This window comes from Oceanospirillum sanctuarii (assembly GCF_002150805.1).
GTDB classification, from domain to species: domain Bacteria; phylum Pseudomonadota; class Gammaproteobacteria; order Pseudomonadales; family Halomonadaceae; genus Oceanospirillum; species Oceanospirillum sanctuarii.
Genome location: NZ_MTBA01000004.1, coordinates 1 through 57,671 on the forward strand (window position 1 = coordinate 1; position 57,671 = coordinate 57,671).

At 50.2% G+C, this 57,671-nt stretch carries 47 protein-coding genes and 2 tRNA genes (1 of these 49 running past the window's edge); 24 read left to right on the forward strand and 25 right to left on the reverse strand.

Annotated features, from left to right (window positions below; translation table 11 throughout):
- Nucleotides 1-3: 3 nt before the first annotated feature.
- Together BV405_RS07005 and BV405_RS07010 are read right to left on the reverse strand one after the other, a co-directional pair.
- Nucleotides 4-94 (reverse strand) — tRNA-Ser (locus tag BV405_RS07005).
- 303 nt (nucleotides 95-397) lie between these two features.
- Nucleotides 398-488, reverse strand: a tRNA-Ser gene (locus BV405_RS07010).
- A gap of 144 nt (nucleotides 489-632) precedes the next feature.
- Between BV405_RS07010 and BV405_RS07015 the strand changes: the two genes are divergently transcribed.
- The 6 genes from BV405_RS07015 (at nucleotide 633) to BV405_RS07040 (ending at nucleotide 4,139) form a co-directional block, all read left to right on the forward strand.
- A complete protein-coding gene (locus tag BV405_RS07015) occupies nucleotides 633-1,298 on the forward strand; it encodes a Bax inhibitor-1/YccA family protein (protein WP_086480171.1) in 666 nt (221 codons plus the stop codon).
- 169 nt (nucleotides 1,299-1,467) lie between these two features.
- Nucleotides 1,468-1,860, forward strand: coding sequence for a sulfurtransferase complex subunit TusD (gene tusD, locus BV405_RS07020; protein ID WP_086480172.1), 393 nt, complete (start codon nucleotides 1,468-1,470; stop codon nucleotides 1,858-1,860).
- A 2-nt stretch (nucleotides 1,861-1,862) separates the two neighbouring features.
- Nucleotides 1,863-2,219 (forward strand): sulfurtransferase complex subunit TusC, encoded by a 357-nt coding sequence (tusC, locus tag BV405_RS07025; protein ID WP_086480173.1) that lies wholly within the window; start codon nucleotides 1,863-1,865, stop codon nucleotides 2,217-2,219.
- A 26-nt stretch (nucleotides 2,220-2,245) separates the two neighbouring features.
- Complete coding sequence (tusB, locus tag BV405_RS07030) at nucleotides 2,246-2,536, forward strand: sulfurtransferase complex subunit TusB (protein WP_217895595.1); 291 nt, start codon at nucleotides 2,246-2,248, stop codon at nucleotides 2,534-2,536.
- 1 nt (nucleotide 2,537) lies between these two features.
- Nucleotides 2,538-2,867, forward strand: a complete 330-nt coding sequence (locus BV405_RS07035; protein WP_086480174.1) for a TusE/DsrC/DsvC family sulfur relay protein — start codon at nucleotides 2,538-2,540, stop codon at nucleotides 2,865-2,867.
- A 201-nt stretch (nucleotides 2,868-3,068) separates the two neighbouring features.
- Nucleotides 3,069-4,139, forward strand: a complete 1,071-nt coding sequence (locus BV405_RS07040; protein WP_086480175.1) for a 3-deoxy-7-phosphoheptulonate synthase — start codon at nucleotides 3,069-3,071, stop codon at nucleotides 4,137-4,139.
- Nucleotides 4,140-4,246: 107 nt separating this feature from the next.
- Here BV405_RS07040 and hisA read toward each other — a convergent pair whose 3' ends face one another.
- The 17 genes from hisA to tssB all read right to left on the reverse strand — a co-directional run bounded on the left by hisA (nucleotide 4,247) and on the right by tssB (nucleotide 24,979).
- Entirely contained in the window at nucleotides 4,247-5,008 is a 762-nt protein-coding gene (hisA, locus tag BV405_RS07045) for a phosphoribosylformimino-5-aminoimidazole carboxamide ribotide isomerase (protein WP_086481113.1), read from the reverse strand.
- Nucleotides 5,009-5,174: 166 nt separating this feature from the next.
- Nucleotides 5,175-6,209, reverse strand: a complete 1,035-nt coding sequence (locus tag BV405_RS07050; protein ID WP_140054503.1) for an ABC transporter substrate-binding protein — start codon at nucleotides 6,207-6,209, stop codon at nucleotides 5,175-5,177.
- Nucleotides 6,210-6,212: 3 nt separating this feature from the next.
- Nucleotides 6,213-8,207, reverse strand: coding sequence for an MFS transporter (locus BV405_RS07055; RefSeq protein WP_086480177.1), 1,995 nt, complete (start codon nucleotides 8,205-8,207; stop codon nucleotides 6,213-6,215).
- Nucleotides 8,208-8,247: 40 nt separating this feature from the next.
- The gene (locus tag BV405_RS07060) at nucleotides 8,248-9,087 is read right to left on the reverse strand and encodes a hypothetical protein (protein ID WP_086480178.1); all 840 of its coding nucleotides are present in this window, start codon (nucleotides 9,085-9,087) and stop codon (nucleotides 8,248-8,250) included.
- Between the two features lie 13 nt (nucleotides 9,088-9,100).
- Nucleotides 9,101-10,453, reverse strand: a complete 1,353-nt coding sequence (locus BV405_RS07065; protein ID WP_086480179.1) for a TAXI family TRAP transporter solute-binding subunit — start codon at nucleotides 10,451-10,453, stop codon at nucleotides 9,101-9,103.
- A gap of 13 nt (nucleotides 10,454-10,466) precedes the next feature.
- Entirely contained in the window at nucleotides 10,467-11,501 is a 1,035-nt protein-coding gene (gene tssG / locus BV405_RS07070; RefSeq protein WP_086480180.1) for a type VI secretion system baseplate subunit TssG, read from the reverse strand.
- Nucleotides 11,498-13,222 carry a type VI secretion system baseplate subunit TssF gene (gene tssF / locus BV405_RS07075; RefSeq protein ID WP_086480181.1) on the reverse strand — a complete coding sequence of 575 codons (1,725 nt, stop codon included), beginning with the start codon at nucleotides 13,220-13,222 and terminating at the stop codon, nucleotides 11,498-11,500. Before tssF ends, tssG begins: the two co-directional genes overlap by 4 nt.
- A 101-nt stretch (nucleotides 13,223-13,323) precedes the next feature.
- Nucleotides 13,324-13,758, reverse strand: coding sequence for a type VI secretion system baseplate subunit TssE (gene tssE, locus BV405_RS07080; protein ID WP_086480182.1), 435 nt, complete (start codon nucleotides 13,756-13,758; stop codon nucleotides 13,324-13,326).
- The gene (gene tssD, locus BV405_RS07085; protein WP_086480183.1) at nucleotides 13,758-14,249 is read right to left on the reverse strand and encodes a type VI secretion system tube protein TssD; all 492 of its coding nucleotides are present in this window, start codon (nucleotides 14,247-14,249) and stop codon (nucleotides 13,758-13,760) included. The genes tssE and tssD (BV405_RS07085) overlap by 1 nt, the downstream gene beginning before the upstream one ends.
- The gene (locus BV405_RS07090) at nucleotides 14,249-15,901 is read right to left on the reverse strand and encodes a type VI secretion system contractile sheath domain-containing protein (protein ID WP_086480184.1); all 1,653 of its coding nucleotides are present in this window, start codon (nucleotides 15,899-15,901) and stop codon (nucleotides 14,249-14,251) included. Before BV405_RS07090 ends, tssD (BV405_RS07085) begins: the two co-directional genes overlap by 1 nt.
- Nucleotides 15,902-19,387: a type VI secretion protein IcmF/TssM N-terminal domain-containing protein gene (locus BV405_RS07095; protein ID WP_140054505.1), complete on the reverse strand. Its 3,486-nt coding sequence runs from the start codon at nucleotides 19,385-19,387 to the stop codon at nucleotides 15,902-15,904.
- A 37-nt stretch (nucleotides 19,388-19,424) separates the two neighbouring features.
- Nucleotides 19,425-20,099, reverse strand: a complete 675-nt coding sequence (icmH, locus tag BV405_RS07100) for a type IVB secretion system protein IcmH/DotU (protein WP_086480186.1) — start codon at nucleotides 20,097-20,099, stop codon at nucleotides 19,425-19,427.
- 2 nt (nucleotides 20,100-20,101) lie between these two features.
- Nucleotides 20,102-21,496 carry a type VI secretion system baseplate subunit TssK gene (gene tssK, locus BV405_RS07105; protein ID WP_086480187.1) on the reverse strand — a complete coding sequence of 465 codons (1,395 nt, stop codon included), beginning with the start codon at nucleotides 21,494-21,496 and terminating at the stop codon, nucleotides 20,102-20,104.
- Between the two features lie 145 nt (nucleotides 21,497-21,641).
- Nucleotides 21,642-22,466, reverse strand: a complete 825-nt coding sequence (locus BV405_RS07110) for a type VI secretion lipoprotein TssJ (RefSeq protein WP_140054507.1) — start codon at nucleotides 22,464-22,466, stop codon at nucleotides 21,642-21,644.
- A 5-nt stretch (nucleotides 22,467-22,471) separates the two neighbouring features.
- Entirely contained in the window at nucleotides 22,472-22,990 is a 519-nt protein-coding gene (gene tssD / locus BV405_RS07115; RefSeq protein WP_086480189.1) for a type VI secretion system tube protein TssD, read from the reverse strand.
- Between the two features lie 24 nt (nucleotides 22,991-23,014).
- Nucleotides 23,015-24,478 (reverse strand): type VI secretion system contractile sheath large subunit, encoded by a 1,464-nt coding sequence (gene tssC, locus BV405_RS07120; RefSeq protein WP_086480190.1) that lies wholly within the window; start codon nucleotides 24,476-24,478, stop codon nucleotides 23,015-23,017.
- A 12-nt stretch (nucleotides 24,479-24,490) separates the two neighbouring features.
- Nucleotides 24,491-24,979 carry a type VI secretion system contractile sheath small subunit gene (gene tssB / locus BV405_RS07125; RefSeq protein WP_086480191.1) on the reverse strand — a complete coding sequence of 163 codons (489 nt, stop codon included), beginning with the start codon at nucleotides 24,977-24,979 and terminating at the stop codon, nucleotides 24,491-24,493.
- Nucleotides 24,980-25,291: 312 nt separating this feature from the next.
- Between tssB and BV405_RS07130 the strand changes: the two genes are divergently transcribed.
- From BV405_RS07130 to BV405_RS07155, 6 genes are all read left to right on the forward strand, one after another.
- Nucleotides 25,292-28,243 carry a type VI secretion system Vgr family protein gene (locus BV405_RS07130; RefSeq protein WP_086480192.1) on the forward strand — a complete coding sequence of 984 codons (2,952 nt, stop codon included), beginning with the start codon at nucleotides 25,292-25,294 and terminating at the stop codon, nucleotides 28,241-28,243.
- Nucleotides 28,244-28,249: 6 nt separating this feature from the next.
- Nucleotides 28,250-30,061 (forward strand): DUF2169 family type VI secretion system accessory protein, encoded by a 1,812-nt coding sequence (locus BV405_RS07135; protein WP_086480193.1) that lies wholly within the window; start codon nucleotides 28,250-28,252, stop codon nucleotides 30,059-30,061.
- Entirely contained in the window at nucleotides 30,058-30,984 is a 927-nt protein-coding gene (locus tag BV405_RS07140; RefSeq protein ID WP_086480194.1) for a pentapeptide repeat-containing protein, read from the forward strand. The genes BV405_RS07135 and BV405_RS07140 overlap by 4 nt, the downstream gene beginning before the upstream one ends.
- A gap of 122 nt (nucleotides 30,985-31,106) precedes the next feature.
- Nucleotides 31,107-32,081 carry a pentapeptide repeat-containing protein gene (locus tag BV405_RS07145; protein ID WP_176330077.1) on the forward strand — a complete coding sequence of 325 codons (975 nt, stop codon included), beginning with the start codon at nucleotides 31,107-31,109 and terminating at the stop codon, nucleotides 32,079-32,081.
- Between the two features lie 60 nt (nucleotides 32,082-32,141).
- Nucleotides 32,142-32,552 (forward strand): PAAR-like domain-containing protein, encoded by a 411-nt coding sequence (locus tag BV405_RS07150; RefSeq protein WP_086480196.1) that lies wholly within the window; start codon nucleotides 32,142-32,144, stop codon nucleotides 32,550-32,552.
- Nucleotides 32,553-32,555: 3 nt separating this feature from the next.
- Entirely contained in the window at nucleotides 32,556-33,236 is a 681-nt protein-coding gene (locus BV405_RS07155) for a DUF3540 domain-containing protein (protein WP_086480197.1), read from the forward strand.
- Nucleotides 33,237-33,338: 102 nt separating this feature from the next.
- Here BV405_RS07155 and BV405_RS07160 read toward each other — a convergent pair whose 3' ends face one another.
- Complete coding sequence (locus BV405_RS07160) at nucleotides 33,339-35,483, reverse strand: SLC26A/SulP transporter family protein (protein ID WP_086480198.1); 2,145 nt, start codon at nucleotides 35,481-35,483, stop codon at nucleotides 33,339-33,341.
- 142 nt (nucleotides 35,484-35,625) lie between these two features.
- Between BV405_RS07160 and BV405_RS07165 the strand changes: the two genes are divergently transcribed.
- The gene (locus BV405_RS07165) at nucleotides 35,626-36,969 is read left to right on the forward strand and encodes an adenylate/guanylate cyclase domain-containing protein (RefSeq protein WP_086480199.1); all 1,344 of its coding nucleotides are present in this window, start codon (nucleotides 35,626-35,628) and stop codon (nucleotides 36,967-36,969) included.
- Nucleotides 36,970-37,082: 113 nt separating this feature from the next.
- On the opposite strand, the gene BV405_RS07170 is transcribed toward BV405_RS07165, so the two are convergent.
- The gene (locus BV405_RS07170) at nucleotides 37,083-37,598 is read right to left on the reverse strand and encodes a MarR family winged helix-turn-helix transcriptional regulator (protein WP_086480200.1); all 516 of its coding nucleotides are present in this window, start codon (nucleotides 37,596-37,598) and stop codon (nucleotides 37,083-37,085) included.
- Between the two features lie 288 nt (nucleotides 37,599-37,886).
- On the opposite strand from BV405_RS07170, the gene BV405_RS07175 reads away from it, so the two are divergent.
- The 6 genes from BV405_RS07175 to BV405_RS07205 all read left to right on the forward strand — a co-directional run bounded on the left by BV405_RS07175 (nucleotide 37,887) and on the right by BV405_RS07205 (nucleotide 47,304).
- Nucleotides 37,887-38,195, forward strand: coding sequence for a hypothetical protein (locus BV405_RS07175; protein ID WP_086480201.1), 309 nt, complete (start codon nucleotides 37,887-37,889; stop codon nucleotides 38,193-38,195).
- A 335-nt stretch (nucleotides 38,196-38,530) separates the two neighbouring features.
- Nucleotides 38,531-40,132 (forward strand): glycerol-3-phosphate dehydrogenase/oxidase, encoded by a 1,602-nt coding sequence (locus BV405_RS07180; protein ID WP_086480202.1) that lies wholly within the window; start codon nucleotides 38,531-38,533, stop codon nucleotides 40,130-40,132.
- Nucleotides 40,133-40,990: 858 nt separating this feature from the next.
- On the forward strand, nucleotides 40,991-44,131 hold the full coding sequence (ydiJ, locus tag BV405_RS07190; protein ID WP_086480204.1) for a D-2-hydroxyglutarate dehydrogenase YdiJ: 3,141 nt from the start codon (nucleotides 40,991-40,993) through the stop codon (nucleotides 44,129-44,131).
- A gap of 154 nt (nucleotides 44,132-44,285) precedes the next feature.
- Nucleotides 44,286-45,041: a substrate-binding periplasmic protein gene (locus BV405_RS07195; protein ID WP_086480205.1), complete on the forward strand. Its 756-nt coding sequence runs from the start codon at nucleotides 44,286-44,288 to the stop codon at nucleotides 45,039-45,041.
- 9 nt (nucleotides 45,042-45,050) lie between these two features.
- A complete protein-coding gene (locus BV405_RS07200; RefSeq protein WP_086480206.1) occupies nucleotides 45,051-45,842 on the forward strand; it encodes a substrate-binding periplasmic protein in 792 nt (263 codons plus the stop codon).
- 1 nt (nucleotide 45,843) lies between these two features.
- Nucleotides 45,844-47,304, forward strand: a complete 1,461-nt coding sequence (locus BV405_RS07205; RefSeq protein WP_086480207.1) for a GGDEF domain-containing protein — start codon at nucleotides 45,844-45,846, stop codon at nucleotides 47,302-47,304.
- On the opposite strand, the gene BV405_RS07210 is transcribed toward BV405_RS07205, so the two are convergent.
- The 4 genes from BV405_RS07210 to nosP all read right to left on the reverse strand — a co-directional run bounded on the left by BV405_RS07210 (nucleotide 47,288) and on the right by nosP (nucleotide 54,580).
- Nucleotides 47,288-47,917 carry a transglutaminase-like domain-containing protein gene (locus BV405_RS07210; RefSeq protein ID WP_086480208.1) on the reverse strand — a complete coding sequence of 210 codons (630 nt, stop codon included), beginning with the start codon at nucleotides 47,915-47,917 and terminating at the stop codon, nucleotides 47,288-47,290. The genes BV405_RS07205 and BV405_RS07210 overlap by 17 nt on opposite strands.
- Before the next feature lie 119 nt (nucleotides 47,918-48,036).
- Complete coding sequence (locus tag BV405_RS07215; RefSeq protein ID WP_140054510.1) at nucleotides 48,037-50,442, reverse strand: ABC transporter substrate-binding protein; 2,406 nt, start codon at nucleotides 50,440-50,442, stop codon at nucleotides 48,037-48,039.
- Nucleotides 50,443-50,705: 263 nt separating this feature from the next.
- Nucleotides 50,706-53,315, reverse strand: coding sequence for a hybrid sensor histidine kinase/response regulator (locus BV405_RS07220; protein ID WP_086480210.1), 2,610 nt, complete (start codon nucleotides 53,313-53,315; stop codon nucleotides 50,706-50,708).
- Nucleotides 53,312-54,580 (reverse strand): nitric oxide-sensing protein NosP, encoded by a 1,269-nt coding sequence (nosP, locus tag BV405_RS07225; protein WP_086480211.1) that lies wholly within the window; start codon nucleotides 54,578-54,580, stop codon nucleotides 53,312-53,314. The genes BV405_RS07220 and nosP overlap by 4 nt, the downstream gene beginning before the upstream one ends.
- A gap of 345 nt (nucleotides 54,581-54,925) precedes the next feature.
- On the opposite strand from nosP, the gene pqqA reads away from it, so the two are divergent.
- From pqqA to pqqE, 5 genes are all read left to right on the forward strand, one after another.
- Nucleotides 54,926-54,997, forward strand: coding sequence for a pyrroloquinoline quinone precursor peptide PqqA (gene pqqA / locus BV405_RS07230; RefSeq protein WP_086481114.1), 72 nt, complete (start codon nucleotides 54,926-54,928; stop codon nucleotides 54,995-54,997).
- Nucleotides 54,998-55,387: 390 nt separating this feature from the next.
- Nucleotides 55,388-56,317, forward strand: coding sequence for a pyrroloquinoline quinone biosynthesis protein PqqB (gene pqqB / locus BV405_RS07235; RefSeq protein WP_086480212.1), 930 nt, complete (start codon nucleotides 55,388-55,390; stop codon nucleotides 56,315-56,317).
- 168 nt (nucleotides 56,318-56,485) lie between these two features.
- Nucleotides 56,486-57,253: a pyrroloquinoline-quinone synthase PqqC gene (gene pqqC / locus BV405_RS07240; protein WP_086480213.1), complete on the forward strand. Its 768-nt coding sequence runs from the start codon at nucleotides 56,486-56,488 to the stop codon at nucleotides 57,251-57,253.
- A gap of 30 nt (nucleotides 57,254-57,283) precedes the next feature.
- Nucleotides 57,284-57,565, forward strand: a complete 282-nt coding sequence (gene pqqD, locus BV405_RS07245; protein ID WP_086480214.1) for a pyrroloquinoline quinone biosynthesis peptide chaperone PqqD — start codon at nucleotides 57,284-57,286, stop codon at nucleotides 57,563-57,565.
- Nucleotides 57,558-57,671, forward strand: partial view of a pyrroloquinoline quinone biosynthesis protein PqqE gene (pqqE, locus tag BV405_RS07250; protein WP_281251647.1) — the start only. 1,083 nt of this gene lie beyond the right edge of the window; the window shows 114 of its 1,197 coding nt (coding positions 1-114); its start codon is at nucleotides 57,558-57,560; its stop codon lies off the right edge, out of view. The genes pqqD and pqqE overlap by 8 nt, the downstream gene beginning before the upstream one ends.

Genomic DNA, 57,671 nt, shown 5'->3' on the forward strand with positions numbered 1-57,671 from the left:
TAGTGGCGGAGGGACAGGGATTTGAACCCTGGAAGGGCTATTAACCCTTGCCGGTTTTCAAGACCGGTGCTTTCAGCCGCTCAGCCATCCCTCCAGCAAGAACGCATTATACGGACTGTTTTTTTTCGGTCAACACCATTATGAAAAAAATCTTTATATTCAATAGGATGCCGGAGACTTTCGCCCAACTCCGAGAGATAAAAAACATTCTCAGCTACTCAAAAAAACAGCCCCCTCGAAGGACAACCCATCCTTAAGAACACAACCGGATCAGTGCGAACGCAGATGTGAACCCGGTTCCTCTTGCCCGCCAGACCCGAGCAACATGAGAAAATCATTACCAACCGACATAAACGAAAAAGGCGCAACACCTAAGTGTTGCGCCTTTTCAAATTAGTGGCGGAGGGACAGGGATTTGAACCCTGGAAGGGCTATTAACCCTTGCCGGTTTTCAAGACCGGTGCTTTCAGCCGCTCAGCCATCCCTCCAGCAGGTGCGTATGATACGCAGATATTTTTTTTCGTCAACAGTAATTTCTTGTTTTTTCTCAGGTTATCCAGGACTTTAACTTTTGAACGGAAACAGACAAAATAGGTCTCAGTATGGATTACGAAGAATAGAGGAGCTATTCAATGGCTATCGAAGAATACAAAACTTACAGTTCGGCACCTGCCGTTCCGGTAAACAAGGTAATTCGCAGTACCTTTATGCTGCTGAGCATGACGTTGGCTTTCAGTGCGCTGACAGCTTTCGTTTCAGCTGCGATGGGTATGGGCCGCATGAACATCTTCGTGTTCCTGATCGGTGCCTACGGCCTGATGTTCCTGACTCACAAAACACAGAACAGCGTTTGGGGCCTGGTTAGTGCCTTCGCGTTTACCGGCTTTATGGGCTTCACCATCGGCCCGGTCATATCCATGTACCTGTCTCTGCCAAATGGCGGTCAGGTTGTAACCACGGCCCTGGCAAGTACAGCGGTGATTTTCCTGGCACTCTCTGGCTACGCTCTGACCTCTAAGAAAGATTTCAGCTTCCTGAGCGGCTTCCTGTTTGCAGGCTTCCTGATTTTGGTTGGCGCAATGCTGGTAGGCTTCTTCTTCCAGATCCCGGGCCTGAGCCTTGCGATCTCAGCAGGCTTTGCACTGTTCGCTTCAGCAGCCATTCTGTATGAAACCAGTCAGCTGGTTCACGGTGGTGAGCGTAACTATATCATGGCAACCATCGGGTTATATGTATCCATCTATAACCTCTTTATGAGCCTGCTCCACCTGACCGGCGCGCTGAGTGGAGACGACTAAAACAGGCTTTCTAAGCTATACTACGCGCCCTGCACTGCAGGGCGTTTTTGTTTCTGCCCTATCACCAGAGTGATGATTTAAGTGACCGGAATAGTTTCTGGTGTGCAGGGTTCTTCATCTACTGACATGATCTGATGATGTACCCAGCACAAACTAAGAGTTAAATGCGATGAATTACAGTATTGCCATCTACGGTGGCCCCTATAGCGATCAATCTGCACACAGTGCACTGCATTTCGCGCGAGCAGTACTGAAGCGGGAGCACAGTATCCAGCGTGTGTTTTTCTACCATGATGGCGTCTACAACAGCTCCGCACTGGTCAGCCCACCACAGGATGAAGCCAATGTTCCGGCGCAGTGGCAGGAACTGGCTAAAGAGCACGATATCGAGCTGGTTGTTTGCATCGCAGCAGCTGTACGCCGCGGACTTCTGGATGAAAAAGAGGCCAAACGCTACAGCAAGGCCACTCACAATCTGGCAGATGGTTTTACCCTCTCCGGACTCGGCCAGTTGATCGATGCAGGTATGACCTGTGACCGACTCATCACCTTTGGAGCCTGATCATGTCTGACCTGCTAATTATTTTCCGTAAGCCGCCGGTGGGTACATCCTGGGCTCGTGAAGCGCTGGATCTGGCTCTTGTGGGTGCCGCCTTTGGCCAACAGGCCTCTCTGGTCTTTATGGGGGACGGTGTTTATCAACTGTTAGATAACCAACAGCCAGATCAGGTGGAGCAAAAAGGCACTCAGGCGATGATGAAAGCACTGCCGATGTACGACATCGATCAAATCTTTGTCTCCGAAGAGAGCCTGAGTGAGCGCGGTCTGACTAAAGACCAGCTGGGTTTTGATTGTGAGCTGATTGGCCAGACAGAGCTACAGGCCCTACTCAAAACGCATAAACAGGTTTTTAACTTTTAGATGCTCACAACAGAGCGAACAGAAATATGATTCTACATACCGTAAACAAGTCGCCAGCGACCTCCTCGACCCTGAAAGAGTGCCTGTTCAGCGCCAGCAGCGGTGATCAGATCCTGCTGATTGAAGATGGCGTTTATGCCGCTACTCAGGCTTTCTCTGAGCTGCTAAGAGATGATCTGAGCTATTTTGTGCTGCAGAACGATATGGCCGCCCGAGGCCTGAACAGTAGCCTGATTTCCGAACAATGGCAGCCTGTCGATTACCAGGGCTTTGTTGAACTGACTGAGAAAGCAGACTCCGTCTGCAGCTGGTTTTAAGATGCTGAACCTTGCAGACAAGCAGATTCCGACCGATGAGGAAGGTTATCTGGAGAACCTCTCCGACTGGCAGCCGGAAGTTGCCGAGCTGATTGCCGAGGCCGAGGGACTGGAGCTGACAGAATCCCATTGGGAAATTCTTAACCTGTTGCGCCAGTTTTATCAGGAGTTTGAACTTTCTCCTGCCATGCGTCCGCTGGTGAAATATATCGGGATACATCTTGATAAAGACAAAGCAAAAAGTATTTATCTGATGCAGTTGTTTGGTGAAAGCCCGGCGAAACTTGCCAGCAAACTGGCGGGGTTGCCCAAACCCACCAACTGCCTGTAACACCCTTTGGCTGTGTCTGGTACATGAACTGAGTGAATACAAAGATTGCACCTAAGCACAGTCCCGGATATTGAATATATCTGCCAAAGTATAGGCTTAGCCCCTATCACTTGGCCGGTAAAAACAATATTCTACTAAGAACAATAACTTAACAACAAAACCCTAAACGATTCATACAGCTAACATAGGATACGATTTCAGATGCCTAAAACTCGTCTGACCAATGTCAATGTGGTGTCTCAGGATGTCCTGATCACCCCGGAAGAACTGAAAAAAGAGATTCCGTTAACTGATCCCGCCCGTGCGTCTGTGGTTGAGGGTCGTGAAACTATTCAAAACATTCTGGATGGTAAAGATCAGCGCCTGTTTGTAGTTGTTGGTCCTTGCTCTATCCACGATGTAGAAGCAGCCAAAGACTATGCCCAACGTCTGAAAGCGCTTTCTGACAAGGTCAGCGATACCCTGTATATCGTTATGCGGGTTTATTTTGAAAAGCCACGTACCACTGTTGGCTGGAAAGGTCTGATCAACGACCCGCATCTGGATGATACTTTCGAGTTGGAAGAAGGCCTGCACATTGGCCGTCAGCTGCTTGTGGATCTGGCTGAAATGGGTCTGCCTCTGGCAACGGAAGCACTGGACCCTATCTCTCCTCAGTACCTGCAGGATGCGATCGCATGGTCGGCCATTGGCGCACGTACTACTGAGTCCCAGACACACCGCGAAATGACCAGCGGTCTGTCTATGCCAATCGGCTTTAAAAACGGCACCGATGGCGGTCTCGAAGTAGCGACTAATGCACTGGAATCCGCTTCACACCCACACAGCTTCCTGGGTATTAACCAGGCGGGTCAGGTTTCTGTGATCCGCACTAAAGGTAACCAGTATGGCCACGTGGTACTGCGTGGTGGTAACGGCAAACCGAACTACGATTCTGTCAGTGTTGCTCTGTGTGAGAAAGATCTGGATAAAGCGAAACTGCCAAAGAACATCATGATCGACTGCAGCCACGCCAACTCCAACAAAGATCCGGCTCTTCAGCCCCTGGTCATGGAGAACGTTACCAACCAGATTCTGGAAGGCAACCAGTCCATCGTCGGCCTGATGATTGAAAGTAACATCGGCTGGGGTAACCAGAAGATCTCCGCAAACCGCGAAGAGATGCAGTACGGCGTATCCATTACCGATGCCTGTATCGACTGGGATACGACCGAAGAAACTCTGCTGAAAATGGCAGAGAAGCTGCGGACTGTTCTGCCGGGTCGCCGTTAATCACCGACAAAACTGCGCCTTAAAGCAAAAGCCCGGGCATTACTTCTTAAAGTAATGCCCGGGCTTTTTTGATTTCTTCCAGACTTATGCCTGAAAAACCAACGACATCAGGCTTGCTGATTATTCCACTGGATACACTCTTCCAGCGTCACACCACTGCCACCAAAGATATCCAGCGCACTACCAATGGTCAGGTCAACCTTACCATCAGATAGCTCATGTACGCGCTTAAGATCTTCCAGAGAGCGTGCTCCACCGGCATACGTCACCGGAATCGGACAGGACTGCCCCAGCAGACGGACCAGATCTTCATCAATCCCCCCCTGCAAACCTTCAACATCTGCCGCATGGATCAGAAACTCCGCACAATGACCGCTCAGCTCTTCAAGGGTTTGGGCATTAACTGCCAGCTCTGTCACGGTTTGCCAACGATCTGTAGCGATATTCCAGCCAGACGCCGTTTTACGGCAGCTCAGATCCAGAATCAGACGCTCTTTACCCGTTACGGCTTTAACCGCTTCCAGACGCTCCCAGCTGAACTGACCGTCCTCAAAAAGATAGGAGGTAACAATCACATGGGAAGCACCGGCATCCAGATAGGAAGCAGCATTGTCCGCGTTAACGCCACCACCAAACTGCAGACCTCCCGGCCAGGCTGAAAGTGCTTCCAACGCCGCCTCCTGATTACCGGGACCAAGAGCAATTACATGACCACCGTTCAGTTGGTGCTTGCGGTAAAGCTCGGCGTAATAACGGCTGCTGTATTCACTGACAAAGTTAGTATCAGCACCCTCGTCATTCAGGCTGCCACCAACAATCTGTTTAACCTGCCCCTGATGCAGATCGATACACGGACGAAACTGAGTCAAAACCATACTCCAACGGGTTAAGAAGCAATATTTAGCCTGAAAACCTGGCTTTTAAAACGCGGGCAAATAACACTCACAAAAATAAAATGGCCCGCACAAGGCGAGCCATTCTAGCAGAACTTTTACCGACAAGGCGGCCTTGATTAAGCGTAAATTTGGCTTACGCCTAGTCCTTAACCACTTCTGCTGTTTGCATAATGGTCACCGGCGGATATCGGTCCAGAGCCTTAGCCGAGTTCATATTGACAATAAAACTGAAGCGCTTGAGGGTTTCTACCGGGACTTGGGCAACGGTTTTGCCTTCGAACAGGATTTGCTGTGCCTTGTAAGCAGCAAACTGACCCACATTGTAGTAACGACTTACCAGTCCCATGTAAGCACCTGCTTTACGGATCGGACCTTCGGTGGCTGAGAACACAGGCACCCCTGCTCCGTGGCTGGCACTGACCAGGGCTTTCGCATTGGAGATCAGGAAAGAGTCGGATGGCAGATAGGTAATATCCGCTTTTTTGTCCGCAACAAAACGAGCAAAAGCTGCGAAGTGCTCACCTACCTTGCCGTCATCAGCATCCGGCAATGGAAAACGAACCAGATCCAACCCTGCTTCTTCACAGGCTTTTTGTAACGCCTCAACCTGAAGGGTGGAGTTCTTCTCTTTCGGGTTAAAGATCACAGCAACCCGCTTGATACCTTCCAGCTCCTGCATTGCCGCTACCTGAGTGGCAATCGGCACCAGATGCGAAGTACCCGTCACATTTCGGCCCGGCACCTGGTAATCCGAAACAATACCCGCACCTTTCGGGTCTGCCACGATATTAAACACCAGAGGGATTGATCGGATATGCTCACCAGCTTTGCTATCCGCCTCTGTACCCACCAGAGTTGACGTCACCGTGGTACCAAAGCTATACACCAGATCAGGATTTCGCTTGAGAATATCCTCACGAATCACCGCCACCTGCTGACGACTTTTGCCCGCATTACGGATAATAAATTCAACTGGCTTTGGCTGATTCATCATCGAATCCATAAAGCCACGCTCTGCTTCTGTCACACCACGCCACAACACCATATAAACCTGTTTAACGGGCTGGTCAGCTGCTTCGTTAGCACCTGCAGGAGTAACACCAAAAGAAACTACAGCCAAAGCTAACAGCAGAGAACCCGCTATGACTCGCATACTAGAACCAAATTTTGCCACCGCTTATGCCTCCTGTAACTGGCGCTGATCCATGGTGCGGAACATGAGATAAAGAACAACAAGAAGTATCAGACTGGCTGCAACTCCGGTTGATAACCAAAGGAAAGAGTTCTGAAAGCCCAGAAGACTAATCAGGGTAGCCGCAACCAATGGACCGGCAATATTACCGATACGCTCGGTCAGGCGGAAAATGCCAATGGTCTTACCCAGCGTCAGGCCGTTCTTCAGTTTCACTTTTTCCGTCAACAGGGAAAGTTGCGGCGAAACGCCGACCGCATGAGCAACACCCAACAAGAGTACGCCAGTAAACATGCCATAAACGCCCGGTATCAGATAAACCGCGAACAGTGCCAGTGCCGACAAACCACCACCGAAAATAATAAAGGCAGTCTTATTCTTCAGCCTATCCCCTAACCAAGCGCTTAATGGCGAGATCAGAACAATAGCCAAACCATAAGCCATCAGAATTCGCCCGACAGAAGACTGATTAGCCCCCAACTGATTCAGATAAACCGGCCCTGTGTAATAGAGGAAACCTGTCAACAGAAGTTTTGCCGGAATCGCTGAAAGGAAAGTGATCAACAGGAAATACTTATCCGTCAGCAGGGTGGTGAAATCTTTAAAGGAGAGCACTGCCGGAGGCGGCGCATCAGGGTCAGTCACCTTAGGCTCAAAGAACTGCATGACAAAAACAGCAGAGATCAGTGACAAGGTCGCCGAAAGCATAAAGGTGGCTTCAAAGCCGATACGGTCAGAAAGAATCCCACCAATAGCAGCACCGCAGAGAGAACCCGAGAAGAACCCCGAGAGGAACATCGCCATCCCACGGGTTCGGTTCGCCACCGTCGTATTATCGGTGACGTAGCCCTGGGCGGTAATAAAGACAACACCATAACCGACAGCGGTTATGGAACGGACGATCAGCAGCTGCCAGAGATTATCGCACCAGGCTGTTAGTAAAAGACCAACAGCAGTAAGACTTGCGCCCACCATAAAGGCTTTCTTACGACCCACACTATCCGACCACTGGCCTGCCACCGGCAAAGAGAGCGCCCACACCAGCATAAAGACAGAGATAGGCAAGCCTATCACCATACTGGGTGACAAACCCGGTATCGGCTCGTAAAGAGCGTTCACATAGGCGGGGAAAAAAGAGAGCGACATCGATTCAGAGAAAATCACCAGAAAGAGTGGCGGCCGAACAAAGGAGAGACGGGTCAGACCGACTCGTTCCGGGCTGCCATCCGGTAGCTGATATCCCAGGTCTTCACGGCGTCCGGTGGCGGCATTTTTAAGCCCCTCGGTCATACTACCAATAGCGGCTGCTACACGATTCCCCAAATGAGACAGTTCATCTTTTCCGGGGAAATAAACCACTTCTCGCAGGTCTTTATCCGCCACCTTATCCAGCATGGCGTTGATACCCGCCATAGGCGTTTTAATGTGGTAGGTGGTGATAAACATCAACAGCTCCATGGCAAGCAACAGAGTCACCACCAGAATCGTTGCGATGTCGTAACCGATCTCTTCAAACACCTGAGCCATAAACCCGGGGTCAAAGCCAACCCAGACTTCGGCTAAAGTTTTGCCATCCTGCACCAGAGGATAGCGATACAGGGCAAACTCTTTATCGGCCTTGGCGAGACTATCAACGCTTCCGTCACCATTTGTAGCAACACCATTAGTACTGGCTTGGTAGAGCAATTTATCCGACTCAGGCTGATAAATGGCCAGAAACTCAAGATCGGCATGCCCCTGAAGGCGGCTGGACAAAACCTCATCCATTCGACCAAAGCGATCCAGCGGCACCCCCTGATCCAACAGATGCAGAACCAGACGATCCGTAGACTGAGCAACGATAGCAGCTTTTTCCTGCTGGGCAGGTTGCAGGGAATCTTTGATCAGCCCCAATGAGATCCAGGCGCTGACAGCGGTGCCCAGCACAATCACCAGAACCGCAATAAATACGACACTACCGGATAAAGAGATACGCTTCATAGTCAGCCCGAAAGCCCCTTATCAGCCACCTCAGCAACTATTATTGCCGGGGCGATTCTGAATGTGATGACGCCTGTTGTGCCTCCTGCACGCGGTCATTTAATAACTGGAACCGGGCTTCCAATTCATCCGGCTGTTGAGAAAAATCATCGCTATTCTGAGACTGTGGCTCCCCCTGCAGCTGCCTGTCCAGATTGCCTCCTAAACGAAGGATCTGTTTACGCAGACGGCGCATCATTAGCCACAGAAGAGTCAGGCCAACCAAGGCACTGACAAATACCCCAAGCCCAGAACGCCATGCCTGCTGCTTCAGAAGTTGGGCATTTTCTGCCTGATAAACACCTCGGTTATAAGCCAGAACGACAATCCCGGACTGAACATCAAAGGTGTTAAACAGAGGCTCTGCCACTAACAGATAATTGTCCGTTTCCTGAATCAGAAGATGGTGTTTTCCACCTGTTTCCTCATCTGCTTTCTGAGCAAACCAGAGATCAGGTATCAGCCCCTGAATATCCGCAGATCCTGCCTGAAAAACAGCCTGCTTCTGATCAGAGTAAACAACCGCTTTATCGATGGCCTCGTCAGACGTTACCAACGCCTGAAGCTGCTCACCGGTTTCTGACAAGCTGCTTAACGGCAAACCAAGACCAGTGCCATAGTCGATGCCAAGACGCACCTCATCCAGCATCACCTGCAGTCGGGAACTGATTAACTCGCGGTGACGTTTCTCGAAGTTAAAATAGGCCAGCAAAGCACTCAGACTCACGCTGAAGAGCAGCACAAAGACCAGCGTCAGGCCTAAGCGCCCCATTAAAGAGCTACCCTTTGCACTTTTTGCTTTCTGAATCTCTGAATCTGGCTGAGATATCACTGAGGCCATATCAAACCCTCAATTATTCGGTAACCAGAGTACGGGCTGCGTCTACTTCCTGACGCGCTGCCTCACTCAACTGCATCGCAGAGAGACGCCATTCCAACTGACGCATCACATCGGCACACTGCTGAATAGTGCTCAAAAAGAGCATAGATTCCGCCAGTTCAGAGCCCTGAACCAGCGTCACCGCCTGTTGCTTCAGACGCATCACCTCAACCAGATACTGTTTCAGCAAACGCCAGTCACGGGCGTCTTTCTGGTTGCGCTCAATCTCGACAGTCTGGCGGAAAACAGATTCCAGCTCTGCCGCAAGATTCACCCTGACCTGCTCAATACGTCGACGACGAAGCTGGCTTAACTGCACAACGACGACAATCAGAATGATCAGAGCTTCAATGATCAGCACTTTGTGTTCAGCAATCTGCCCCAGGAAGCGGGAGAAATTATCCAGCCCTACAAATGGATTGTAGTAACGGTTACTCAGAGAGTGCAGAGGTAAATAACGCAGCACAGGGTCTTCAATCGGATTGATATCCAGCATCACAGGCGCTTCGGCACGAATCTGATCGCTGTTCAGCTGATCCATAACTGCCTGCACCATTTTCTCAGGCAGACCAGGACGGGCCGCCATTACAGCATAGGTCACAATGGTTTCTACTGACTCAGCAGGAGCAGGACCTGCAACCGTGCTGTAGACACCAGCCGGAATCTTGGCTGTGGTCAACTGAGAGTGATTTAGGGCATAACCTTCCGCGCCCTCAAGGGTTACCAGCTTAAACATGCCGCTGGACATCACCTGACGCAGATCCGGGTTCAGTAAACCTGTGGTCACGATAGCTCCTTCAAGGGAACTGTCGCTCAGCAGCTGAGTGAAATAGACATCGTTGCTGGTGAACTGATCAGGTTCAAGAGCGAAGTGCTCCAATACCTTCATCGATTGCGCCCGATAACCGGAACCAGGTTTACCAAGAGCAATGCTCTTACCCGCCATATCAGCCAAAGAATTGATCTTGCTGTCCTTACGCACCACCAGATGCATGTAGTCACGCCACAGAGGCGCCACCATATACAGATTCTGCAGCGATACCGAGTTCGTACCCACGATGGCAAAATCCGCTTCACCACCCAGCAACTTACCACGGTTATCTACCGAACCACGGGTTACCAGCAGCTGAACCTGATAATCGGTCTTCTGCTCAATATGGCGCTTTAACAGAGTGCCGTACTGATAGTAGTAACCGCCCTTAGACGCTGTCGCAATGCGGATCAGCTTGGATTCATGGCTCTTTTGATAGCCCCAATACAGGATCAGTATTCCGGCAATTGCCAGAAGAAACCAACTGATCATATTTTTCATACGATAGCTCAACATAGGATGCTCCAAATTAATCCAGCGCTATTCGGGCTTGTAACTGATAAGACGAACCATCAACAGCGGTAAAATCAGGTCTTAGTAACCAGGCATTCTTGCCCAGGCGTCCCCAGCCATTCAGGCCAGTGTTGTTTGCAATGCTTGAGTGGCTGATGCTATTTGGACTGTCAGCACCATCGACACTATTCAAGCCATCAACTGAGGAACCGCCGGAGTTGTTCTGCTCCATGCCGGTACAATCCAGTAAAAATTCAAGTTCACAACGCAAAGGCTGTCGCAGGTATAAACGAATCAAATCCCTGAGTTGTTGCCACTGCTGAGAATCACTCAACAGCCGGTCAAAACGGTTGTAGGCCAGTGGGCCAATTCGTAATACAAAGCTGCCCGTTGCTTCCGGAAGTCTGCTCCCGAGCAGCGATCCCTCACCTAATCCTGCAGACTGTTGCCCCAGCTTCAGATGTGTCGAACGGGGCAGAGAAACCTGTCTCAACACACATTGAATCGCTTCAACCGAAACACCTTCCAGAAAGTTTTCCAGGAGAGCTTCCAATCCGGCAGCGGAACGGTAAGGCGATGAAAGCAGGCGAAAATAGCGCAACAAGCCACCTTCCGGCTCCTGATCGGCATCAGCCAGTCCTGCCAGCGCTCTTAAACGATCATAGAAACCTTTATTCAGAGCGCCCGGGCTCTGAAAAACCTGCATCGATCGCTGCTGCGCCTGAATCAACATCTGGTAAATACGCTGATTCAGCAGGTTGAGAAATGCTCTGGCCTGCCCTTTTTCCTGCTGCTCAGATTCCAGCAGATAATCGGTCATATACGCCGGAAGCACGCCGTTACGGCCGTAGAGATTGAAGATATTCAGCTCAATCCGGAAGTATGCTTCATCAACCTTTTCAATTCGCTCTATCACGCTGCGGGCACTGTCCAACCCCAGTGCAGGTTCCAGCTCAATACGGGTATCTGGCCCGCCAACCTGCAGCAGCAGACGATAAGCCTGCAACAGACTGTATCGGTGACCATGTGTTAAAAGATCATCAAGAATCACAGCAGCGGTTTCCTACCCAGCATGGCAGGCCATTCAAGCTGTTCACCGGTTTGCTGATCGGTCACTTTCAACAGACAGAAATAATTCACCGGCACCATGCTGATAAAGAACTGTTGCAGCAATCGGGCAAAAAGATGCATCTCAGCTTTGGTCGGGAAGTGATCTCCCGCCAGTAAAAGCTCTACTTCATAACCCCTAACCGACATCGCTGAAACAAGACGATCCCCCATCTTCAGACTGACACTTCGAATTGCATCGACCTTCTTCATGTTGATCTGTTGTCGTGCCCTGTCAGGGCTCGCCTGTAGAACCAGCTCTTTAAGCGCGGCCTGCAGACGTTCTGTGGTCAGGTGCCCCATCAGATTGCCGCTAAGCTGACGTACTGCCTGCCAATACTGTTGCTCAGATGACAAGGCCTTGCGATAGGGTGTTGGCGTAGTCAGATTTTCAAACTGCACCAGTTCAGGCGAGCCTGATATATAAGTGCTGATCTGCCCCGGAGGAATACTTGAAGCGTCCCCACCATTGGTGCAATAAAGTCTTGCCTTGATAACTTCCTGCTCATCCCGGACATCACCACCCAGGGCAACAGAAAGCTCCAGTTCATCCGTCACCGGATGAGCAGTTAGTTGCTCCTGATAGTGGTAAGCCTCTGAGGAAGCTTGCTGCCAGAAGGGTAGATATTGATGGCTTTCACTCTGGCTGCGGAACTGACCACTCACCTGCTGAATGCCATAAACACTCAGTTGCTCGTCATCACGTTGTCGGGGTGACAGAGGCATATAAGTCTGGCGCAGATCACGAACTCTCGGCGGTGCATCTCGGGTGAACAGGTTTGCTGCGGGGACAACATTCAGACGCAGTACCTTATTCAGATCAGCCTTTGGCCAGTCGGCTAACCGGTTGAAGTAAAACTGAAGGGTAAATTCGGTTGCTGCCTTTTCAGCGGCAACCTGAGGCAAAACAAAGCTTACCCCCTGAGCCAACTCCGGAGCGGTAAAATAGCGACGGGCTAACCGCTGCGCCGGAAGCTCCGGTTGCTCATCCGGGAGGAACGCCCACTGCATCAGATCAGTGTTCCATTGAGGGCTTTCAATCTGATCCCTTTGTTTATCCGGCCAGATAACCTCAGCACCCTCGCAATGCTGAAGCATCGTATCCAACATTCTTGCTGCTGAAGCCTGCGTGGTATTCAGGTACAGAGGTAATACTTGTCCGGCAAGATCCGAGCTATCGCCAAAGACGCAACTGAAGCGAAGGCTCAAACAGTGAACGCCCACTTCCTGATCATTACTTTTGCGGTAAACAGCGTCTTTGATCTCCAGAGGCAATACCCGTGTCGGCATCAGAGTGCGGAATTCACAACGCTTGTCACTGGCCGGAGATGTACCGGCAACGGGAGTACCCGTGTGAAGTTGCATCTGCTCCTTAAGAGCAGGTCGACCTCTGAACTGCATAAGGGTCACTGATGGCAAAGGGCGTAACAGATCTGGAGAAGCAACCTGCAGCACATTTTGCAGCAGTTGCGTCTGATCTTTCTCCAGCTCGGCACGTAACCCTGCGGTCAGAAAGGCAACACCTTCCAGAATACGCTCCGCATCGGGGTCAGTGCTGGTACCCGCCAGATATCCCGCCTGAGAGGGATTAAGCGCGGCATATTCCGCAGCCATCTCATGCAGACGGTTCAGTTCATCCTGATAATGGCGATCAATTTTTGCCATAAGTACTCTTCTTATTCAGACCGGTAATCAACACAAGCCTGGTAACCGGTTCTCTGTCACTTATTATTTTGTGTTCGTTGATAACATTGTTCATGTTCAATTTATCGCACCGTTCTTCGTGCTGGGCCATCAGACTGTAATCCACGGCACAAAACGCCCACACGGCTGTCGCTATCAACCCGAACTTCAAATCGGGCCTGCCAGCGCTCATACCCCTGCTCAAAGGCTGCCTCAAGGGCAAACAGCAGGGCACCCTGAACGTCACCATCCGGCCTAACCCGAACATCCAGCAAACGTGGCTCGAACTGAGTGACCTGTAATTGAATCACCTGAGCCAAACGCTGATTCTGAATAGCATCACCTTGTAGTTGTACCGGCGAGATTGCAGGCAAACCAAGATCTGGCCGTGAGGAGCATGATCCAACACGTACATTTAAAAGATCCTGCAATTGAAGCGCGATAAAAGCGGCCAGCGCTTCTACATCGCCCTGCAATGCATCCTCACCATTCAGGCGTTTGAGTAATCCTGCTCTCATCAGGCCTTACCCGCTTCATTTCGGGCCTCGAACTCAACCTCAGCGGAAGGTCCGAATCGCCAGTTGATCGACTCATAAAGCAGGCTGACCCTCTCACAGTAAGGGTGCTCTTCCTGCCCCTTCTCCAGCAGGTTTGGCATAACCGGCTGCAGAGACACTATGCGGGCATTCTTTAGTTCTATCTCGTACAAAAGTTCAAGAGTGCCTGCACTGTTAAACTGGCACCAGAAAAGCACAACCTTCGTCAGCACTTCACGCTCACAAAGCGCCTGATACAGCTGAGGTGATACCCGGTCCAGAGGCTTAACAAGCTCAACAGGCCGGTGCATAGGCTGACCACCCAGTACACGACTATCATCTGCACTCGGCAGATCCACCCCATGACTGAAACTCAGAACATAGCTCAAACCATCACGGGTCAGTTGTTTCTCAGGCCCTGACAATGCCCCCTGAGCAGAGCTGGTAAAACTAATAAAGCCAGGACGCGCCATCAGACAGCCTCCTGCAGAATCAGATCAAGGGAGAGCTGAAAGCGCTCATCCATAAAACGGAGATGCGGTTGCAGGCGAACCTCCATCAGACAACCTTCTGACTGTCGCAAAATGACCTCAGCCTGCCGGAAGGGCTTTTTCATCATCACATCCAATGCAGGTGCTTCCAGATCTACCACAAAACTCTTAAGCCATTGCTCCAGCTTTTGACGTAGTTGCTCCGGCTCATCAATAGAACCTATCTGTTCACGAAAAACGCGCTTCATCATGTGGGCAATACGGCAAACCGTCAGCAGGAAAGGTAACTGCGCATCGGGTACAAACTGTCCATCCTCCAGCGCCAGCTGGTGAAAGCTGTTTAATTGAGCAAAATAGGATGAACGCTCTTCCGGTAGCGCAGACAGTACACAAAAACCGTGTCGTGACAGATCGGTAATCAGAGACGCCGGAAGCTCTACTTCAAGCGGCGACAATTCAAGATCAGCCTGGGGGTCCTGCCAGGGCTTGTGCAGCAGTTCCCGACCAAAATCACTACCTGTCATCTGACTAAAGGAAGATTGCTGGTCAAAGGTATTCAGCATGGTTGCCGCCAGTGAATAACAACTGCTGCCCCATAACAGAGATAACCCTTCGGCATCCAGTTGCTCCTGAAAAAAGAGGCCGGAAAAGTCACCGCTGTACGGTGCACGTACCACCTGATCCGGCATTACCAGAAACAGATAACGGCTTTGGGGACGTTCCGCTAAGCGGTGCAGTGGCAGGAATCTGGGGTTCTCAAACCATTCATTCAGAGATTGCCCAAGAAGCTGCTCGTAACCGTTAAAGCCAATAAATCGCGGCGATACGGGTAAAACAACCGGAAGATGAGCGCTTCGGCCAATATCAGAGAGCATTTCCATCAGGGAAAGATCCTGCTCAGTATTAGCAACATAGAAGTCCACAACCATAAGATTAAAAGGCTGGCCGCCAAACTGACCAAACTCATGGCTGTACACCCGATCGTACAGTTCGCTGCGAATCATTTCGCCGGAGAGATCTTCAGCCAACGCATCTTTGCTGGTATTCAGAAGAACAATCTCGCTTGCCTTGTGATAACGCATGGAAGCACACAAGGCGAAAACCTGACGCCATAGGGATTCAAGTTCAGTGAAAACAGGATAGTGCAGCACCTGACTCAGCAACGAACCTAAACAAACCTCAAGATCCGCATACAGGAAATCATCGGCCAGCTGCTCTCGGTCCAGATCAGAATAACGATCCAGAAAGTCACGCGCTTCTTCCAGCAACTTGGATGAAGGTACTGCATCGGAAATCAACTGATCTCTGAGTTGCACGCCACGACTTAAAACCGGAGAACGGCGAATCAGTACACTGGGGTGAAAATCATCCAGTGTACGCACGCTGTACTCTTCCTGCCATTCCGGCATCAACTGTGAGAAGTCGATCGCACACTCGAAATCCGCCAGAGCCTGCTCAGGTTTGTCCCGGTTGAGAACAATCTGACGGAACAACAGATCATCGCTTTCTGTCGAATGGGCATAAGACTGGTTGCCACTATAGGCTCCGACAAAAAGAACACGACAAGGCAGCTGTGCTTCCTGCTCCTGAGGCTTAATCATCAAAGACGCTATCAGATTGTTACGGGAATCCATTTACGAACTCCAGCAGGCTGCGATGTGGCGTGGCGGTTGCAGATCCGATGCCGCCAGAGTTTTGATCACAGGCTTGTGACCACGGAACTCGTAACGCACATCGATATAGGACACCTTATAGTCGATGAGACGATCTCTCATAATCGGGAAATCATCCGGTACAAATCGACGCTGACCACTCTGAAAATCTTTCAGGAAACGAGCAAATCCCTGAGGCCCCGGATAGCGCTTTTCCAACGTATACCGACCAATGTTGATCAGCAAAGTGGTGTCGGCACAGGTCTGATCCCAAACAAATGCTCTGTCCTGAGCGAAGTTAAGGTTCTCAAGCTGAGTTGGCCCTAACTCACACTGCATCTCAAGCAGCGTGCGACGTGGAAGATATTGAGCTTCCGGATTTGCTGAGGTCGGGCGGGATTTAATAATCACGGTGTAACGGCTTTGCTGCTGCTTGCGAAAATCATCACCCCGTGCCAGATACTCAAGCAGATCTGTTTCCAGCGGGAAGGCTTTTCCAGACGCCAATACAGGAACAAAACCCGCACCAAACTTAGGTTTCACATAAGGGTTTAACTGAGCGTCTTTAAAGCTCCAGAGGTGGCCGCCTTCAGCATAAAGGAAACCTGTGCGTTTATAGCCAGGTACTCCCTGCATACCCGCAAGAAAACTATTTTCCCAACGCTCCTGTAATTCACAGGCCGCTTCCTGAGTCATGTAATCACGAAATAACTGAACGGGTCCTGCGAAAATAGCCCAGAAAGCTTCATTCTGACGGTTACGCTTACCCAGCATTCCCTGCAGAGTTTTCATGCGGGCATAACTCTGGGCTAATGCTGTCTCACCGGCCGCCGGATTATCGGGATTCGCATAAAGACCCGAAACTGAGGTAAAGGAAGTAGAACGAATACCGGAGTTAAATACGATAGATTCAATAAGCTGCTTGTATTCCCCCAGTAATGCGCCAGCCTGCTCAAGAACAGCTAAACGTTCTTCATCGGAGGGAGAACCACCGCCGCCTTTTTTACCCTTATTAAGCTTTTTCTGGGTCTTCATGGCAGATTTACCGGCCTTGGCAACTGCTTTACCCGCTGCGCCCGCTTTACCGACAACTTTAAGTGCCAGCTTCGCCAGGGCACCATTACCACCAGCATCGGTTTTATCCGCAGGAGCGTATGTCGCCATCTGCTTGTAGTAGAAGATCAGAAACAGCCAATCAGGCTTCTCTTCCATATTCTCGTAGGGCTGAAGCTCTTCAGTCATACGATCCAACAGATTAAAGAAAGGATTACGACCGGTAGCCTGAGTATCAACAGCGCCCTGCCAGTCCAGATGACCAGAAAGACCATCGGTTCCCTTATAAAAGTTCAGCGCAAACTGACGCCACGCATCCAGATAACGCTTGCGATAACTTTCCTGAAAACCCGGTATCAATGCATTGATCTGCTCGGCAGCCTGGTCTGTTGCCAGAATCTGCTCGATAAAGTCATCAATCATCGCCTTACCTGCCAAAGTAAACGCAGGGGCAACCTGAATAGAACGGTCCAGGGGCACACTTCCTTGCCAAAAGTCTGCTAGCCTGACCTCATTGGACTTTCCCGCAGTGTTACCCCAATTTACCAGCCAATTCAGGTTATCAGGGTGATCTGCGAGGATACGCTTCAGCAGACGCTGCTTACGCTGCAGAGTCGCTTCATAGTTATCGGTTGATGGCGACCAGAACAGCATCTGCAGGTAGAGACTGTTCAGGCTATCGAACTCAGATTCAGCCAGCTCCTCATGCAGAAGCTCATCTTCAGCCTGATACAAAGGCGGTAGTGCTGACAAGGTCTCCAGATCTTTACCTGCGAGGAAATCCTGCAGAATATTGATCTCACGAACCAGAATACCGACGTAGCGAGCGATCTCCTGAGCCGCCTCATCCGGCGGTAGCTTGTTATCGAACAGAGCTTTATTCAGTGAGCGTTCAATTCGACGATCAACCGGCATCACCAGATCATTCCAGACACGGTCGACATAAATTGCCTTCAGCTTACCGACAAAAAGTGGCTCGGAGGTCGTATCGTCGATCCAAGGGAAGAAACTGTGCTGTTCAAGAGACTGAATCAGATCAACCAGCTGTTCGCCATTGGTAATATTCCCTGCCAGATCACTACGCTGAACAATCTGACCGGCAAACTTCTGCTCTAAAGATTCGATAAAGCCTTTATCACCTGTGTAGGTGTAAATCAGGGCAACCCAGAGTAGTGCCATGATAGAAGCGAAACCTGTAAACCAGAGGTTCCGAATCCAGCGCTCTGCGCGAACCGCTGCAGGAATCTTGTTTACCAAACCGCGATCACGCGGCAGAACCTCGGTGAAAAATTCTTTCACAAAGAGCCCTGCGCCCACGCTGCCTTCTGTTTCTGAAGCACCTGCTTCAGCGCCCATCCAGTAAACACCGCGCAGATTCGGCGATGCCTGGAACACACTGTTCTGGAAAACGCCCTTGGTGAAAGCCCGGATTCCCGACCGTAACTGCTCAAGTTCAGATGGCAGCATCATGATGGCATCGTCGACAACACCACGCCCCATCAACTCCAGATTCAACTGTTTCAGTTGCTCTGCCAAACTATCCAGCGCGGTATTGACCCGGGTTTCGGTTTCCAGCTGATCGCCATCCTGAGGAAAATGGCGACCTAAAGCCTGCTCTCGCATCTTCTCGGGCAGGTATTTCAGAAGTGAACGACCACCGGCAAAGTACTCAAGATCATTAAAGGCCAGATAAACCGGTGCATTCACCTTCAGCGTCTGAATCACCTGATCCAGACGTTCCCGAAGAATCATCCCTTGCTGATAAAGCTCGTCATCACTTTTGGACTGGATATCCGCCAGAGATACCGTCAGCAGAACATGGCTGATCGGCTCAGCAGGTCGACGCGATGCCAGAAGTTCCAGCAAACGGCCCCATTCAGGGTTGAGGGCACCACCGCTGGCACAAATGCCTGCCGGTGTCTGCAGAACAACACCTTCGTTGTGTAACCACCATTCTGTCTGGCAGTCATCTCCAGTGAAGATATCTTTGTGGCCCGATGGTAAAACCAGCTGACCTGCGGTGACCAGACGCTCCGCATCATCACTCTTTGCCGGCAGCATCACCGACCAGGGCAACTGATAAACAGGATCTGAAGCATGAGTGTTTGGACTACGCTTCAGAAAACGCATCGCGTAGGTGAAGCGGCGCTCCAGGCCTGACGTATCTGCCTTCAGCTGCTCTTCCGCCTCGTCCTTCCGCCCTAAGCGGATCAGTTGCTTGATACGCCCCTTGGCATGCAGGCGAATCAGCAGTCGCTTAATCAGGCGATAAGTCAGCCAAAGCAGGAAGATACCAACAGCAGCTATCACACCTTCCTGAGGTGAGAAGCCAAGAAACAATGCCAGACCTGTGGTGACCGCAAAGATCACCAGCCAGATCAGCAGATAAAAGAGCACTCGGAGAAATGTTTTCACGATCCGTCTTCTTATTCTAAGTCCGCAACAACCCTGATCAAATCAGGGAAACCAGTTGATTGGCCATACCTACAACATCTAATTTCATGGCAACGTAGGTAATTACCAGAACCAGAACCGGAACTCCGAAAATAAAAGGAGTCCAGCGACCGGATTTGACTTCTGTCTTTTGCTCACCACTTTCCGGGTAAGCTTCCGGGGAGAGTAATTCCCCCTCATCATTCAGACGGGTAGTTTGCCCCGCCATCAGAAGCTGATAGGTATCCAGACGGATACGCTCAAGACTGGCCCGCTCAGAGCGCTCGAAATAGCGGCCGCTAAAACCCAGAGCGAGGCAGTAGTAATAGACTTCACGGATATCCCGGTGAGCGGGGTCAATCATATTCAGACCAGCCAGGCGATCAAAAAACTCAATACCAGCAGAGGCTGTGTGGTAATAGTTTCTCTGAAGCAGATCAGCTGCCCACCGCCCGGACTCGCTCCAGGCGTTGTCGAGCAGGGTCTCATCGATAAAAGCAACTACTGCAAAACGTGCTTCATCATAATGTTCAGACTGATAACCACCCTCCAGATGCAAGGTGGATTTCTCTGTCAATAGACGCTCAACGTTGAGACGAACCTCTTCAAAGGCAGGCTGTTGACCTTCGCTAATCAGCTTTTTTTGCTGCTGGACGTAAACCAGCACATCTACAAAACTATCGATCAGGTGCATGGTTAACCTCTAAGTGAAACCAGTTCGACTTTCAGATCCTCGGGCGCACCAGGCCAGATCAGACTCAGACAGGCATCGCTTTCCACGCTCTGCCAAAGTCCGGATGCGACATCCAGACTGAAATAATGCGAGTTCGGGCGACTTGGCAAACCTTCAGGACGGCTGTTCAGCAGACGCTTGCCAATACCCGGCAACGCACGAGCCTGATAAAGAGCCACCTGACTCTCAGCACCCAGTTTGGAGTAACGTCTGAAGTCTTCCAGCCAGGCATCCTGAGACTGCTCAGTACGCAGAATAAGGAAATAAGTACCTTTACGCTCCAGCATTTCACTATCCAAAACCCCGCGAAAACTTGATGCATCAAGGCGTTCGAAGCTGACCATCGCTTCAGAGGACACTGTGATCTCATTCAGAAGACGGTGAATCAGGGTATGGGCAACGGCAAAACAATCACCAAGATTCAGGTGGTTATATGCGGGCAGAACGATGTTCTCAGGGGCAATTTCACAGGTTGCACTCGAAAGCGGCGTGAACACAGAAAGCTCTGCAATCAACTCGCGCAAACAGGTATAAGCACGCTCGGGAGTAAGATCGGGAATTTCAAGCAGATGAGTCAGAGCCTGAACGTATCGGGCCATCACCTGCAATGCTAAGCGATAACGCATCTGACGAGGGTTGAACTCAGATACGGTGTAGCTTGTCGCTGGCTGCTTGTACTCCTCAAGCTGGCGGGTACGGGATAATACTTCCTCACGGATCCCCCGCAGCAACTCAACCAGATTCTGATCACCCCGCATGGTGATACAGGGAGCAATAAAGCCATCGTCCAGCTTAATCTGATCACCGGAACGGATCAGCTGCGCAACAGGGATCAGATCATAGCCGGATGCATGATCCAGCTCTGATTCGAACCAGAGTCTGCCTTCCAAGGAGAGTACCTGAGCATCAACCCGCTCCGCCTGCTCATATCGGTTGGTCAGAGTAGCGCTCTGGGCATCGATGACAAAGCGACTATTCAGGGCGCTTCCACTATCACCGGGAACCTCTCGCTGAACCAAGGGCTCTTCATTACGCTTTTTAACACCCAGATAAACACGCAAGGGTTTGTTTCGGTCTTCCCAGACTGGGCCATCAAAAATACGACCGGCAAGGCGTGCATTTTCAGGAAATGAAAACAGAGTACCATCCTGAAACAGCACCCGTAGCTGGCTGAAAGCTATCTGTCCGGCATCAAGGTTCGCTGTGTCGATTTTAGAAGACGCAACCCCCCATGCTAAAGGCGCAACAGTTCGACGGATGACCGACTGGATAAACTCGTTATATGCATCCTGATACTGAAAGTGGTTTGGCTGCAAAAACAGCCCCTGATGCCAGTACAGTGGTTTATTCGTATTCAAAGTGAATCCTGCCTATATCCTTTCATATCCGTCATGACTGTTCCGGAGTGACGGTACATCCGGAAAAACTGTCAGCCGTCGCTGAACGTTTACAGCTTCGTATTCTTCTTCTAAATCTGGCACATCGCCAAGTTAATTCTGCCGGCTAGTACGCCTGAACCTGCAGAGACTTAATCTCAGCTGGGTCCATATCGAGCCACAACTTCAGCCGGGCCGGAATATCATCCGGCTCAGGTGGAGGTGGATCTCCGAATGGCCAGGGCGTTGCATCGTAGCAGGGTAAGATACGAGCCTGAACGGATGGAATCGGTACAATCCGCACACTCTTCTTACTTTCCATCTCAAAGTAGCCTGCCACCAGAGCAATGTATCGAACGCCTTGCTCCCGAGCCAAAACTAACGTCTTGCTACTACCCGGCCCAATCGCCAAAGTATCTTCACGCACAATGCTGGCGGATAATTCTTTGCCTTTTGCCGCCATCAGATCAGACAAGCCAAAAGGACTTTCACGTAACTCAGAGACAATCGCAGGATTCGTCAGTTGAATTACTTTTAAACTTAATGTGTGTGGCTGCCCCATATACAGGTTGAGCCGATCTACAGCTTCCACTCTCAAAACAATAGAACGAGGTTCATAAACCCATTGCACACCAGGCGCACTTGGCTTTTCACGGGCACTGTATTGCCAACGACCCGCACCATCCTGCCAGGTCCAAAACCCTTCCTTGCTGTTCCTATCAGAACTCTCAGTTTCTGTCTTCTGCACTTCCGGTTTAGGGGAAATATCACCGCTCCAACTGTCTTTGGAGGGAGGACAAACCGTACAGGCAGACAAAAAAAGCAGACAAAATGGCATCAGCCATTTTGCTGCTTTTGTACCCCATGCAGAAAAACCAGCAGAGCTCATCGCAGAATGCGATGAGCTTGCCGATAGCAACGTCAGGGATTTTTTTGTTACAGCATTGCTCACAATAACTACTCTGCACCAGCCCAGTTATCGATAGCGGTACTGGAAGCAATTTCATGACTCCAGGTAATGCTGTTATAGGTGAAGCGAACCTCTTCAAATGCCGGGAAGCCATCATTCTCAGGGTCCAGCATATTTGGAGAACAGGTACGGATCGAAACGATCTTGGCACCTTCAAGCTCGATAGTGTAGTAGTGCACCGGCTGACCATCACTACCGGTATCCGCCGGGCGGAAGAAGTTCAGAGTACAGGTCAGAGCTTTAGGCTCTGCGATACACTGAAACAGCAGTGGTGAACTTTTATCGATCAGCTTACGGATTTCCAGGTACTCGTGCTTACGGTTACCCATCACCTGACCTGTCAGACGATCTGTAGGGATAACAACCTTGTGATCGAAAGCGGTCACAAAGATCTCGTCTTCGTGAGCCGTCTTGAAGAAAGCACCAATACTTTCGGTACTGGAGGTACCTTCGGTTAAAGACTCACCTTCTTCGGTCTCAATGGTCAGATAAATTTCACTTGGCATGGTAAGAACTCCTCAAAAAATGCGTTAAACGCGATCCAGCAGACCGGTTAATGACAGGGTGAAGTTCGCTCCCATGAACTTGAAGTGAGGCGTAACTTCCAAGCCAACCTGATACCAGCCTGCTTCACCATCAACCTCAACAACATTAACCTGTGCTTTACGCAGAGGACGTTGACTACGGGTTGCAGGTGACGGGCTTTCCTGGTCAGCCACGTACTGACGAATCCAGCGATTCAGCTCAGCTTCCAGATCTACACGGCTTTTCCAGCTGCCCAGATTTTCTCGCTGCAGAACCTTGATGTAATGTGCCAGACGGTTAACGATAAACAGATATGGCAGCTGTGTACCCAGACGGTAGTTCAGCTCAGCCTGACGAGCTTCTGGCTCAGTACCGAACTGCTTCGGACGCTGCACAGAATTTGACGAGAAGAAAGTCGCATTATCAGCATTCTTACGCTGAGTCAGCGGGATAAAACCCAGCTCAGATAATTCGTACTCTTTGCGGTCAGAGATAAAGGTCTCAACCGGGCCATTCAGAGTCGTAGCCCCCTGATTATCAACCACGTGAACAGCCAAATCTGTCACCGCACCACCGGACTGAGGGCCGATAATGTTCGGACACCAGCGGTAATGTGCAAAGCTATCCACCAGTCGGGTTGCATAAGCGTAAGCCGCATTAACCCACAGGTAATCAGACTTCTCTTCTACCTGCTCGGTGTAAGTAAAGCTTTTAACAGGCTTGTTTTCCCCATAGGTCAGTCGCCCCATAAAGCGTGGCAGAGTCAGGCCGATATTTCGGGAATCTTCTGTATCACGAAGACCACGCCACTTCAGGTACTGAGGACCTTCAAACAGAGAATCCAGCTCCTTCAGATCAGGCAGCTCATCGAACTCACCCAAGCCGAAGAAAGACGGCCCTGCCGAAGCGATGAATGGTGCATGCGTCACAGCAGCCAGGCCTGACATGCTTTCCAGCAACTTGATATCCTGAGCACCCGGACCAAATTCATAACCACCAACCAAAACACCGTAGGGTTCACCACCAAACTGGCCGTACTCTTCGGTGTACACCTTCTGGAACATAGCGGTTTGATTGAGCTCTGGCGCATCTTCAAAATCTTCCAGCAACTCATCCTTATCAACATTCAGAAGTTCAACTCGAATGTTTTCATTGAAGTCGGTACGGTTAACCAGAAATGCCAGACCACGCCAAGCTGACTCCAGCTTCTGAAACTCATCATTGTGCAGAATGGCATCCAACTGCTGCCCCAGACGCTGATCAAGCTCATCAATCATCTGATCTACCAGAGACTTATCGACACGCTCGACCGGCTCAGATTTGGTCAGCAGCTCAGACAGCATCGCCTCAACACCCTGACGAGCCAGTTCATAACCTTCGTCCTGTTCAGCAAGACGGGTAAATTCAAGAATCTCACCAACCAGAGGCTGAGATTGCGTTTGTTCCTGTACTTGGGTTTCTTCGCTCATCTCTCTGCGCCCCTACTTCTTCAGACCAAGTTCTTGCATCAGCTGCTTGCGGGAATCTTTATCTTCCAGCATCAACTGTATCGTTTTACGCATCTTCGGAGTGTTACCCAGAGGGCCTTTCAACGCCTTCAGAGCCTCACGCAGCTGAAGCACCTTCTGCAATTCAGGAACGGCCTGAACTATGCTATCCGGCTCAAGATCTTTCAGGCTTTTCGGGTCAAGACTAACAGCAATATCATCACCATCAGCACTCAGTTTGTTGGCTACCGAGAAATCCAGCTTCAGGTCCATACCTGACATCACTTCGTCAAAATTAGCCCGATTGATATTCTTTGTCGCTCGATCTTCAAGCACATCTTCATCAGGAGCTGGGGTAAATTGCCCCATCACCAAAACTTTAAAAGGAAGTTCTACACGCTCTTTCGCACCGCCAGTAGCCGGGCGATAGGAAATATTAATTCTTTCCTTCGGTGCCACCGACCCTGAATTTTTGCTAGCCATCCGTCACTACTCCGGGTTTATTATCTTCAAAGCCCTGGCACCACCAATAAATCACTGACGACCCAATGCAGTGCAAAACTTTAGGGCAAACTTGCATTTAACTTTTGTAAGATAAAGTAAAAACAATGTAAATTACAAAATAAAGTTTTATATATTTTTTATGATGCAGTTCATAAATACGCACCAGATTAGTGCCCAAACAGCTTTAAACACTGTACAAACAAATATGCGACCAATTGCTCTAAAAGCACGTAGAACAATTACTCTCATTTATCAATAATTTACAATATTAGTAATTTACAGGTGTCGACTATGAGCCTCTCGTCCGATGTCAATTTTTCGTTTCAATGTGACAACATCCCTGAGGACGAATTTCGGGTCTTACAATTCAACGGAACTGAATCATTGGGCGACCTCTATCAGTTTGAAATACAGCTCATCAGTTACTCAGACACCTTAGACACCGACGCCTTACTCGATGAAAACTGCACGTTAACCATTGAAAGTTATGGTAAAAAGCGCGATTTCAACGGGATTTTGTCAAATTTCAACTATCTGAAAACAACGGAAAATGGCTACCTTTATCAGGCAACATTGGTTCCTCGCCTATGGCTTTTATCGCAATTTACCACCAACGAGGTTTACTTAGGGCTCAACCTTTCTGAGACCTTGACTCTTCTGTTCGATGAAGCAGGACTTACGTCAGATGAATATGACCTGAGCCTGATAAACAGTTATCGCAAATGGGATTACCGCTGCCAATTTGGTGAAAGTCACTACAGTTTTCTGAAACGCATCACAGAACGCGAAGGTGTTTATTTCTTTTTTGAACAAAACAACCAAAAATCCAAAGCCGTATTTTGCAATAAAAACAATCAACACCCTACCGACAGTCATAATGCTATCTATTCACCAGTGACCGGCAATTCATACTCTGAAGGTTCACCGGTAATATTTCAGTGGACACAAAATAACCAAAGGGTCCCTAAAGAAGTTATTGTTAAAGACTACAATAACGACCAGCCTTCAGTGGATCTTTCTGCAAAAGCACTTATCGACAGCAGTGGCATGGGAGAAGTGTTCCGCTACTGCGACAATCTTGTTGATCTTGATGAAGCGAAAGAGCTGGCCGACATTCGTGCGGAAGAGCTGCTGATGCAGAAAACACGCTTTTATGGCAACTCATTGGATGTTGAAATCTGTCCGGCATTCCCTTTAAACCTCTCCGGCCACCCCCTCGGCAAACTGAATTGTGATTACACGCCAATCAGTATCAGCCACACCGGCTATGCACCGGATCTGAGTCAAATTCACCAGACCAATGAGCAACCCTACAGTAATACCATTCAGGCTATCTCAGCGGACATCCAGTTCCGACCTGAATTGAAAACCGAAAAACCACGATTCTACGGCGTGCTTAACGCCATTGTTGATTCTGAAGGTGATGGCCAATATGCACACTTGGATAGCCGGGGACGCTACAAAGTCGTGCTTCCTTTTGATCGGAAAGGCCGTGATGGTGCTCAGGCATCCTGGTGGATCCCTATGTCTCAGCCAAATGCCGGTGACAACAGTGGTATGCACTTCCCGCTGCTAAAAGGCGCTGAGGTTCTTCTGAGCTTTATTGGTGGCGACCCGGATCGCCCTGTAATCACTGGAGCTGTTCCTAACGCATCTAAGCCCAGTGTCGTCCGTGAAGACAACCACACCCAAAACAAGATCAAGACCGCCGCTAATAATATTATTGAGATGGAGGATGAGGCGGACTCAGAGCGTATTAAACTCTTCTCTCCTAACAGCAATAGCTATTTCCACCTGGGTGCTTCAAACCCGATCAACGCTAACGGACTGATGATGATGACCAGTGGAGGTTATTATCAGGAGATTGGCGGAGGCTATCAGAAAACCCTTGTCACCGCTGACAACCTTAACGGTACATTGCATACAGCCTTGGTAGACAGTGACAATGATTCTGAAACGCCGGACGTTGAGATCAAGAAAACAGATGGGACTGCAGCCCCCGCAACTGGTAGAAAGAAAAACCTACTTAATGGCTCAGATGTCGCTGTTGATTTGCTGAATGAGACCAGTCTGCATACCTTTAAAATTGCAGATGAATCAACTGGACAGCTTGGAGTTGATATGACTGCTGATGATGAGCGTAGTGGAAACTACTTCATTCATCGAGAGAAGGGGCCTAAGTATTTCTGGAACGATGGCAACACTTACACATTTGGCGGTTCAAAGGACTTCAGCTATGGCAATAGCTATGAGGTTAACTATGTTGATTACAAGAATGACTCCACGCACGATGGAACCTTCCCAAACGATGTAGAGTGGACGAAAGAAGAGCTGGATAAGATGCTCGTTACAAAAACTATTGGCGACGCCTATGAATACCACAAAGGCCTCTGGCAAGAAGTTCACAAAGGCGACTATCGGGCACACAATGATGGCGAAACATTTATTGAGAAGTCCGCCTTCGGTGCAAAGCTTGAGGCTGCAGTTTATGGGGCGGATATTGATGCGAAACTGTCAGGTTTTAGTTTAGAGCTGGATGTAAGCCTTGTTAAGATGAGCATCGATCTGACAGGAATTGGTCTAAGCCTTTCAAAAGCTGCCAGGGAAATTGAGTTTTTTGCCGGTAAGTATGAGAAAGGAGTCAAAGAATCAATTGATCTCAAAGCCGGAAAAACGTTCACAGCAGTATCAGGCGAAGTTTTACCAACCGCAATAACAGGCATTGTTACAGGTGCCGGGGCAGCAGCAGGAGCAGCCTCTATAGCCCAATCTGTTAAAGATATCGATTCAAAACTGTTTGAAATCAAATACAAGCCCTTTCCAAAAGCAGAGCTGGAATTATCACATGGTGATAAAAAATCGATCCTCAGCCTTCAGACAGGTGCAGCTGACACCCATAAAATTGCACTAGAAGAAAACGAAGCAACGTTTCTCCACAAGAAAGCGATCAAGATTGATGCCGGCACAGAGCTATCATTAAAAGCAGAATCTTCTGAAGCTACAATCACTAATAAAGCAACATTTAAATCAAAAGAAATAGCTTTAGCAGGCAGTGATTCCCTAAGCATAGATTCAAAAAAAGTGACTATTGGAGATGACCTTTCTACTACTAATGTAACCATCTCTTCTGACAATATTACTCTTGATACAGGAGCAAATAACATCAAAATAACAATGTCAGGCATTGAGATGAAGTCTTCTTCACAGGCCAAGATAAATAGTCAAATCATTCAGCTAGGCTAACCCTCAATGCAACTGATAACGCCACCTGAAATCACCATTCAGACCTACCCCTACGGATGGAAGAACCAACAACGTCTGGCAGTAACACTACTAATGGGTGTGCCGCTGCATAATGGATACCAACCTACAGCAAAAATCGGCCTGCCCTACTCAGCTCAGGATATGTGGCAAGCAATCGCGGACAATATCGCCAATGATGCTGTGTTCGATATCGGCTTCCCAAAACCCAAAGCTGAGTATCTTGTCTATGGTAAGTTTCATGCGCCTGATGGATTTGCTGTCAGCGCAGGTGAAGTTGAAGTTCAGTTTCAGGATTTGAAAAAACGACTGGCGATTACTGGACCTCGTTTCTGGCGAAAAATTCTGACACCAACAACGCCAGAGCCAATATCAGAGCTTGAAATCAGTTACGCTAACTCCTTCGGTGGTGAGAAATATCTGCAAAACCCGACAGGAATAGGCTTTGATCCATCATCCGGCGACCCGCTGCCTCAGATTGAATATCAGAATGATCTTGTCTCCCGTCCCGGACATACCCCAAAGCCAGCAAGCCTTGGAGCGACTAGCGTTGACTGGATGCCCCGCAAAAAACTCTGGGGAAGCTACGGTGATCACTGGCAAAAACATGAAGCGCCATTTTTTGCCAGCAATCTGCAGCCCGACTTCTTTATGCAGGGCGCGCAGGATCAGTGGCTTATGCAGCATATTCAGGGTAATGAGCGCTATCTGATCAGAAACATGCATCCGGTATTCAGAGAGATTGAAGGCAAACTCCCCTCTTTCAATTTCCACCTACTGACTCAGGCAAACAACCAACCTGATCAGCTTTTGAGCTGCCCGATCGACACAGCACTGTTTTTACCTGATGCCAATATGGTTGTGCTTATAGCCCGAACCGAAGTACCTATCGAGACTTTCGATGGAGAAGAAGTGACTTTGCTACAGGCCGCATACAGTAACGTAGGCGAGGAAACTAAAGCTATCACGGTTTATCAGGAACATGCCCACGCTAGAAGCAATGATCTCCTGGACGATGAACAGATTGAGAACTATCAACTTTTCAGACCTGAAACCGTAAATACGCTTTTTTCCACCAACCAGCAACTTAGTCAACTTACCCTTTCGGAAGAAGCAAAGCCCTTGCCGCTGCCACCTGGAACTGCGGCAATCGGAGCTCTTGGCCTTGGCGGCATTCTTGCTGCTGCAGCCAAGGCCGCAGGAAAAGGTGATACCGGAGCCACTGCAGCTCCCTCTGCAAGCTCCGGAACTGAAGGCGCCGCCGATTCTGGCCCAAGCGCAGAAGAAGTCTCCCAGCAATTTGATACAGCCATGGAAAAAATCAAAGAGGCACTGGCTCAACTGGGAATATCACCGGAACAACTTGATGAAGTTTTAAATGACGAAAGTGAAGACAAAGCAGCACTGATGGTGCTTCTGAAGGAAAAATTCCCGAACTCTGAAGATCTGAAAGCCTTGGAAGGCATAAAAGACAACCCGGAAAAAGCTGCACAAATTGCAGAACAGAAAACACAGCAGGGGCAGCAAGCCCTACAGGAAGAGATGACAAACAAACCCGAGGGAATGTCAGATGCACAACACCAGTCCCTCAAGAAAACTCTGTCTGGTGAAGCTACCGAGGAAGATCTCGCTAATATCCCCGCGAATCAGGTCGATCAACAACTGGATACCATGATGGATGAACTCAATCGTTTATATCCCCTCACTCCGGAAAGCGATGATAAGCCGCCATCTCCCGACGAGATCGCCGTTGATATGCTAAAAGAATCAATTCGGAAAGTACTGAAGGGTGATCGATGAACCTCAACGAATTTCTGGAGCTTTTGCAGCATCCGAAAGCTATTCCTAAAGATCTGGAACTAACAAATTTAGTTATCAAAGACCTGAATTTATCAAAGGGATCACTGGCAAACTGGACTTTCAGAGAATGTGACTTTGTCGACTGCAGTTTTGACGATTGCGAAATGCCAATGGGTCGTTTTGAAGCCTGCCACCTTAGCAACTGTAACTTTTCGGACTGTGATCTTTCCGATACCCACTGGAATCAGTGCGCCATAGATAAATCTGTATTGCAAAACACTACACTAAAGCGGAGCGAATGGCTGGAAACTCAGTTACACAAGGTACAACTAGACTCCGTGGATTTTTCCAATAGCAATTTAACAAGCACGAAGTTCGAATCCATCAAAGGCATTAATCTCATCTTTGACGAAATCAGCTTCTATGAGTGTCTGTTTTCTCAAAGTGAATTTGAAAGCTGCCAAGGCAAAGCTTCCAGCTGGGTAAGCTGTGAAATGCCAGCCATAAAGCTTGTGCATTCGAATCTTGAAAACGCACGTTTTCTGGGTAACTGCAATCTAACCGATGCACAACTAACCGACAACAATCTAAATGACGCCAGTTTTTTGGAAGCAACTTTAACCTCTGCTGATCTTTCCGAATGTGAGCTGGAAAATGCAAACTTTTGCGATGCTGATCTCAATCATGCGACCTTAAACAGGATTAGTGCACCGAGAAGCGTATGGACCAAGAGCAATCTTAACGGCGCAGATCTGTACGGCAGCAATCTGATGAACACCTTACTGATCAGTGCTCGACTGACCGGCACCGACTTCAGCGCCACCAATCTCTATGGCGCAGACTTCTACCAGGCCATTCTCGGTGACAACAGCTTCTTCAGAGCAAACCTGAACCAAACGATTTTGGCCGACTGGCAACCTTAATGAATACAAATACTCTTCAGGGCAAACAGCCTGAATCTCAGCAAGAACTGCAATTGGCGATCAAATCAGATCAGGAAATAGCTCAGCTCCAATGGAGCGATAAACGCCTGGTTCAGGCTGATATGGCTTACGGTCGTTTTAACAACTGCTCTTTTACCAAACTTACTGCGCAACAAATTGATTGGCGCTTTAGCCAATTTGTGAACTGCCAGTTCATCCAATGCAACTTCACATCAAATGACTTTGAAAACTGTAACTTCGTGGGTTGCAGCTTTGTCGGCTGTCACTTTGAAAAATGTGATTTCAGCAACAGCGAGTGGCATCAAACCTCTACTGAAAACGGCACTTTCAACACCCCGAATTTCAAACAAGCCGGATTCAATGAATCCCATTGGAGCAACTGCAAACTGACCGATGGTGATTTTGAACATGCCTCATTTTCAAAGCATAGTTTCACCAACAGCTCTGTTTCCGAAGGGAATCTCTTCAGACTCAGCTTATTTAACTGCAAACTGACACCCTTCCCTTTTATCGGGAACAGCCTGAGCACACTACTGTTTAGCGAATGCGATATGAGCAAAGCGATTCTAACAGGCCGTGATCTTTCCATGTCACAGCTTCTGAACTGTAATCTGAGCCAGAGCGATCTTACCGAGTCAAATCTGACGCAGACGAACTTCACCGGCTCTGATCTTAAGCTATCGGTTTTGAAAAATGCTGTCGCGACAGGAGCTCTTTTTTCAGAGGTCAATCTCTCTGAGAGCAACCTTGAAAGTTGTCAGCTGGACAAAAGCAGCTTACAGGGTGCTGTACTGGTGAAAGCCAAATTTGCCAGGAGTAATCTCGAAATGGCTCAGCTCACAGACGCCCATGCCAACGGAGCAAACTTTAACGGTTGTTTATTGCGATACGCAGACCTGAGCAATGCCAACTTGGCTCAGGCTATCATCAGCAATTGTGAGCTTGAACGCTGTAATCTGCATAATATTAGAGAAGAAGATACAGACTGGAGCGGCTCTAACCGTAAAGCAGCACTCCAGACCGATGAAAAAAAACTTGATGCCGAGAGCTGGCAAAAACCAGCCCCGAAGAAATAGACTCATTTACCGCTTGCTTTGATGACAAGTGGCCATTTTACTTTGAAAGGTGGGCAAACGATGTTTGCGAATAATCAACAAGGCCATATGTGCATGCTGATGCCGGATGTCTGCAAGGTACCGGCTCCTCCTGCACCGCCAATACCGACCCCATTCCCAAATCAGGCCCAGGGCATGATGGCCAACCCGGGAACAGCATCAAAAAAAGTGATGATCGCCAATATGCCGGGACACTCGCTCAAAACCGTTATCCCTCTTAGTATGGGGGACACGGCGGGCGTTGCCGGGGGCCTTATATCCAGCAAAATCATGTCTGAATGTCGCCATCTGATGGGAAGCGCTAAAGTGATGATTGAAGGCCAGCCAGCCACTAAGATGAGCGCTATTACCGGGCAAAACGGTTCACCTCAGAATGGACCACCGGGCAATACCCTTAAACCGGCTCAAAACAAAGTGATGTTGATGGGGTAAACCATGAAACCGAAACAACACTTAGACTCTCAGCTGCTGGATAAGGCATCAGAAAGCACTTCGCCAACACACGAAGTCAGGTTCTTATCAGGAAAAATCATTGAACAAGAAGGCGATACCTATTCGGTCTACGCCGAAGGTTCTCTTATACCTTCAAAGCGGGCTTTTGACTGCCTGACAAAGCCTGAAATCGGTGATCTGATTCTTTTAACCGTAACACCACAAGGTTGCTTTGTGAGTCAGATATTATCAAGAACGTCTGAAGCGCCCCTACAATTAGCCACTGCAGAAGATGTCTGCATCACATCTGAAGGGGCGATAAAAATTAATGGCCAAAAAGGGGTTCAGATTCAATCATCAAGTGAGCTGGAGATAAACTCCGAGAAACTTGCAATTAATAACCTATCAACCCGTTTCCGTACTTTAAGTCTGTTTTTTCAGGCTAAAGAAGCAGAGAGCAACGTTGGCCGCCTTAAGCTGATCGCAGACTGGATCGAGCAAAAAGCAGAGACAATACGCCAGCGCTTTACCCGAAGTGATCGCGTAGTACGAGAAGCGGACCAGCAGCAAGCTGGAAGCCTTGTTCAGCGGGTCGACAAAACTGCCTCACTACGCGCTGAACACACCATTATCAAGGCCCGCAAAGACGTTCAGGTCGATGGCAAACGTATCCACATGGGTTGATTCAGGCCTCTGAATCACTCAGCAAATTGAAGCACCAAAGAAAAGGCCGGTTACTTACAAAGCAACCGGCCTTTCTTTTTCGTACAGAAAAAAGTTACCTGATCAATCGAACAGCTCTTCCAGAACCTTGTTGGAGTCACTCAGACGTTGAGTCAGCAACATTACTACGAAGCGATGCAGGCGAACGGCCATTAACTGATTATGGGCTTCCATCTCCTGCAGGGATTTTGCCGTTAATCGCATCAGCTGAGTGTCCACAACTGCAGTCGCAGAGGCAGTCCGGATACCGCCTGTGTAAACGCCCATCTCGCCAATAATGGTACCCGGCATCATGGTTTTCAGGCGCTGACGATTTTCTTCACCGATCTCAAGCTCGATATCCACCTTGCCCTTAGTAATCAAATAGAGAGAATCGGCTTTGTCACCCTGCTTGATAAAGGTTTCACCCGCCTTAGCATCGACAGGCTCAAAGTAACGCACCAGATGAACAACCTCATAGGGCAGCAGATCAAGGCGCTCTTTCAGAACAGATTCCAGTGTATATTCACCGGATTCATTGGTCGGCAAACGACTGATCAGCTCGTTCTCACACCATTCAAGTGCCCGATCCCAGTTTACGAACAAACCGGCAGTATCCATCAGGCCGCGTGTGGTGAGCTTGGTCTCTTCGCCATCTTCCAGCATCTGCAGATCAGAGGCTTCCAGCAGCTGTTTCAGTTCATAAGGCACGGCCGTCAGAATCAGGATGATCTTCTTCTGCACACAGGCCTGGTGAAGGCGCAACAATGCGTTTGCCGTCGATGAATCTGTGCCACTAACGCGGGAGAAATCCAGAATCATAAAGACACAAGGTGGCTCCAGCATCGTCTTTAGTTCTTCCAGCAAGGTATAAGCTGTACCAAAGAAGAGAAAGCCTTTCAGGCGAACAACGCGAACCCGGTCACCGTATTTCTCCAGCGCCTTCTTATGACGCAGTGGACGCTCAACACGACTGCGCAGAGTGGTTGCATCAGTATTGTGGTGAATAACCCGCAGACGACTGTACTGACGCACAAACATCAGAATCGTAATTAGAGTACCCAGCAACACCGCAGGCAGAAAACCGCTCAGGATAATCACCGCAAAAATCAATGCGATAATCTGGTAATCCATCGCACCGAAACGACTGCGGGACTGATAGAGCCACTGATCCATAAAGACCAAGCCCTGATAAACCAGCACAACCGCAACAGCAGGCAACGGCAAAAATGCCCAAACAGAACTACCCGCCAGACAGAACAGCAGAAGAACAATCGCCGCAATAATGACCGGAGCCTTACCCTGGCCGCCCATCTGCTGATTCAGAGTTGTTTGGCTCAATGAAAGAGAAGCAACCGAACCACCAATCAGCCCCGTTACAAGGTTGGCACCGGAAGCAACTTTCAGCTCCCTATCCAGATCAACACTTTCACCTACAGCCAATTCAAGGGAAGTTGCCTGCAGCAGCATTGAAAACACACTGATCAGTGCCAGCGTGAGAATCCCCCCCCATGGCAAGCCCGCAGCATCAGAAACCGTGATACGGTCATACTGAGGCAACCAGTTCATTGACCAGAAAGAGAGCGTGCGGCCATCAAAGAACCAGCTACCGGACCATTCAGGGAAACCTGCACCCAATAGGTTAAAAAGGAAAACCAGAATCAGAAAACCGGTTGGCAGCACCATGGAACCGCCCAATTTCTTCTGGGCAAAAAACAGCAAGCTACCAAAAACCAGCACCAGCCAGACCGAAGGATTCAGAATCAGATCCAGACTCAGCAGTTCCGGCTGCACCAGACGGATACCTCCGCTGAAGAACAACCAGCCAACACCCGCCAGAAAGCCTGCCAGAACCGGCAGCGGCAGATATCGGATCACCCGCCCCAGTCTTGCCTGCCCCAGAAGGATCATCACTAAGGCAGCGAGCAAGGTGCCGCAGATCATCACCAGGCGAATATCCTGCTGTTCAATGGTCTGCTCAGCGACCAGAGCGGCGGTCATCGCTACAGCACTCGGCAAAGGAATCGCAGCCATACCCACACGGGAGCTGAACAAGCCAATGGCCAGTGTTGCAATTACTGCGGTCATCAACAGGGTGGTGATACCTGCCTGAAACTGGCTATAGCTACTGCCGCCGAAAAGTAAGGATGCAAACGATAATGAAAGTACCGTTCCGATCAGGCCTAACATCACACCGGATGAAAGGTTACGCATTGCAGATGTGAACATGGATTCCCTAATTTATATTCCAGATTACCGTGCCGGAGTTTTTCAATGTCTGTCACAGATTACAAGCAGATCGCTTGCATTCAAACCATTTAAAGGTATGTTGAAAAACTCACCAAAGGACATGAATCAATAAGAGATTTCAATGAGCCAGCAACCGACCCAACCTGTTGAGCTTTCAGGCCAGGAAAGCAACTCCCTGCGGGATTATATATCGAGTCATCATACAACGGTATTAACCGTGATGTTTACCGATATCAAAGGCTACACCGAACTGACGGAAGAAAAAGGCGAAAGTTACGTCGAAGAGATACGTCGGGCTCATGACATCCTGTTGCAGGGAATCATCGAAGAAGACAATTCCGGCCTAATCCTGAAACATATTGGCGATTCTGTGATGGCGGTTTTCGCAGAACCCAGCCGCGCGGTTGATCGCGCCATTCTGATTCAGCAGAAACTGGTGGCCTTTAATCAGGAAAATCCCCAGTGGGACGATATTGAAGTACGTATCGGCCTGCACATGGGCCAGGTAACCGTTGAGGGTGAAGTCACCTTTGATATTTTTGGTCGCCACGTTAACCGTGCAGCGCGAATAGAAGGCCTCGCCGATGGCGGTCAGGTCTATATGAGCTACACCGTTTTCGATAGTGCCCGCAGCTGGCTGAGTCACCATACCGACTTTGGATGGCAGTCACATGGCTATTTCAAACTTAAAGGTATCAGTGAACCTGTTGAACTGTTTGAAGCCTGGGATAAAAACCTGCGCAAACCCGCCCCGCCAAAAAATGCTAAAGCGATTAAAAACAAGCCACGCTCCCTGTTTATAGCAGCCGCCGTACTTTTAGGGGTTGCCATCACGGTGGCTGTAAATGCCTTTAAGGCCACTGAAGTTCGTTTAAAAGCACCCTACCCGGACCACCTCTACACGTCTGAATGGCAGAAAGTTCCTCTGGAAGGAAAAGCCAGCGATCCGGAACGACGGGTGGCTTTGGATTTTGAGGCAGGCGAATATCCATTCTTCTATCTGATTTCTGAGAGCGGAGTTCGCTACAGCACCGTTAGGCTGGAACGGGGAGACAACCTGCTGACTCCGGACTATAAAAATTACAGTCTGCCAGCCTTCTATATTCGTCAGGCTGCTGAGCAGAGAGCTCAGGAAAACAGTAAAGAAGCCAGCTGGTCATACCAAGCCGTTAATAGCAAAGGCCTGCTTGAGACATATAGTATTCAGGCAAAACTGGCAGTGGTCAGCCAGCAATCAGAGGCAGAGGACAAAGCGATCCACCAGGTCAGCTGGCAATTAAAACCTGAAGCTCCAATGGCACTGGACACGATATCCGGCAGCGTAGATCTCAGTCGGTTACTGACAGAGTCAGGCTCTGATCACCATGAAGAGGTCATTGCCCGATTTGGCAAACAGAAGGTGGTGCTCAAAGCATCACTGATTCGTAAATTCATTCAGCTGCGTTTGAATGTTGAATACGACTAGTCTCAGGCTTCTATAGGGCCTCCCTATAAACAGAAAACCCCGCGCTCTAAGTTACTTTTATAAAAGAGCGCGGGGTTTTCTGTTTTCAGCCTGTTAAACAGGCAGGCTCCGAATCAGTCCAGAGTAATCACCTTCATCTGACTGTCCAGTTTACTCATCAGCCGATGCAGCAGATCACGCTCCTCATCGGACAGAGTCGTAACCATACTCTCTTCCCACTCCAACGCTTTCGGAATGATGGCGTTATAAACACGGATGCCAGACTGAGTCAGGCTCAGATGGCTAACCCTGTGATCCTGTTCATCACGCTCACGATGCAGATAGCCTTCTTTATCCAGCTTGTGAACCGCTCGGGAGACTTTTGCCTTATCCATCTTAGTGCGCTGACTGATATCCGTAGAAATCATGGTTTTCTGCTGACCTAGCAAGGCTAGAATACGCCATTCGGACAAACTCACACCAAACTCTGAGGAAAAGATAGTGGTCAGATTGCTACTGATCTGATCTGCCATCTGATTAAAGCGATAAGGCAGGTACTGCTCCAGCTGCAGAGAAGTGCTGATAACCTGAGTATCAGCCTCAGGTGGAAATCCTTCAGATGTTTCAGCCAATGGCTTGTGAGCTTGCATTGAGTATCTCGTTTATTATTTTCAGTTAGCGTCAGAGAGAAATTATGCCGCGGCAACCAATTTAGACTTTAGTCGCATAAAAAGAGGCTTCATTATAATCCCTTACGCAGTAGGTTCAAAGCAAACTAAGGCATCAGACCTCTACAACCTTGGTTTATTTCGGCGATCTCATGCAAATCTACCCGATTACAACCAATCCGGAGCGATATTTTTATTCAGGCTTTAATAGCAGTCTAAATCTGCTATTCTGCGCCGGAGTTACCCCTACTTTTCCAACAGGAGTCAGCCGTGTCTGAGAATCAACTTCCACGAATCAAAGCGATCACCGCCGACGGCGAAACTATTGAGCTGAATAATATCAGCGAACTGCAGCTGGAATGGGATCAGGGATTGCCAGCTACGTTGTTACTCTCTCCGGATCATCTCGAAGGACCATCCATGACACTGGAAGTGGGCAGTGCAGAGGATGAAGACGACAGCCTGACGGAATACGGCGTAATCACCCTGCGCCCCGGTGCCAGCAACATTGTCGATATCAGCATCGAAACTGAATCCGTTGAGAACACAGGCTGCGGTGATGATTGCGGCTGCCACTAAGGCCTCCTCCAGACTGCCATAAATTAATAAAAAGCGCCTGACTGATAGCACTAGGCGCTTTTTTATGCCCCTAGCTACACCCAGTTATCCTCTAAACGCCAATTTCGAAAACCATTATCTTCTGAGTCTCGCCACTGGACATCTCGCTTCAGCCATTCCAATAAAATTCCTTTCAAAATAACAGGTTATCTTGATCAATCGCAGTTTTTCCAACAAAACTGACACAGGGCGACAACCAAATCCCACTACCCTGTTATGACAGCCTGTGCCATGCTGAAAACATGCAGCAATACAGCCAAGCGATCGGCTAACTGTTTGAATACAAGGAGTAAATTATGCTACCCGAGCACTGGTCAGCCAAAGGCCGCCAAGAGGCACTGGATCATCTTACCGATGAAGAGTGGGATATTGTGATTATCGGTGGCGGCATTTCCGGCGCTGGCCTGCTGTTTGAAGCCAGTCGCAGAGGTTATCGTACCCTGTTACTGGAAAAGAACGACTTCGCTTCAGGCTCCTCCAGCCAGTCAAGCAAACTGGTTCACGGAGGCATCCGCTACCTGGCTACCGGCCAGTTAAGTCTTACCCGACAGGCTGTTCAGGCACGTGAGCATCTGTGCAGACAACTGCCTGGTCTGGTTGAGCATCTCCCCCTGATGATGCCCCACTATCGTAATCACTTGCCGGGACGCTTTAAGTTTCGGGCACTTATGTGGCTATACGATTTTCTGGCAGGTAAGAAATACCATAAAGGGCTCAGCATCGCCGATATGCAGAAGGCCGCTCCCAGCCTGCGTAGTCAGCAATGTTATGCTGCAACCCAGTTTGAAGATGCCGTAACTGATGACGCCAGACTCACCCTAAGAGTGCTGCTGGAAGCCGCTCAATTTGGCGGTAAAGCCTTCAACTACTGCAGTGTTGACCATATTCAGCTGCTGGAATCCGGTCATCAGGACGGTGGCTTTCAGGTCGATATCACTCCGAAAGATCACGGCAGTATTCGACTCTCTGCCCGACAAGTTATTCATGCTACCGGCGCCTGGACATCCTCGCCCCGCGCCCACCCTTCAGATCCCCATGATGATCCCGTTAAAGTCCGACCTTTGCGGGGCAGTCACCTGCTGTTCTCCCAAAAGCGTCTGCCTCTGGAAAAAGGGGTTTGTCTGATTCATCCGGATGACAGCCGTCTGATGTTCGCACTGCCATGGCTGGGCCACACCCTGGTAGGCACAACGGATCTGGATCATAAGACGCCGATGGACGATCCAATACAGATGCAGCAGCAGGAACAGGACTATCTGTTTAAAGCACTGCAGCACTATTTTCCAGCCAGCAAGCTTAGCCCCAAAGACTGCCTCAGTGTCTGGTCAGGTGTGCGCCCGGTTCTATCGGAACCCGGCAGCGATCCGAATAAAACTTCCCCATCGGAGGAACGCAGGGAGCACAAAGTTTGGTGGCAGGATGGCCAGCTTTATCTCTGCGGTGGCAAATTAACCACGTTCCAAAAGATGGCAGAAGACGCCATCAATCAGCTGAAATTCCGCCCTCAGGCACCTGTCGCCAAACCCTGGCCGGAACTGGGGGCTAACAGCCACAATCAGGGTGAGTTCCTGCTGATTCCGGAATCGCTGCACCAGATGTACGGTGCCGATGTGATTCCGTTGAACAAAATGGTGCCGGCAGAACAAAAGGTTGCTGCAACGCCTTACTACAAAGCCGAACTGCATTGGGCTCTGGCGCATTTGGCCGTTCAGCATCTGGATGACTTACTACTGAGACGCACCCGAGTCGGCCTCTTTTATGCCGACGGAGGTGCCAGCATGAAAGACGAGCTTTCAGAACTGTGCCAGAAATACCTGCACTGGGATGAATCAAGGTTTGAAGATGAGTGGCAGCGCTACCAAAACATCTACCAGACGCTTTATCAGCAACACAGCTGATCAATTTAAAGAATGCAAAAAAGATAAGGGTGCAAAAGAAATAGGCGCAAAAAAAGGGAGCCATTAAGGCTCCCAAAAGGTTGATGAGTGTGACGATAGTCATCAGATCAACTTGCTTAGCGCAAGATTGGCACAAGTTAAGAGTGGCTAGCCCGACAAAAGTTCGAATCAAATAAAAAAACTTTTCTATGTCCCTGAGATTATGATTTTTCCGCGCACATGCAGCGCACCAAAATAGAGCAACAAATAATACTGCTATTTCCCGTAAAAAATGCAGTTTATCCCCAGAAAACCGCTTGACATCTATTTTTGATGACAGTTTTGCACTTTTTTGATGACATTAGAAAAAAATACCCTGAAGTGGGGTTGCTTTAGATCAACTACTCAGGTATTGATAACACACAGAAACAGCGCAATCCCTTGTTTTACAAGGCTTTCAGCGATTTAAAACAGGTTATTCAATAGCTGTCACTCAGCTTCCACAGAAATCCACTTACCCACAAAAGCTGTGAATAACTCTTTGGATAAGTTGAGGAAATTCAGCTGAAGCAGACAAAAAAAGGCATACAGCCTCAAATTGTCTATTTTTTGACCAGCAGCTTTTCCGCTCTGCTTAACTTATTGAAATCCTGCATAAACCTCATACCAAAGTCGAATAAAGTTACAAAACACTCCCCAGCCACTTTACTGACTATTTCGACAGACTGAGATAAAATCATCGGCCATTTTTTTTGATGCCTTGCGCGCCCCGAATCCATACCGGGTATTGAGTGACTGATATCAGAAGCGATCAACAGATCGCCGTCCGGTCACCCTCGCAGGCAAAACACAGTTTCCTCTGGAAGGCACCCGATCCCGATGATTAAGCAACTGGCCGACACCGCTTTATATACCGACGCAGCCGCCAATCTGAAACAGCACGCACCGGCTCCGATCCGTCAGGAGTACCTGAACTTTATTGAAGCGTTAAAAGCAGAAGGCTTTCAGGGCGACCTGAATCCGGATTACGCCAACCGTGTGGTGCTGTCCACGGACAACTCGATTTATCAGGTGCTGCCACAGGCAGTGCTGTACCCGAAAAACCAGAAAGACCTGCAGCTGATCGCCCGCCTGAGCAACCAGCCCGGCTTTGAGCAGGTGGTGTTAAGCCCACGGGGCGGCGGTACAGGCACCAACGGTCAGTCCCTGACTGACGGTCTGGTGGTTGATATCTCCAAACACATGAACCAAATTCTGGAGATCAACGCAGAGGAAGGCTGGGTTCGCGTTCAGACCGGTGTGGTAAAAGACCAGCTGAATAAAGCCCTGAAAGAGCACGGCCTGTTTTTTGCGCCGGAGCTATCCACCAGTAACCGCGCCACCATCGGCGGCATGATCAATACCGACGCCAGCGGTCAGGGCTCGGTACTGTACGGCAAAACCCGCGACCACGTGCTGGAGCTGACCTCTGTCATGCTGGATGGCACCGAATGGACCTCCGGCCCGATCTCTGACGAAGCACTGGCAGAGATCAAACAGCGTGACGACCGAGTAGGTGACGTGCACCGCTTAGCGGATCAGATCTTCAGCGAGCAGGCGGAGCTGATCGAAGCTAAATTCCCGAAACTGAATCGCTGCCTGACCGGTTACGATCTGGCCCATATCCGCGATGACAACGGCCAGTTCAACCTGAATGCGCTGCTTTGCGGTGCCGAAGGCAGTCTGGCCTTTATCAGCGAAGCCAAACTGAATGTCCTGAATATTCCGAAATACTCCGCTCTGGTGAATATTCAGTACGCCAGTTTCAACGACGCCCTGAAAGACGCCAAAGACCTGATGGACTGGCACCCGACCTCCATCGAAACCGTGGATTCCAAAGTACTAAATCTGGCTATGGGCGATATCGTCTGGGACACCGTACGTGACTACTTCCCCGAAGGAAAAAATGGCAAAACCATCGCCGGTATCAACCTGGTGGAATACACAGGTGACGATGAAGCGGAGCTGAACGCCAAGCTGGATAAGCTGACCGCCCATCTGGATCAGATTGCCGGTTCCGAGCTGGCCGGTAACGGCAAGAGCTTTGCCTATACTATCGCCCGGGGTGCCGGTGAGATCGGTAAGATCTGGGGCATGCGTAAAAAAGCTGTAGGCCTGCTGGGTAACGCCGAAGGCGAAAAACGCCCGATCCCCTTTGTGGAAGATACCGCCGTACCCCCGGAAAATCTGGCGGACTTTATTATGGAGTTCCGCGAACTGCTGGACAGCCATGATCTGGCCTACGGCATGTTCGGCCATGTCGATGCCGGTGTACTGCACGTTCGCCCCGCCATCGATATGAAAGACCCGGCCCAGGAAGGCATGATCCGCACCATCACCGATGGCGTGGTAAAACTGACCCAGAAATACAAGGGTCTGCTCTGGGGCGAACACGGTAAAGGTGTCCGTTCTGAATACGCCCCTGAGTTCTTTGGTGAGCTGTATCCTTTTATTCAGGAAGTGAAAGCCGCCTTTGACCCGCGCAACCAGCTGAACCCGGGCAAAATTGCTACTCCGGCTCAGTCAGGCGCTGAGCTGCTGAAAATCGACGGTGTGGCCACCCGTGGTCAGCACGACCGTGAGATCAACGAAGCTACCCGTAACGAGTTCAGTGCTGCCATGTACTGTAACGGTAACGGCGCCTGCTACAACTACGATCCGAACGATGCCATGTGCCCGTCCTGGAAAGCGACCCGTGAGCGCACCCAGTCGCCAAAAGGCCGCTCCTCTCTGATCCGTGAATGGCTGCGCCTGCAGGAAGCGGCTGGGGCCGATCTGCAGCAGGAAGTACGCGAAGTACGTCGGGCAGGTTTTGTCGGCAGCTTTATCCCGCGCCTGAAAAACACCCTTGCCAAACGTAAAGGCGGCAAAGAGAACGAAGACTTCAGCCACGAGGTCTATGACGCCATGGCCGGCTGTCTGGCCTGTAAATCCTGTGTCGGTCAGTGCCCGATCAAGGTCAACGTGCCGGAATTCCGCTCCAAGTTCCTCGAGCTGTACCACGGCCGTTACCTGCGCCCACTGAAAGACTATTTTGTTGGTACGCTGGAATACGTGATCCCTTACTTTGCCAAGGTGCCGCTGCTATACAACCTGCCGATGAAATTTGGCCCGGTGAAGAGCCTGCTGAAAAACACCGCCGGTATGGTCGACAGCCCGCTGATCTGCAAAGAGAACATCGCCAATGAACTGGCGCACTACGGTGTCGCCTGGGCAACACCAAAGGCGCTGGCCCGCATTCCGGCAGATCAGAAAGACAAGACAGTTGTTATCGTGCAGGACGCCTTCACCAGCTTCTTTGAAACCCGTCTGGTGCTGGATATTTTCGACCTGCTGACCCGTCTGGGCTTCCGTGTCTTTATTGCACCGTTTAAACCGAACGGTAAACCGCTGCACGTTCATGGCATGATGAAGCAGTTTGGCCGCGCCGCTGCTGATAACGCTGAGATGCTGCGGGCACTGAATCAGACCGGTATTCCGCTGGTGGGTATCGATCCGTCCATGACCCTGACCTACCGCCAGGAGTACACCAAGGCACTGCCGGAGGGTGATGCCCCTGAGGTATTGCTGCTGCAGGAGTGGCTGGGCAACCAGACTGCTCAGCTGGAAGCCTTCAAAGCAGCTGAAACCGAAGCATCAGAAGACAAAGAAGTCTTCCTGATGGCTCACTGTACCGAGAAAACCAACGCTGCAGCGACCATCAAAATGTGGCAGCAGATTTATGCCGCACTGGGTTATAAACTGACCCTGCAGGCCAGCGGGTGCTGCGGTATGTCCGGTACTTTCGGCCATGAAACAGCAAACCTGGAAACCTCGAAAACCATCTACAGCCAAAGCTGGGCGGGTATCGTGGCGGACAGCAGCAAACAGGGCAAACTGGTGGCCACCGGTTACTCCTGCCGTAGCCAGGTAAAACGCATCGACAGTCAGCAGATCCCGCATCCGCTGCAGTGGTTATTACAAAACCTGCCAAATAATTAAACCTTTTATCATCCAAAAGGCTAATACTGGTAGAAACCCCTACCTTTTCAGGGCTTCCCCCGTTAAACTACATGATGTAACAAAGCAGGGACGGCTGTATCACAGATGCAGCCGTTTTTTTTGCTCAGGGATTTGAGACATCAGGGGGAATCAAATGGCAAAGCCAAATATTCTGAAACCACTTTTCGGCTTGCTGGCCACCCTTTTGTTGTTCACATCAACGCCAGCTAAATCCGATACCCTCCTGATCGGCATTCTTGAGTCCCCCATGATGGGTTACAGGGATGCAGATAACCAGCTCAGTGGCTTTGAAGCAGAGCTGGCTCAGCAGATCTGCGAGCGTATCGACCACGATTGCGAATTTGTGCTTCAACCCTTCGGCAACAATCTGGATGGTGTGCGCCTCGGCCAGCTGGATATGGCCTTTTCCAGCATTTTGGTGACAGAAGCCCGCAAGCAATACCTCACCTTTTCCGAACGCTATATGCGATCCGTATCCAGCTATGTGGGTAATCCGGACAAACAACCCAAATACCGGCCAACGAAGGTGGCTGTGGTCAAAGACTCAGTTCAGGAGTATTACCTGAAACAGAACTTCAGCACCTCAATGGAAACGCTGATCTACACCGATGTTGACGAAGTCTATGCCGCCCTGAAAAACGGCGATGCGGATCTGGTTCTGTTGCCAGCCATTATTCAACTGGGTTTTCTCTACAACGATGCCAGTGGCTTGTTTGATCTGATTGGCGGCCCCATCGATAACCCCAAACTGGCAGGTGATGTGGCCGTGGCTATCACCCCGGAACGTCACCGCTTAAAAACCGATATTGATCAGGCAATCCGTAGCCTGCTCACCGATGGCAGCTTTAACCGTCTGAACAACAAATATTTTCCGTTCAATATCTACTAGGGTTCATCGATGAACACCACAACACAGTTTAGGGTTCGCTTCAGAACGATCTTATTGCTCCTGATCACCCTTACCTTAATGGCAGTCAGCAGTTTTTCTGCTGCACAGGAAGTGATCCGGGTTGGTATTTCCACTTCATTTAAACCCTTTAATTTCATCGACAAAAATGGCGAAATCAGTGGCTATAACGCCGACGTGGCCCGTGCGATCTGCGACAAAATGCAGGTCAGATGTGAATTCGTCACCATGGTTTTTCCGAAAATTATTCCCGCACTGGAAAACAACGAGATTCAGCTGGCCGCCAGCAATCTGCTGAAAACTCCTGAGCGGCTGAACAAAATCAACTTCACCGATAAATACTACCGCTCAACCACCAGCCTGATGGGCAAGAGTGAAAACAGTTTTAAAGACCCTGAACAGCTACTGCAGGATCCAAGTAGCAGGATTATGGCCACCAAGAGTTCAACCCAGTGGCGTTATCTGCAAGAGAACTCAAAAGCTCAGTTGGTGTCTGTAAACACTCAGAAAGAAGCCTTGCAGGCGATGGCAGAGGGAAAAGCTGACTACATCCTGCTACCCACACTGTTTGCCCTGAACTATCTGCAACAACCGGAAAACAGTCATCTGGACTTTATTGGTCTGCCAATTAACCACCCAAGTCTCGAGGGTGATGTGCACATGGGGCTGACCAAAGCCCGACCAGACTTACAGAAACGTGCGAATAAGGCGATCCGCCAACTGGTGGACTCCGGTGAACTTCGTGCGCTGATCGATAAATATTTCCCTTTTAACGTGTATTGATATGCCGAATCAGGAAAACCATCACCAACGTCCTCATATTCGCAAGCTGCTGCTTAAGTTGATTGCGATGCTGGTGCTCTTTATCGCCTGCACACTGGGCATCGTGGCGGTGATGCACAATTACAGTCTAAAGCTCATTAAAACCAGTCAGGATGAACTCCTGCCTGCAATTCACGATCATCAGCGGGCTGCTCTTAATCTTGAGCGACTGGAGCGCATGGGCGATCTGGTGGTTTACGGTGGCAGTATTACCCTGATCCGAAAAAATGCTCTGGCAGCTCAGGTACTGGCTTTCCAGCCTTCATTTAACTTCAGCCCGGAAACCAAGAAAACTGTTCAATCCGCTTTTGAGCTGCTTCGGGAAGTACGCCGCACCCGTCAAACCCTGCTTAGCAGCCAGGCTGATCGTCTTAGCAGTATCGAACGGGAAAACCTGATTCAGTTGGAACGAACCCTGCAAATCCGTTGGGGCGAGTACAAACAGGAACTCTTTGAGCTGCAAAACAAAATTATTAGTGACGCCACGACCCTGCAAACCGCCAACATGAATCAGATTACCTCCACCAACAATCTGATTCTGGTGGCAGCAAGCGCCGGTGTTTCCCTGCTGTTGCTGGTAATCTTCTTTATTGGCTACAACCTCTACAAACACCTGATCACCCCGATCATTGAGGCTAGTAGTGCGCTGACCGCACTGGAACAACGCTCAGGCCACGCACCACTGACAGAAGCCCGCTATCAGGAATTGCATACCATCCGTAAAGCCGTGAACAGCCTTGGAGAAACCATGACCAAGCTGCACAACATGGCCACCCGGGACTCTCTGACCGGCTGTGTAAACCGGGGCTACTTTATGGAACTGGCGCAACAGGCTCTGAGCAGCGCACATCGCAACAAGAGTGCTTTGGCACTTGTGATGCTGGATGTTGACCACTTTAAAAAGGTCAACGATCAGTATGGTCATGCCGTGGGTGATGACACCCTGAAACTGGCAACCAAATGGATTCGCGGCATGCTGCCGGATGACGCCTTTATCGGTCGCTTAGGTGGCGAAGAGTTTGCTCTGATTCTTCCGGATTATGATGCGGAACAGGCGGTCAACCTCAGCGACAAGATCCGCTTATTGATCGCTAAAAACTCAACGGACAGCGGAACGATCCCCGCGATAACGGTCAGTTTGGGCGTTGAAGTAGTGAAAAGCGCAACAGATGAAGTAGATAAGTTACTGTCACAGGCAGATAAAGCCCTCTATCAGGCAAAAGCCAGTGGGCGGAATCAGGTGATTTTGTATCAGATCACCGAAGAGACGGCAGATGCGAAAGCAGCAGAGTCAACGGTCACCCCCCATACCAACACCCGCCTGAAAAGCGCACAACTGGATGGTGATACCTCAGGCATGCACGTGACTGCGACTGGAGTAATCACTAACTTCCCAACGGAAACCGCTAAGCCGCAGGCCTAGAAAAGCCTTTAGGCTTTCGGCTCTGGCTTTCAAAAGCCATATCTTCTTCCCTAATCTGGCAAGAAGAGGGCAAAGTCAGATACAGCTCACGAACATGGGAAGCGTTTACCAGAGCATCTACCACACAAGTTAAGGGATTTGGCCAGATCCCTTTCACCCGCATTCCATCGGGATGGGTCAGGCTAATCTCAGGCGGATTAAAGGTGGTTTTAACGCCCTGACGGCTGCCTCTCGCATCCAGATCATACCAACCCGAGTGCGGCAGATAGACAGTATTAAAACCGTGAAGCCGATGCGGACTGGTGCCCCACTCATTATCCACCTGCTGATAAGCAAACCCCGTTGAAATGCCGTTAGCCCGCAGTAGCGCAGCCAGAAGATGACTTTTGGCAAAACAGCAGCCATGTTTATTAATCAGGACTTCTGAGGCTTTCAGAGGCACCGCCTCTTTCTGATATTCCCAGCTATGCTCGATCTGATCACGAACCCAGTTAAAAGTACGGGTAATCAGGATAAGGGGATCTTCACTCTGCTTTGCCAGGTAGCTGGCAAGGGCAAGCACTTCCGGGTGATCCCAGTTAACGATCATGGTTGAGCGAAGAAAAGGACTCATGGGCGGCACTCCGGCTGAGGTTATTTCAGCCGATCATGCCGCAAGAGAATGACAATCCTTTGAAGCCTTGCTGACATCTTCGTGACAGGCAGCAGATGCTTCATAGTGAAAACGCACCACTAGGGCAGCTCAGAACGACGCGCGCCGCGTATATCCGTCATAACGCAGTTTCTGCCCGAGGATTTAGCCTGATACAACATACGATCTGCCCGGCTGGTAATCTGGTAGGCGCTCTCTTCAGGCTGTAGTGCCGCAAGACCAATACTGACCGTAAGATGGCCAACATCCGGGAAAAAAGTCGTTTCAACTTTTCGTCGAATTTCCTGAGCCACCTGTCCGGCGGCCCCTAAATCGGTATCCGGCAGGATGAGCAAAAACTCTTCGCCACCCCAGCGCCCGATAATCAGCCGATCACTGCTAAAACCCTTCATAATATCGGCAAAAGCCTTCAAAACACGGTCGCCGGTGTTGTGGCCAAAACGATCATTAACCTGCTTAAAGTGATCCATATCCAGCAGCATCACACTGAGGCCTTTCTGACGGGATAAGCAGTGAACCACCGCTTCCTCCAGAGTGTTTTCGATATGGTATCGGTTCTTCAGGCCAGTCAGGGCATCGGTTCGGGACAGTGTTTCCAACTGCTGATTCTTACTGATCAGTTCATCATTCAATCTTAATGTGGCTTCTTCCGCCTTACGACGCTGAACAATTTCCTGTGCCAAAGCCTGGTTAGCCCGACGCAATCGACTGTAGAACACCAGAAAAACGGTCATTAGCAGAATCACGATACCGGCTGCACGCCAAAGCACGGCATTGCTGACTTCTGGCTCAGCAGTAACCTGCACCCAATGACGGATAATTTCATTCATCCGCCCTTCAGGAACGCTGTCATAAGCTTTCTGAACCAGAGTTCGCAGCTCAGGCCAGTCTGACCGAACACCAACAGAAAGCGGCGTTTTATAAGGGAAAAGACCCGCAATATGCAGATTCTGCAGACCGGACTGACGAATGCCGTAGCCTGAGGTAGCGATCGTATCGACAAAACCATCGACCTCGCCCTTAGAAAGCCCCAAAAGAGCTTTGTCCATCGTGGCATAGTTTTTCAGCCGGATATCAGGAAAGTGACGCAGCAACAGCGCTTCATGAATTCCTCCGGTCAACACCGCAAGGCTCTTACCTTTCAGCTCACGAATATCTGAGATATAAGCCTGACTGTCCCGGGTAACAATCGCGTTGCTGACATCGACATAACTCTCGGTAAAACTGATTAAAGGCTGACGATCTGAGCTAGGAACAACCGCAGACAAGAGATCGCAACGCCGGTCTTTAATCGCCTGCAGGGCTTCATTCCAGGTTTCGGAAACCACATCGACCACTTCAATTCCTACTCCTGCCAGTGCTTCCCGCATCAGGTCAGGCCCGATACCGATGGAGGCGTTATCCTGAACACCTTCGTAAGGCAACCAGTCTGGCGAACTGCATAAACGCAGGCGGGAATGTTTCTGGATAAAGAGCTGCTCTTTTTCGGTGAGTGCAATCTCCGGCTGAAGTTCATCCCGCCCCTGCCAGACAAAACTTTGCAGGTCATTACTGGCAATCGTCAGAGCACCACTGAGCAGATATACCTCCTGCAGGCGATGCAGTCGCTGCAGATCAACGCTACCCAGAGGATAAACTTCCTCAGAGATCAGCTTGGTAACCTCTCGGGCTTCATAGTACAGAGCAGCCATGCTCTTGCGCTGGCTGTAATCACGATAAATCAGGTCAACTATCTCCGCCGGATGCTCCAGCGCGTAGCGCCAGCCCTTAAGGCTGGCCCGGCGAAATGCGGCAACCCGCTCAGGGTGTAACTGAACTTCTTTCTGGCTGGTAAAGAGATTATTACTGTAAAAATCCGCGCCATAGTTCGCCGGATCTATGATCACGGTATCCACGCCAGCCGCCTGAAGTTCGTAGGTCTGGTTAGTGATATAAGCGGTCATGGCATCGACCTCACCGTCGACCAGCTCCTTGATACGGTAGCTGTGAGCAACCTGCTGCATCTGATCAGGGCGGACCTGCGCCTGATGCAGCATATAGCTGATCTCAGCACTGTTCAGATCCATGGGCTGGGTCATCAGTCTTTTGCCGATCAGATCCCGAGGCTGACGGATGCCGCTGTCCTGCCGGGCCAGCACGACAAGTGGAGAATGCTTAAACAGGTTGGCCATAAGAACAATAGGTGCTCCACGCCCCCAGCTGGCCAGAAGGTCAGCGTTACCCAAACCATACTCAGCTCGCCCTGAAACAACTTCATCGACAACAGAGACTCCCGCGCTTGCCTCGCGCAGGCTGACCTCAAGCCCCTCCTCCAGGTAATAACCCTGCTCAATTGCCGCGTAGAAACCGGCAAACTCAAACTGGTGCACCCAGGGCAGCTGAAGACTGATTGGTGTCACACCGGGACGTTCGGGTGGTGGAATGACAGCGTCCTGATCCTGAGAGGCGCCATGGGCAAAGCCTGCAAAAATAACCAGAAGAAGCACTAGAGAAAATATGACTAAACAGAATCTGAAACGGATACGGGCTAAAGATAAAATTCGGTAAAAAAAGGGAAAAGAGCCTGAATAAAGCTCATAGAAAGGAGGGAAAGTACTGTCGGGTCTGCCTGTAACTGCCACTAAGAAGCCCTTAAAGTCACTGTTTATACTAATTATTTTAAAGATGACTTTAAGGGCTAGCGTTAAAAAAATCGACTAGGGAATACCCTAAGCACAGATTCAAGGGCCTGAAACTCAAAGCTACTGACTCAGCTCATCAGCTGCCCCATCAGAAGACGCAGCTTCATCGGCTTAACCGGTTTATTGAGTAACTGATAATTGATTGCCTGAATCTCTGAGTTGAGGGCTTTGGAGTAGTTCGCCGTAATCACAATCACAGGGACAGGATCGGTCATCAGAGCATTCAGCTCCTGAGCGACATCGACGCCTATCTCGTCATTGTCCAGATGGTAATCCACCAGCAAAAGATCCGGCCTGAAGCCGTCTTCGATCAGCTGAAGCGCATCATCACGACCAAGGGCGGTCATCACATCCATACCCCAGCCATCCAACAGCTGTTCCATGCCCAGACAGATTGCCGGATCATTATCCAGCACCAGCACAGGCCGGCTTTCCAGCGGGTTAATCTGAGGAGCAGGCTGCACGCGCTCTGTCAGCTCCAACTGGTTTGGATCTGCCAACGGAACTTCAACCGAAAACACCGACCCCTTACCCGGAACTGAGCGCACCCGAATCTTATGATCCAATACCCGGGCGATCTTATCGACAATCGCAAGCCCGAGACCCAGACCTTTATCACTGGCGGAAGTACTGCGCTTCAGTCGGCTGAACTCACGGAAGATCTCACTCATCTTCTCCGGTTCAATGCCCTCGCCGGAATCCCAAACCTCGATACTGATACAGCTGCCCTTCTTGCGCGTTGCCAAAAGAATCTGACCGCCTGCTTCGGTATAACGACTGGCATTAGTAAGGAAATTTCGCAGGATACGCCCCAGCAACTGGGAATCGGAATACACCAGGCAGCCACCCACACGGGAACGGAATCGTTGCTGCTTAAGAGCAGTCTGCTCTTCATATTCATGACAGAGACTCTGTAGCAGCGCATCCAGCGTGAAGTTATTCATCTGGGCTTCAACTACACCCGCATCCAGCTTGGAGATGTCCACTAAGGCACCAATCAACCCTTCCACATCACTTAATGAAGAGGCTGTAGAGGTCACCAATTTTCTTGCAGCGCCGTCCAGGGGATATTCTGCAAGGGCACTGTTGAACAAACGGGCTGCATTCATGGGTTGCAGCAGATCATGGCTGATCGCCGCGAGGAATTTGGTTTTCGAGAGGTTAGCTTCTTCCGCCTGTTTTTTCGCATCAAGAAGCTCTGAGGTTCTCTCTTCTACCCGCTGCTCCAGCAGCACGTTAGCGTCTCTTAACGCCTGAGCAGTTCTGCGGCGTTCAGTAATATCCTGCGTCAGTACAAAGAAGCCCAGCGTCTCGCCACTGGCCGCCAGGTGAGGGACATAGGTTTTGTGCAGGTAGCGAATCTCACCATCCTGATTGGCTTCATCCACCTCAAAGCTGACACTGTCACCTTTGATCACCTTATCAACATAGTGCTCCAGTCTGTGCAGCTGACGCTCGGAATAGACCTGACTCAGATGCCGCCCCTGAAGCTCATCCCGATTCAGGCCATGCCATTCCTGATAAGCCTTGTTGGTGAACTCATATTCCTGACGGGCGTTGACGTAACAGATCATGGCGGGCAGCGCATCGGTAATCAGACGCATCTTCTGCTCACTCTGCTGGAGCGCACGGGCAAAAAGACTGCGTTCAGTAATATCGGTAAAGGTGATTACCCGACCACCTTCAGCCCTTGGCTGCTGGCGGATTTCCAATACTGAACCATCTTTCAGACCGATCTCGTAATGGGCGGTATCCCCCAAAGGCAGAGGCCAGTTCTGACCGGTAGCAGGCGTGTTAACCTTCCCCTTTACCGCTGGATCACGTAAGCGGCTATTCAGGAGTTCAGTAAAATTCCGGCAATGACCAAGCTCCTGCTCTTTGATGCCGGTCAGCTCGGTCAGGCGGGTATTCCAGACCTCAGGAATGCCCTGATCACTGACCAGAACCACACCCTGAGAGAGGTTTTCCAGTGTACTTTGCAGAATGCGGGATTTCTCCGCCAGCGCTGCTTCCCGACGCTCGGTTTCGATCGCTTTCAGCTCGGTAATATCGGTATAGAGAATGGAGAGATCGCCGGTGGCTGTTTCCCGCTGATTGACCTGCATCCAGCGGCCATCTCTCAGGCGGATCACCTGACCATAGGCTTGCTGATACAGCTGAAGCTCTTCCTGCGTGGTGGCATCATCCAGCAGGATCTCGGCCCCGTGGCGGTTGATTTCTGAAAGCGTTGTGCCCGCTTCAATTGGGAAACCGTAACGCTGCCAAATCTGACGATAGCGGCTGTTACAGAGCACCATGCGGCGCTGACCATCAAAGAGTACAAAAGCGTCGGTCATGCCTTCGATGGCATCCATAAGGCGGTTGTGCAGGGTTTCGATATCGATATGCGCCTGCTTCAACGCCTGATTACTGTCTCTCAGATCCGCCAGAGCCGCATTCAGGGCTGCGGTTCGCTCACGTACCTGCTCGGCCAGCAAGGCTGAGTTTTCAAACGCAGCATAAGCGCGGCCGCCCACATCTGGAGCGGCTTCGACCCGGTCGATCAGCGCCAGATTCATCTGCTGCAGACGGTAGTTTTCATCCGAAAGAGATTGCTTGCTGCTTTCCAGTACTTTTACCTGCTGACGCAGCGCCAGCAGTTCCTGATACTCTTCTGAGGTCAGAGTTGGCTCGCTCATCCCGCGGCCTCCACAGTATCGGGACCAGTACAGCGACCAATAGCAACACCAGTGAAGGTAGCATTCAGATGAATACCATTCACATGCTCACCGTAGGTGTTAAAGCCAACTATATTGCGACGAGATAAGCGATCAGAAACCTGGTCCAGCTCCTGACGGGAGGTCAGCTCCAACTGACGGAAGATGCAGTCAAAACCCAATATCAGCTGCTGTTCACCCAGCTCATCATCGATCCGTTCCAGCAACAGATCCAGTGCCTCAGGAATATTCAGATGTCGGTTACGGCGAAGAACAATGCCGCGCTCAACCGCACAGTAAAAACTCAGACTGCCGTCATCATTAGCACTTTGAACCGCACGGACAAAACTCTCTCCGGCAATGCGCACACTTAACGTGTGCTGGGCAAAAAGTGATGGATTGAGCTGGTCCGGTGTAACACCCAACGAGCGGGCATAAACGTCTGCCGCCGGTTGTGCGTTCAACTCATAAACTCTGCGGTGCTCACTGTCGACCTTAGTGGCGACAAACAACTCGTCCGTGTCTTCCACATGTTTCTGGGAAAACACCATAAAGGGACAGGCGGTATTGACCAGCATAAGTACGGCGGCGTTCTGATAGCTTTTACCCTGAAACACTACCTGAGTATGGGAAAAGTCCAGATCATCCCCAGCAGAACCGCCCAGCATAGGAATACTGCCTAGCACGGCACTTAAAGTATTCAGCACCACCTCTTCATGTTCCGACATACCATCCAGCAGAGTCAGCAGAAAGGTATGGCCTTTAACAGGAGCCTTCTGGCGATGCTGGCAACGCTCCAGCATGTGGCTGACCTGCTGCTGTGCTTCGGTGAAATCAAACTGGTTAAGATGCTCGATCAGAGCGGTTTCGATATGAAAAGTGGTTTCAGGGAACGCAACGGCAGACACACTGCCCTGACAATAACCCACAGGACTTAACTCACCGGCACTGGTACAACCGATAATCGACTTGTCCGGCATCAGGCGCTCTAACTCGGTAGCCAGAGCTTCAACATCCAACTGGGCAGAGCAGAAAAACAGCACCCATTTAAGAGCAGGATCAGCAAAGGTTTTTGCCAGCTCTTCTGCACTGGCACAGATATCTTCCTGATGTGAAACCGCAGTAACAGCTGAAGTCAGCAAAGAAGGTGATGAAAGCGGAGCGGGCACAGCAGATGAAACAGGGGAAGATATTGGCTTTACATCTCCCTCTGCTGTTGTTCTTAATGCTTCGGTGATTCCTGTCATATTGGCTCCGATTTCTGGATTCCGACGCACCTCTACAAAGGTTTCGGAATGGCCATACAGAGCTGTTTTTATAGTATTTATCACATCTGCTCACCATGAGTCCTAAGGCTCAGATTCACTGAACAAGGGTTTAATAAAACACCCATTTTTTAATAAACCTTTTTACTACGACCATAAGGGGTTCGATATAGTCCCGAAGTACTATATTGCCCGCTACCTTGCCCTGCCTAACATTGTTGGTGTCTGAACACGCTGTTCAGGCTCTGTTAAGACCACAACAATAACCGGGTTAATGTTCTCCATCTCAGGATGGCTAACCAACCACCCAAACAGAGGTAAAGCATCATGTGGAAAAAACCTAGCTATCAGGACCTGCGCATCGGTTTCGAAGTAACTATGTACTTCAGCAACCGCTAAGCGCTTTGGCTGAAGAGTCTGCGGTGATGCTGCCTTTTATGTTAGAGACAAGCAGATTGCAGACTCAGAAGCCTTAAGGCTGCCGGAGCTTTCCGGTTGCCGGGGAAAACCCGGCTTTGGGTTTTCCCTTCCGGACGCTTCTACAGCGATCAACCACATAACGCTCATCTCCCGTTTAGCTTTTCATCGTTATCAGGCTAAACAGTGTTCAGACAAAACTGAACCCGCACCCAGAAGGATCTGAGTCTTTGAGCGCAACCCAACAGATTTAATGATCCGGCCCGTTTCAGGCAAAGCAGACCCTCATCATCGCTTTACCAACCCGGATCAGGCAACAGAGTCTAGGCTCTTAGCGCCCAACACTTAGCGCCAGAAATAAGGGGAAGCACTATGCATATTCGGGTTTTAGGTTCCGCAGCAGGCGGAGGCTTCCCTCAGTGGAACTGCAACTGTCCCAACTGTACCGGCGTGCGTCAAGGCACGATCAAAGCCAGCGCCCGTACCCAGTCATCAATTACTGTCAGTGCTGATGGTGAAAACTGGCTGCTGTTTAACGCGTCACCAGATATCCGCGCTCAACTGGAATCCTTCGGACCGCTTCAGCCGAATCGTAAAATCCGTGATACCGGCATCTCAGCCGTTATGCTGATCGACAGTCAGATCGATCACAGCACAGGCCTTCTGATGCTGCGCGAAGGTTGCCCGCACACCGTTTACTGCACCGATATGGTGTTTCAGGACCTGAGCCACGGCTTCCCGATTTTCCCGATGCTTGAAGCCTGGAATGGCGGCCTGCAACGTCGCGGTATTCCGCTTTATGCTGAACCCTTCTACCTACCGGAAGTACCGGGACTACGCCTGCAGGTGGTTCACCTGAGCAGTAAAGCGCCGCCTTATTCTCCGCACCGCTACGATCCGCATCCGGGGGACAACATAGGTGTACTCATCACAGATACCAATACCGGCGGCAAAGTGTTTTATGCGCCGGGTCTGGGTGAGATTGAAGAACACCTGCTCCCCCTGATCGATCAGGCCGATTGCCTGATGGTCGATGGCACCCTCTGGCAGGACGATGAACTGATCGAGCTGATGGGCGCGGACAAGCGCGGCAGCGATATCGGCCACCTGCCGCAATGGGGCGATGGCCCGAACGGAGAAGGCGGCATGATCGAGTTTCTGTCCCGCTACCCGGACAAAAAACGGGTGCTGATTCATATCAACAACACCAACCCGATTCTGGTGGAAGACTCGCCACAACGTGCCCAGCTGGACGAAGCAGGCATCGAAGTCGCTTACGACGGTATGGATATTCGCCTTTGACACTTTTCAGGGCTGTCGGTTAACCGACAGCCCTGTTTTGTTTGGCCAGCTGACGTTCAGATCTCAGGTTTCCAAACAGAACACGACAAAACAACCAAACCCTGAAGCGCGAAAAACCAAGCGCATCCAACAATAAAACAGCTAACAACAATAAGAACGGAGGCCATTATGAGCCAGCAACATGCCCCTGAGACCCTGCCATGGACCCGCGAAGAGTTTGAGCAACGTCTGCGTGCAAAAGGTGATCTCTACCATATTCATCACCCGTACCATATCGCTATGCATCAGGGTGAATGCACCCCTGAGCAGATTCGCGCCTGGGTGGCTAACCGCTTTTACTATCAGGTCAGCATTCCGGTAAAAGACGCTGCGATTATGGCCAACTGCCATGATCAGGAAGTTCGTCGTCACTGGATTCAGCGCATCATCGATCACGATGGCCGTGAAGGTACGGAAGGCGGTATCGAAGCCTGGTTGCGTCTGGGTGAAGCGGTCGGTATTCCACGGGAAGAGTTGCTGGATCATCGCCACGTACTGCCGGGTGTTCGCTTTGCAGTCGATGCTTACGTTAATTTCGCCCGCAAGGCGACCTGGCAGGAAGCTGCCTGCTCCTCTCTGACCGAGATGTTCGCGCCTAAGATTCACCAGTCCCGCCTCGACACCTGGCCGGATAACTACCCGTGGATCGAGCAGGAAGGTCTGCAGTATTTCCGCAACCGTCTGACCGAAGCCCGTCGCGATGTGGTTCACGGCATCCAGATCACGCTGGATCACTTCACTACCCGCGAACAGCAGGAACGCGCTCTGAACATCCTGCAGTTCAAGCTAGATGTACTCTGGTGTCTGCTGGATTCTCTCTCTATGGCCCATGAACTGAACCGTCGCCCGTTCCACACAGTAACCGACGAAGCAATTCACCACAGCCGTATTGTGTAACTGGCTATCACCAAATTACAGGAGAATCCGATGGACAGCCTGATGCAGCAAACCCCTGCCATTAACCGGCTGTTTCGTTTCCAGTGGGAGCCAGCCTCCCACTGCCATGTCCTCCTCTACCCGGAGGGCATGGTGCGGTTAAACGAATCTGCCGGTGCCATTCTGACCCATGTGGATGGCAACCGGACTATCGCTCAGATTATCGACCAGCTAAAAGCAGACTTCCCTGAAGCTGGTGACGATCTGGTTCAGGACGTGATCGACTTTTTTACCGAGGCGCACCATGAATTGCACTGGATCGATTTTGCCTGATGTTCCCAACTCAGCATCTGAGCAACAACATGCAGACGTTCCGCCAACACCGGAAACCGGTCAGCCACTTTGGCTGCTGGCGGAACTCACCTATCGCTGCCCGCTG

Coding starts and splice junctions, on each gene's coding strand:
- BV405_RS07015 (WP_086480171.1), top strand. CDS start 633: ATGGCTATCGAAGAATACAAAACTTACAGTTCGGCACCTGCCGTTCCG.
- tusD (WP_086480172.1), top strand. CDS start 1,468: ATGAATTACAGTATTGCCATCTACGGTGGCCCCTATAGCGATCAATCT.
- tusC (WP_086480173.1), top strand. CDS start 1,863: ATGTCTGACCTGCTAATTATTTTCCGTAAGCCGCCGGTGGGTACATCC.
- tusB (WP_217895595.1), top strand. CDS start 2,246: ATGATTCTACATACCGTAAACAAGTCGCCAGCGACCTCCTCGACCCTG.
- BV405_RS07035 (WP_086480174.1), top strand. CDS start 2,538: ATGCTGAACCTTGCAGACAAGCAGATTCCGACCGATGAGGAAGGTTAT.
- BV405_RS07040 (WP_086480175.1), top strand. CDS start 3,069: ATGCCTAAAACTCGTCTGACCAATGTCAATGTGGTGTCTCAGGATGTC.
- BV405_RS07055 (WP_086480177.1), bottom strand. CDS start 8,207: ATGAAGCGTATCTCTTTATCCGGTAGTGTCGTATTTATTGCGGTTCTG.
- BV405_RS07060 (WP_086480178.1), bottom strand. CDS start 9,087: ATGGCCTCAGTGATATCTCAGCCAGATTCAGAGATTCAGAAAGCAAAA.
- BV405_RS07065 (WP_086480179.1), bottom strand. CDS start 10,453: ATGTTGAGCTATCGTATGAAAAATATGATCAGTTGGTTTCTTCTGGCA.
- tssF (WP_086480181.1), bottom strand. CDS start 13,222: ATGGCAAAAATTGATCGCCATTATCAGGATGAACTGAACCGTCTGCAT.
- tssE (WP_086480182.1), bottom strand. CDS start 13,758: ATGAGAGCAGGATTACTCAAACGCCTGAATGGTGAGGATGCATTGCAG.
- tssD (WP_086480183.1), bottom strand. CDS start 14,249: ATGGCGCGTCCTGGCTTTATTAGTTTTACCAGCTCTGCTCAGGGGGCA.
- BV405_RS07090 (WP_086480184.1), bottom strand. CDS start 15,901: ATGGATTCCCGTAACAATCTGATAGCGTCTTTGATGATTAAGCCTCAG.
- icmH (WP_086480186.1), bottom strand. CDS start 20,099: ATGCACCTGATCGATAGTTTTGTAGATGTGCTGGTTTACGTCCAGCAG.
- tssD (WP_086480189.1), bottom strand. CDS start 22,990: ATGCCAAGTGAAATTTATCTGACCATTGAGACCGAAGAAGGTGAGTCT.
- tssC (WP_086480190.1), bottom strand. CDS start 24,478: ATGAGCGAAGAAACCCAAGTACAGGAACAAACGCAATCTCAGCCTCTG.
- tssB (WP_086480191.1), bottom strand. CDS start 24,979: ATGGCTAGCAAAAATTCAGGGTCGGTGGCACCGAAGGAAAGAATTAAT.
- BV405_RS07130 (WP_086480192.1), top strand. CDS start 25,292: ATGAGCCTCTCGTCCGATGTCAATTTTTCGTTTCAATGTGACAACATC.
- BV405_RS07135 (WP_086480193.1), top strand. CDS start 28,250: ATGCAACTGATAACGCCACCTGAAATCACCATTCAGACCTACCCCTAC.
- BV405_RS07140 (WP_086480194.1), top strand. CDS start 30,058: ATGAACCTCAACGAATTTCTGGAGCTTTTGCAGCATCCGAAAGCTATT.
- BV405_RS07145 (WP_176330077.1), top strand. CDS start 31,107: ATGGCTTACGGTCGTTTTAACAACTGCTCTTTTACCAAACTTACTGCG.
- BV405_RS07150 (WP_086480196.1), top strand. CDS start 32,142: ATGTTTGCGAATAATCAACAAGGCCATATGTGCATGCTGATGCCGGAT.
- BV405_RS07155 (WP_086480197.1), top strand. CDS start 32,556: ATGAAACCGAAACAACACTTAGACTCTCAGCTGCTGGATAAGGCATCA.
- BV405_RS07160 (WP_086480198.1), bottom strand. CDS start 35,483: ATGTTCACATCTGCAATGCGTAACCTTTCATCCGGTGTGATGTTAGGC.
- BV405_RS07165 (WP_086480199.1), top strand. CDS start 35,626: ATGAGCCAGCAACCGACCCAACCTGTTGAGCTTTCAGGCCAGGAAAGC.
- BV405_RS07170 (WP_086480200.1), bottom strand. CDS start 37,598: ATGCAAGCTCACAAGCCATTGGCTGAAACATCTGAAGGATTTCCACCT.
- BV405_RS07180 (WP_086480202.1), top strand. CDS start 38,531: ATGCTACCCGAGCACTGGTCAGCCAAAGGCCGCCAAGAGGCACTGGAT.
- ydiJ (WP_086480204.1), top strand. CDS start 40,991: ATGATTAAGCAACTGGCCGACACCGCTTTATATACCGACGCAGCCGCC.
- BV405_RS07195 (WP_086480205.1), top strand. CDS start 44,286: ATGGCAAAGCCAAATATTCTGAAACCACTTTTCGGCTTGCTGGCCACC.
- BV405_RS07200 (WP_086480206.1), top strand. CDS start 45,051: ATGAACACCACAACACAGTTTAGGGTTCGCTTCAGAACGATCTTATTG.
- BV405_RS07205 (WP_086480207.1), top strand. CDS start 45,844: ATGCCGAATCAGGAAAACCATCACCAACGTCCTCATATTCGCAAGCTG.
- BV405_RS07210 (WP_086480208.1), bottom strand. CDS start 47,917: ATGAGTCCTTTTCTTCGCTCAACCATGATCGTTAACTGGGATCACCCG.
- BV405_RS07220 (WP_086480210.1), bottom strand. CDS start 53,315: ATGAGCGAGCCAACTCTGACCTCAGAAGAGTATCAGGAACTGCTGGCG.
- nosP (WP_086480211.1), bottom strand. CDS start 54,580: ATGACAGGAATCACCGAAGCATTAAGAACAACAGCAGAGGGAGATGTA.
- pqqB (WP_086480212.1), top strand. CDS start 55,388: ATGCATATTCGGGTTTTAGGTTCCGCAGCAGGCGGAGGCTTCCCTCAG.
- pqqC (WP_086480213.1), top strand. CDS start 56,486: ATGAGCCAGCAACATGCCCCTGAGACCCTGCCATGGACCCGCGAAGAG.
- pqqD (WP_086480214.1), top strand. CDS start 57,284: ATGGACAGCCTGATGCAGCAAACCCCTGCCATTAACCGGCTGTTTCGT.